This is a genomic window from Klebsiella sp. JN_Kp127 (assembly GCF_040062505.1).
Lineage (GTDB): Bacteria > Pseudomonadota > Gammaproteobacteria > Enterobacterales > Enterobacteriaceae > Klebsiella > Klebsiella quasipneumoniae.
Genome location: NZ_JBEAHS010000004.1, coordinates 57,321 through 113,520, shown reverse-complemented (window position 1 = coordinate 113,520; position 56,200 = coordinate 57,321). Strand labels below are relative to the sequence as shown.

The following is a 56,200-nucleotide window of genomic DNA, read 5'->3' as shown; positions in this document are numbered from 1 at the left end:
CATCGCCCTGCAGCGGCTGTGCTTACGCGGGCCTTCAGTACGTAGCCCGGGTAAGGCGCCAGCCGCCACCCGGGAATCCCTGCTTGCGCTACGCTTAGCAGGGCTACAGTTCTGCGCGGTGCGTAGCCCGGGTAAGGCGCCAGCCGCCACCCGGGAATCTCTGCTTGCGCTACGCTTAGCAGGGCTACAGTTCTGCGCCGTGCGTAGCCCGGGTAAGGCGTCAGCCGCTACCCGGGAATCCCTGCTTGCGCTACGCTTAGCAGGGCTACAGTTTTGCGCCGTACGTAGCCCGGGTACGGCGTCAGCCGCCATCCGGAAAAGCGCCCCGCCCGTCATCTGTTTTCATTTAGTCATCAAATTACGTTACTCTTCCGCTTCAGGCTTAACAGGGAATGAAAATGAGAAGAGTAAGATACTTTTTGCTGGCGCTGCTGGTGGCGATCCTCGCGGCGCTGGCCGGCGGCTACTACTGGCTGCACTCTGGCAACCCGGACGCGTTGCGCAAGATTGTTCTGCAGCAGTGCGTTCCCCATCAGCAACAGCAGCAAAACCCGTCGCCGTGCGCCGAAGTGAACCTCAAGGGCGGCTATGTGCTGTTTAAAGACCGTAACGGCCCGCTGCAGTATTTGCTGATGCCGACCTACCGCATTAACGGCACCGAAAGCCCGCTGCTGTTGGATCCGCTGACGCCCAACTTCTTCTGGCAGGCCTGGCAGGGGCGTGAAATCATGAGCCAGCGCCACGGCGCGCCGGTTCCGGATAACGCGGTATCGCTGGCAATCAACTCGCGCAGCGGACGCACGCAAAACCATTTCCATATTCATATCTCTTGCCTGCGCCCCGATGTGCGCGCGCAGTTAGATAAGGATGCGGCGGCGATCAGCAGCCGCTGGCTGCCGCTACCGGGTGGGCTTGAGGGCCATGAATACCTGGCGCGCCGGGTGACGGAGGCGGAGCTGGCCCAGCGCAGCCCATTCCTGATGCTGGCGGAAGAGGTGCCGGAGGCGCGTCAGCATATGGGACGCTTCGCGCTGGCGATGGCCCAGCAGGGCGACGGCTCGCTGGTGCTGCTGGCGACGGAGCGTAACCTGCTCTCCCTGAACCGGGCCTCGGCGGAAGAGATTCAGGATCATCGCTGCGCCATCCTTAACGCAAACCACTAGTTCTGGCGTTTACCTGTCTTACCTGTCGTCGTATTCTTGCTGAAAAAAACGACAGGAGACAGGCATGTCGCTCTGGCTTACCCACCCGCTGTTCCTCCCTTCACTGATTGTCGGCGTCACCATTGTGCTCTGGGCGACGTCGCTGCTGCCGGAGTTTATCACCGCGCTGCTGTTTTTCGCTGCGGCGATGATGGCGAAAATCGCCCCGCCGGAGGTGATCTTTGGCGGCTTTGCCTCCTCGGCCTTCTGGCTGGTGTTCAGCGGCTTTGTGCTCGGCATCGCGATCCGTAAAACCGGGCTGGCGGACCGGGCGGCGCAGGCGTTGTCTGCGCGGCTAACCGACTCCTGGCCGCGGATGGTCGCCAGCGTGGTACTCCTGAGCTACGCCCTGGCGTTCGTGATGCCTTCCAACATGGGGCGCATCGCGCTGCTGATGCCGATCGTGGCGGCGATGGCCCGCCGGGCGGCCATTGCCGACGGTAGCCGCGGCTGGTTCGGCCTGGCGCTGGCGGTGGGATTCGGCACCTTTCAGCTGTCGGCGACCATTCTGCCCGCCAACGTGCCGAATCTGGTGATGAGCGGCGCGGCGGAAGGCTCGTACGGTATCCACCTGAATTATGTCCCCTATTTACTGCTGCATACGCCGGTGCTTGGCTGGCTGAAAGGGGCGGTGCTGGTGGCGCTAATCTGCTGGCTGTTTCCTGGTAAGCCGCATCCGCCGCGCGACCTGGCGCCGCTGCCGGCGATGAGCCGCGACGAGAAGCGTCTGGCGTGGCTGCTGGCGGTGGTCCTCACGCTGTGGGTGACCGAGAGCTGGCACGGCGTCGGCCCGGCGTGGACCGGCCTGGCGGCGGCGGTGGTAACGCTGCTGCCGCGGGTGGGCTTTATCAGCGGCGAGGAGTTTGCCAGCGGCGTGAATATGCGCACCTGCATCTACGTCGCCGGGATTCTGGGGCTGGCGATCACCGTCACCCAAACCGGGATTGGCGGCGTGGTGGGCAATGCGCTGCTGGAAGTGATGCCCCTGGATAAAGACAATCCTTTCACCAGCTTTCTCGCTCTGACCGGGATAACCAGCGCGCTGAACTTTATTATGACCGCCAACGGCGTGCCGGCGCTCTACACCACCTTTGCCCAGAGCTTTGCCGACGCCACCGGCTTCCCGTTGCTGAGCGTAATTATGATTCAGGTGCTGGGCTATTCCACGCCGCTGCTGCCGTATCAAGCGTCGCCGATCGTGGTCGCGATGGGGTTAGGCAAGGTCCCGGCGAGGGCGGGGATGCTGCTGTGTCTGGCGCTGGCGGCGGTGAGCTATTTGATTTTGCTGCCGCTGGACTACGCCTGGTATCAGCTGTTGGGGAAACTGTAGCGGCAAAAAAAGCCCGGCTTGCGCTGTGCGAAGCCGGGCTTCAGAGAGTTATCAGTCATCCCGGTCGCGTGTCGCCGCCGGGAAAAGCGGATTAGGCTTTTTTCGCCGCTTCTGCAGCTTTCACGATCACCGCGAAAGCGTCTGCTTTCAGGGAAGCGCCGCCAACCAGCGCGCCGTCGATGTCCGGCTGGGTGAACAGCTCTGCTGCGTTGCCAGCGTTAACGGAACCGCCGTACTGGATGATCACTTGCTCAGCGATTTTGGCGTCAGCTTTAGCAATGTGGTCACGGATGAATTTGTGCACCGCCTGAGCCTGAGCCGGGGTCGCGGATTTGCCGGTACCGATAGCCCATACGGGTTCGTAAGCGATAACCACGCCTTCGAAAGCGGCAGCGCCCTGCGTTTTCAGTACCGCGTCGATCTGACGCGCGCAAACTTCTTCCGTTTTGCCCGCTTCGTTTTCCGCTTCGGTTTCACCGATGCACAGTACCGGAGTCAGACCCTGCTCTTTCAGCACGGCGAATTTCTTCGCGATCAGCTCGTCGGATTCTTTGTGGTAGGTACGACGCTCGGAGTGGCCGATGATGATGTACTGCGCGCCGATATCTTTCAGCATTTCGGCGGAGGTTTCACCGGTGAAAGCGCCGGACAGGTTCACGTCAACGTTCTGCGCGCCCAGGTGGATGTGGCTGCCTTCTGCCGCACGCTTAGCCAGGTCCAGATACATTTCCGGCGGGGCGATGGCAACTGCACAGCCGCTTACGCCAGCCAGCTCGGTACGCAGGTTCGCAACCAGTTCGTTTACCATGTGGCGGCTGCCGTTCAGTTTCCAGTTACCCATCACTAAAGGATGTCGCATTTTAATTCTCCACGCTACTTAAGCGAATTAAGGAATATAGCCGCCCCCGAGGGCAGCATGGTCTGTGAAACAGTATAGAGACTCGTCACTGGAAAGGCTTTGCTTTTTGTCATTTATTGTTACCTTCCAGCGTTTCAGATAGCGCCAGCTTAATCGGTTCAATAGCGAAGGTCAGACCCTTTTCGCCATGATCTGCCACCACATAGCGCACGGCGCCCTCGGTGTCGGCGAAGTAGCGTTTGCCTTTGCCGGCGGTCAGCAGTTTCTGCAGTTTTTGCTGGCTCTGCGCCGGGCTAAGGGTGGGCACGAAGGCGCGGATCATGGCGCTCATATACTCCAGCGCTTTGGCCTTCGCCGCTTTTTGCTCCGGCCCCTGGATCGGCAGCCAGGTGATCTGCATGGATTTGATCTTCAGCGTGCCGCGCTCCAGCGCGGTGGAGGCATAGAGATTTTCGTTTATCTTGCTGGCGGCGCGGGTCAGGTTAGCCCGATCGCGGCTGGTTGATATGGAACGGAATTCATTCAGAGGCAGCTTCGGGTTATCGGCGTTAAATTTTTCCCGGAACTGGCTGATCGACAAGTCAAAGCTCGGCGCGCCGGCGAGCAGGTAGGGGGCAGCGGTCGTCGATTCGCTTTCTGCGGACAACGCGTGCGGGCCGACGGCAAGGCCCATCAGCCCACTGAAACACAAGATTGTCCACTTCTTCATGCCCGTCGTTCCTTTTTTTGCCTGCTGACGATTAAATCGGGAAGCGCGGCGCTTGTCAAAAAGTCACGACGCCAGGGTAAACTACGCAGACGATGATGATAAGGAAAAACGCATGACCCTACAGCAGTGGTTATTCTCAATTAAAGGGCGCATTGGCCGCCGCGATTTCTGGATCTGGATTGCCATCTGGCTGGTGACCATGAGCGCTCTGTTCACCCTGGCAGGCAGCAATCTGCTTAATCTGCAAACGGCAGCGTTTATTATCGTCTGCCTGCTGTGGCCGACGGCGGCGGTGGTGGTGAAGCGACTGCACGATCGCGGCAAATCCGGACTGTGGGCGCTGCTGATGATTTTGGCGTGGATGCTGCTGGCGGGGAACTGGGCGATGCTGCCGCAGGTCTGGCAGTGGGGCGTCGGGCGCTTTGTGCCGACGCTGATTATTGTCATGATGCTGATCGACCTGGGGGCGTTTGTCGGCACCCAGGGCGAGAATAAGTTCGGCAAGGAGACCCAGGACGTGCGCTGGAAAGCGGACGCCTGATTACCAGTAATGCTCCGCCGTCATGTGGCCCGGCCGGCGACGCAGATGTTTGGTCATCTGCCGGGTCTCTTTTAACAGCTGTTGGGTATCGCGCACCATCTGCGGGTTGCCGCACAGCATCACATGGCTGGTGTCGTTGGTCATCGGCAGGCCGACCGCCTCCTCCAGCGCCCCGGTTTCAATCAGGAACGGCACCCGGCCGGTCAGCGAGCCTGCCACGGTTTCGCGACTGACCACCGTCTGGATGCGTAATTTGCCGGCGTAGCGCTGCTCAAGCTCGCGCATCAGCGGCAGATAGCTCAGGTCCGCGGCGTAGCGCACGGCATGGACCAGCACCAGATGGTTAAAGCGCTCAAGATCTTTGCCTTCCTGGAGAATCGACAGGTAAGGCCCAAGCGCGGTGCCGGTCGCCAGCATCCACAGGGTATCGCAATTCGGTACTTCCTCGAGGACGAAGAAGCCAGCCGCTTCGCTCACCACCTGGACCTCATCGCCCGGCTTCAGCGCCGCCAGACGCGGGCTCAGTTTGCCTTCCGGGACGGTGACCAGATAGAACTCGAGATCGGGATTGCCGGGAGCGTTGACGTAGGAGTAGGCGCGCTGCACGCGTTCGCCGTCGATTTCCAGCCCGAGCTTGGTAAATTGCCCGGCGGTAAACGGCTGAACCGGCGCCCGCACGTATAAACTGAACAAGGCGTCCGTCCAGTACTCCACTTTTGTCACTTTGCCGCTAACCCAGTCCGCCATCGTCTTCTCCTGTTGCCAAGCGATGCTTTATCTTCGGCCCAGACGGGCAAGATTTCCACCCCGCAGGCGCAAGAAAGCTCTATTGATCAAATATAAACGAAGAACAGGACAACCGCCCGCGGACGGTTGCCTGGAGGAGAGAAAGCGGTATTACAGGATGTGCTGCTGGACGTCCGGATCTTTACGGTCGAGGTAATGAATCGACTGGATCCGACGGATGGTGCGCGACTTGCCGCGGATCAGCAGCGTCTCGGTGGTGGCCATATTGCCCTTACGGGTGATGCCGTCCAGCAGATCGCCTTTGGTGATGCCGGTGGCGGAGAAGACGACGTTATCGCTGCGCGCCATTTCATCAAGGCGCAGCACTTTACCCGCTTCGATGCCCATGGTTTTGCAGCGCGCCAGCTCGTTTTCACCGATGCGACGATTCTCTTCGCTGTCGCCCTTCACGTGGTGACGAGCCAGCAGGCGGCCCTGCATATCGCCGTCGAGCGCGCGGATCACCGCGGCGGAAACCACCCCTTCCGGCGCGCCGCCGATGCCGTACAGCACGTCGACTTCGCTATCCGGCATGCAGGTGAGAATGGAGGCCGCGACGTCGCCATCGGGAATGGCGAACACGCGCACGCCCAGCTGCTGCAGCTGAGCAATCACCGCGTCGTGGCGCGGTTTCGCCAGCACGGTGACGGTCAGCTCGCCCAGCGGCTTGTTCAGCGCGCGGGCGATATTGCGCAGGTTCTCTTCCAGCGGCAGACTGAGGTCGATAGCGCCTTTAGCGCCCGGGCCGACAATCAGCTTTTCCATATACATATCCGGCGCGTTGAGGAAGCAGCCTTTATCGCCGACCGCCATCACCGCCAGGGCGTTAGCCTGGCCCATCGCCGTCATCCGGGTGCCTTCGATGGGATCGACGGCGATATCCACCGCATCGCCCTTGCCGGTGCCCACTTTTTCGCCGATATAGAGCATCGGCGCTTCATCGATTTCGCCCTCGCCGATGACGATGGTGCCGTCGATATTGACGAGGTTAAGCATAATGCGCATGGCGTTCACCGCGGCGCCGTCGGCGGAGTTTTTATCGCCGCGGCCCAGCCATTTATAGCCCGCCAGCGCGGCGGCTTCGGTGACACGCGAAAATTCGATGGCCAGTTCTCGTTTCATAATCCACTCATTGTGTAGAAAAATTGCCCGCAGCGCGGCAAAAGCGCGCTACGCGTTGGAATAGCGTTCGGTTTCCGGCATCCAGCGCTCGATCAGCGCCTGGGCCTGCAGCGGATAGCGTTCATGAATGTGGCGCGCAATGCGCTGAACGTCGGGGATCATCGCCTGATCGCGCAGTAAATCCGCCACTTTAAACTCGGCGTTGCCGGTCTGGCGGGTGCCGAGCAGCTCGCCGGGACCGCGAATTTCAAGGTCTTTCTGCGCGATGACGAAACCGTCGTTGCTGTCGCGTAGCACCTGCAGACGCTTCTGCGCCGTTTTAGAGAGCGGCGATTTATAGAGTAGCACGCAGTGGGAAGCGACCGCGCCGCGCCCGACGCGCCCTCTGAGCTGGTGCAGCTGCGCCAGACCCAGACGTTCCGGGTTTTCGATAATCATCAGGCTCGAGTTCGGCACGTCGACACCGACTTCAATGACCGTCGTGGCTACCAGCAGGTGCATTTCGCCCTGCTTGAAAGCCTGCATCACCGCCTGCTTTTCCGCCGGTTTCATCCGCCCGTGCACCAGACCGATATTCAGCTCCGGCAGCGCCAGCTTGAGCTCCTCCCAGGTGGCTTCCGCCGCCTGGGCCTCCAGCAGATCGGACTCTTCGATGAGGGTACAGACCCAATAGGCCTGGCGGCCTTCGTGGGTGCAGGCGTTGCGCACGCGGTCGATAATATCGCTGCGCCGGGTGTCCGGGATAGCGACGGTGGTCACCGGGGTTCGGCCCGGCGGCAGCTCGTCGATAACCGAGGTATCGAGGTCGGCGTAGGCGGTCATCGCCAGGGTGCGCGGGATCGGCGTGGCGGTCATGATCAGCTGATGCGGATGGAAACCCTGCTGCTGACCTTTCTCCCACAGCGCCAGCCGCTGGTGTACGCCGAAGCGGTGCTGTTCGTCGATAATCACCAGCGCCAGGCCATTAAACTGCACCTGTTCCTGGAAGATGGCGTGGGTGCCGACAATCATCTGCACCTCGCCGCTGGCGATCGCGTCCTGCTGCGCCTGGCGGGCTTTGCCTTTCTGTTTGCCCGCCAGCCAGCCGACTTCAATGCCCAGCGGTGCAAACCAGCTGCGGAAGTTATTGGCGTGCTGCTCGGCGAGCAGTTCGGTGGGCGCCATCAGCGCCACCTGTTTGCCGTGGGCGATAGCGCGCAACGCGGCCAGGGCGGCGACCAGCGTTTTACCGGAGCCGACGTCGCCCTGCACCAGGCGCATCATTGGCACGTCCAGCGCCATATCGCGCTCGATCTCGGCGGTGACCCGCGCCTGCGCGCCGGTGGGCTTAAAGGGCAGGGAGGCCAGCAGCTGATTTTTCAGGGTATCGTTGGCGCCGAGCGGCAGGGCGTGATAGCGCTGGGCGCCTGCCCGCAGCGCCAGCATGCTGAGGTTGTGCGCCAGCAGCTCTTCCAGAATCAGGCGCTGCTGCGCCGGGTGCTTGCCGCTTTCCAGCTCGCTAAGCAATAACGATGGCGGCGGACGATGCAGGGTGCGCAGCGCCTCCGGCAGGCTCATCATCCCCTGCGCCAGCTCCGGCGGCAGGAGTTCGCCGATAGCGCAGGTCTCCAGCAGCTCGAGCGCCTGATCGGTGAGCTTGCGCAGGGTCGCCTGCTTAATGCCCTCGGTAGTCGGATAGACCGGCGTTAGGGTCTCCTGTAGCTCCGGGGTGCTCATATCGCCCTGGACGCGATATTCCGGGTGGATCATTTCGGCGCCGTACTTCCCGCGTTTGGCTTCACCGTAGGCCAGCACGCGTCGACCGGTCGCGAGGCTGTTTTTCATCGCCGCGTTGAAGTTGAAAAAGCGCATGGTGAGGATGCCGGTGCCGTCGCTGATCTGGCAGGTCATCATTCGGCGGCCGCCGAAGGTGATATTGCTGTTGAGCACTTCGCCTTCCACGGTGGCATAAACGCCGGGAAGCAGATCGGCTATCGGGTAAAGATGGGTGCGATCTTCGTAGCGCAAAGGCAGGTGCAGCAGCAGATCCTGTACCGTATGCAGGCCGATCTTCGCCAGCTTGCTGCTCTGCGCAGCCCCGACGCCGGTGAGTGAACTGAGCGGAACGGCATCTAACAGGCGGCCTGACATCGGGTTTACCTCGCAGCCTGCATGGTGGCCCACCACGCGGCATCGGCTTCCACTTCGCCCTGCTCGTTAACGTGGGGGTAAGGCAGCCCTTTTTGTCTCGCGACGCGGGCCAGCACCGGATAGCCGCCTTCAAACAGCAGGCGCTGTTGCTCTTCCGGCGGCAGCATGCTGTTGGCGCGTTGGTACATCCCGGCATTCTGTCGCTGCCGCTGGGCTTCATACAGGATCAGCGCCGAGGCGACGGAGACGTTCAGCGACTGCACCATGCCGATCATCGGGATAATAATGTCCTGATCCGCCAGGGCCAGCGCTTCCTGAGTGATGCCGGTTTTCTCCTGACCCATCAGGATGCAGGTTGGGCGCGTATAGTCGATTTCACGGAAATCGATGGCTTTGTCGGAAAGATGGGTGGCGAGGATTTGCATACCCTGGCCTTTGAGGTGGCCGACGGCATCTGCGATGGTACGGTGGGTTTTCACCTGCACCCAGCTGTTGCTGCCCGCGGCGGCGGAGGCCATGGTGCGCATCCGGCTGCTCGGCCAGACCGCGTGCACCTCGTGTACGCCAACGGCGTCTGCGGTCCGGATGACCGCAGAGACGTTATGGGGCTTATGGACCTGCTCCATGCAGACCGTCAGGTCAGGCTGACGCCTGGCGAGCATCTCGCAGATACGCGCATAACGCTGTGAATTCATTGCACTTAATCCTTCGAATTACCTCTTTAGCCGCTGCGGATCACGCGGCCCATCCCTGGGCCTCGCCCCTGACGGGGGCGCTGCAGGCAGCGTTCAAATCTGCTCCCGGCAGATTTGTCATTCGCTTGCCGCCTTGATGCAATTCGAATGTTTTGTCTAAAAGCTAATTTCGGTTACGGGTGACTTTAATCACGTCCGGCATGACGCGTATTTTGCGCATGATATTCGCCAGATGCACGCGGTCGCGGGCGGTCAGGCGGATAAAGGCGCTGTATACGCGGCCATCTTTCTCTTCCGTATTCAGGCTCTGGATATTGGAAGAGGCGGTGTTGATCGCCGCCGTCAGGTTAGCCAGTGCGCCCTGGTGGTTAAACATATCCACCTTGATCTCCGTAATGAACTCCTGAGCGGTCTCTTTATCCCACTCAACCGCCATAAATTTCTCCGGCTCTTTCTGGTAGCCGCGGATGTTACGACAGGATTCATGATGGATAACCAGCCCTTTGCCGGGACTGACGTGGGCGATAATCGGGTCACCGGGGATCGGGCGACAGCATTTGGCGAAAGTGATCAGCACGCCATCGGCGCCTTTGATCGGCAGATGGCCGTGGTTTGAGGCATTGGCCGGCACCGGCGCCGCAGCGGCTTCGCCCTGCTGCAGGTTTTTCGCCACCACCACGCTCATGGCGTTGCCCAGACCGATCTCCGCCAGCAGATCGTCAAGCGAGGCCAGCTTCATCCGGTCGAGCTCGCGCTGGATATTCTCCGGCGGGATCTCGGCGAGTTTGCGGCTACCGCCCAGCGCGTGGTTGAGCAGACGACGGCCAAGGCTGACCGAGTCATCGCGCTTGAGGTTTTTCAGCAGCTGACGGATCTTGGCGCGCGCCTTCGAGCTGACGACAAAGTTCAGCCAGGCGGCATTCGGACGTGCGCCCGGCGCGGTAATAATTTCGACAGTCTGACCGCTGGAGAGCGGCTGCGACAGCGGATAGGGCTGGCGGTCGACGCGCGCGCCGACGCAGGCATGGCCGATATCGGTATGCACCGCATAGGCGAAGTCCACCGGCGTGGCGCCAGCGGGCAGTTCGACAATGCGCCCTTCCGGGGTGAAAACGTAAATCTCATCGGGGAACAGATCGGATTTAACGCTCTCGATAAATTCAAACGAGCTGCCGGCGCTCTGCTGCAGCTCCAGCAGGCTTTGCATCCAGCGCTGGGCGCGGATTTGCGCGGTGGTGCTGCTTTCGCCGCCGTGCTCTTTATAAGCCCAGTGCGCCGCGACCCCCATCTCCGCCATCTGGTCCATGTCTTCGGTACGAATTTGTACCTCGACCGGGACGCCGTGGGGGCCGATCATCGAGGTATGCAAAGACTGATAGCCGTTCGCTTTCGGAATAGCGATGTAATCTTTGAAACGACCTGGACGCGGTTTATAGAGGCTGTGCATCTGGCCAAGCACGCGGTAGCAGACATCGGCATCATGGACGATAACGCGGAAGGCGTAGATATCCATGATCGAGTGAAAACGCTGCTCTTTAAGCACCATTTTGCAGTAGATCGAGTACAGATGCTTTTCGCGACCGCTAACGCGGCAGGGGATCCCCGCTTCCTGCAAACGCCCTTCGATTTCCGAGAGAATCTTTTGGATCATCTCTTTACGGTTGCCGCGCGCCGCTTTGACCACCTCTTTAATGACGCGGTAGCGGTTCGGGTACAGCGCCTCAAAGCCCAGCTCTTCGAGCTCGGTTTTGATGTGATGGATACCTAAACGGTGCGCCAGCGGGCTGTAGATTTCCAGCGTTTCGCGGGCGATGCGGCGGCGTTTATCCGGGCGTAGCGAGCCCAGGGTACGCATGTTGTGGGTGCGGTCGGCAAGCTTGATGAGGATGACGCGGATGTCCTGCACCATCGCCATGATCATTTTGCGAAAGTTTTCGGCCTGTGCCTCTTTCTTATCGCGGAACTTGAGCTTATCAAGTTTCGATACCCCCTCTACCAGTTCGGCGACGCTTTTACCAAAAAGCTGTTCCATGTCCTGGTAGGTGGCGGGAGTATCTTCAATCACATCATGCAGCAGCGCGGCCATCAGTGTTTCGTAGTCGAGCTTCATCTCGGCCAGAATACAGGCTACCGCGACCGGGTGCGTGATATAAGGTTCACCGCTTGAACGTGTCTGACCCTCGTGAGCGTCACGTGCAACGAGATACGCCTGCCGCAGACGTTTGATCTGGTCTTCCGGCAGGTAGTTTTGAATCAGCTGATTCAGGCTTTCAAACAGATACAAGGGCGACCCGCTGTGTGATTAACGACGACCTTCAGCAATCGCGGTAACGGCTTGTAATTCAGCGGCTTCCTGCTCTTGCTGTTCCTGGCGCTCACGTACGTCGAGGATCTGGTTGTTGATCAGACCTTCTTCGATTTCGCGCAGTGCGATTACGGTGGTTTTATCGTTTTCTTCCGGTACCAGCGGATCCTTTCCGCCTACCTGCATCTGACGAGCGCGACGCGCGGCGACCAGTACCAGGTCAAAACGGTTACCAATTTTCTCTACAGCGTCCTGAACAGTTACGCGTGCCATACTTAAAATGCTCCACAGGTGAAGAAATGACTGGGCATGATACTGAATGTGGGTTCAGTCTGCCAATAGTTTGGTGATTAAAGCGCCATGTCGCTGCTTTTGGCGGCTCATGCGCAGACGTTCAGCGCGGATGATATTTTTCAGGTCGCTCAGGGCGGTGTCAAAATCATCGTTCACAATCAGGTAATCATATTCGGCGTAATGGCTCATTTCCGCAACGGCCTGGGCCATTCGCTTCGCGATCACCTCTTCGCTGTCCTGGCCGCGGCCGCGCAGGCGACGGTCCAGTTCATCTTTTGACGGCGGCAGAATAAAAATGCTGCGTGCGCCAGGCATGCTTTTACGGATCTGCTGCGCGCCCTGCCAGTCGATATCGAGGAAGACATCAACGCCAGTCGCCAGCACCTGCTCGATCGCTTTACGCGACGTGCCGTAATAGTTGCCAAAGACCTCTGCATGTTCCAGAAACGCGTTTTCGCCAATCATCGAGCGGAATTCGTCGTGATTCACGAAGAAATAATGTTCGCCGTGCACTTCACCCGGACGCGGCGCCCGCGTGGTATGGGAAACCGATACCTGGGTGTCATACAACGGTTGGGTTTTTAATAAAGCCTGAATCAGGCTGGATTTACCCGCGCCGCTAGGGGCGGAAACAATATAAAGCGTGCCTTGAGCCATGAGTGTCTTTTGTATGTGGTTATCGAAAGAGGTCCTACATACGAGCCTATTATACACGTCGCCGCGGCGTGACGCAGTCCTTGTCACACTTTTTGCCGCTGTTTCTTTCATTTTGCCTGCCGTTTTCCTGAATTCGCCAGCCGTTGCTGCAACGAGGTGTAAATCCTGGAAGGCGCTTCGCAGGGTGAAAAAGCGCCCGTCGTGGTTTCCGGCATTCTGCCGCAGACTCTCCGCCAGGTGATGAAGGAGGGGACAGCAATGCGTAAAGGAGGAGGGTGGCTGGCGATAGGGATGTTCTCCGCCAGCGCGCTGGCGTCGTGTCCGGACTGGCCGCCGGCCAAAGGCAGACAGGAGATCGCACGTCTACATCAGCAGATTGACGCCTGGAACGAGGCTTACTGGCGACAGGGCGCCAGCGAGGTGAGCGATGACGTTTACGACCAGCTCACCCTGCGCCTGGCGCAGTGGCGGCAATGCTTTCCGGGCGCGACGCCGGAGGATGACGATCTGCCTCCGCCGACCGGCGATACGCGTCATCCGGTCGCCCATACCGGCGTGCGCAAGCTGGCGGATGAGGCCAGCGTGGCCCGCTGGATGAAAAATAAAGCCGACCTGTGGGTACAGCCTAAAGTGGACGGCGTGGCGGTCACCCTGATCTATCGCCAGGGGCATCTGGTTCAGGCTATCAGCCGCGGGGATGGCCTGCGCGGTGAGTTGTGGACCGCCCGAGCGCGGCAGATCCCGGCGCTGGCGAAGCTAACGACCGGCGAACTGGCCAACAGCGTGCTGCAGGGGGAGCTATTTCTGCGTCGGGAGGGGCATATTCAGCAGCAGGCTGGCGGAATGAACGCGCGGGCGAAAGTCGCCGGGTTGATGATGCGGGCTGACGCGGCGGCGGCGCTGCTCAGCCAGCTGGACGTTTTTATCTGGGCCTGGCCAGACGGTCCCTCGGATATGCGCCGTCGGCAGCAGCTGCTGGCGACGGCGGGGTTTGGCTACAGCGGACAATACACCCATTCGGTAACGCGCGTTGAGCAGGTGGCGGAGTGGCGCCAGCGCTGGTATCGCTCGCCGCTCCCCTTCGTCAGCGATGGCGTGATTGTGCGTGAAGGACGCGAACCGTCGGGGCGCGTCTGGTCACCGGGAAGGGGCGAGTGGCTGGCAGCCTGGAAATATCCTCCGGCATCGCGGGTGATGGAGGTACGGGCGATCCATTTCAGTACTGGCCGCAGCGGCAGACTCAACGTAGTGGCTGAGCTTGAGCCCCAGCGGCTGGATGACAAACGCGTGCAGCGGGTTAACGTTGGCTCTGTGAGCCGCTGGCAGGCGCTGGATATTGGGGTTGGCGATCAGCTGCAGATCAGTCTGGCAGGCCAGGGTATTCCACGGATCGACGCTGTTGTCTGGCGGACGGTCGAGCGCCATAAACCGACGCCGCCGGCGGCGAAATTCAATGCGCTAACCTGCTATTTCGCCACCCCCGAGTGCAGCGAACAGTTCCTTTCCCGGCTGGTCTGGTTGTCATCAAAGTCGGCGCTGGATATCGATGGCGTAGGGGAAAGCGTATGGCGCGTTATTCAGCAGCAGCACCCGATAGAGCATCTTTTTTCCTGGCTGGCGCTCACGCCGGAGCAGCTGCAGGCGATGCCGGGGATCTCGGCTGCCCGCGGGCAGCACCTCTGGCATCAGTTTGATCTTATTCGTAAACGGCCTTTTATACGCTGGGTGCTGGCGATGGGGATCCCGGTGCCCCAGGGGGCGCTGGCGCAGCCTGGCAGTGAAAACTGGCGCCTCCTCACGGCAAAGAGTGAAGCGCAATGGCGCACGCTGCCGGGCGTGGGGGCGATCAGAGCCCGACAGTTAGTGGCTTTCCTGCATGACCCTGACGTGGCGGCGCTGGCGCAATGGCTTAGCAGGCAGCGCATCCCCGGGTTTTGAGGCGGTTAGTGGGCGTCGTGGGTGTAGTGGAAGACCGGTAGCCCGAGCTTCCAGCGCAGCGCCAGCATGCGGGCGGTAAAGCCGAACAGCAGCGTGGCCAGGACCACCACATCGTGGCTGCTGACGTAGTGTTGCAGCGCTATATAGAGTACCGCTGCGGCAAACGAGATCCCGGCATACAGCTCTTTCTGGAAGACCAGCGGAATGCGCTTGCAGAACATATCGCGCAGTACGCCGCCGAAAACGCCGGTGATGACCGCAGCAATAGAGGCGATAACCGGGCCTTCGCCCATATCCAGGGCGATCTGCGCGCCGATGATGGAAAACACGATCAGCCCCAGCGCATCCAGCACCAGGAAAAGCCGGCGAAGGTGCGGCATTACCGGGGCGGCAATTGTGGTAAGGACGGCGGCGACGGCGACAATGATGACGTATTCCGGATGCTTCACCCAGCCGAGAGGATAGTGTCCCAACAGGATATCGCGAACAGAACCCCCGCCCAGCGCGGTCGCGGTGGCGATAATAATGACGCCAAACGTATCCATCCGCCGACGACCGGCAGCCAGCGCTCCGGTCATGGCTTCCGCGGTGATACCGATTAAATACAGAACATGAAGCAGCATAGATCCCCCCAGACAGTGGCCGGCAGGTTAACGATTTGTGCGCAGGATCACGATTGATATTTTCTAAAGTGAAGTCGTTAGGCCAGGAAAAAGTAATGACAACATGGCTTAAATTGGCTTTATTTGGTGGTTAAGTATTATTTTTTGAATTTTTACAGATTAGAAAAAGTAATGTCTTATTCCCGATCGGTTATCTATATTGAAAACGCTATGAATACCTAATGTTTAAGTCCCGACCTTTATCCTTTTATTTTCTTTCTCGAGGAGATGAGAAAATGCGTGTCGCCGCCGGGAACAAACATTCTCTGACTCGCCTGATGGCCGTAGTATTAACCGGGATTCTGGCCGGTCTGTCCGGTATGGCGCTGGCGCTGATTTTACATGCCATTCAGCACCTGGCTTTTGGCTACAGTCCAGCGCATATCGTTGGTTCGGTGTCATTTTTACAGGGCGTCACGGCGTCGCCCTGGCCACGTCGCATCGCGGCAATCGTGGCCGGCGGCATCGTCGCCGGATTTGGCTGGTGGCTGCTTGGTCGCTATGGGCAGAAGCGGGTTTCCATTGCCGCGGCGGTGGCTAACCCTTCCGTCCCCATGCCCGCGGGCACCACGACGATCCACGCTCTGCTGCAGATCGTCACCGTAGCGCTGGGGTCCCCGCTTGGCCGCGAAGTGGCTCCTCGGGAAATGGGCGCGCTGGGAGCGGGGATGGTGGCGCGTAAGCTGCGCCTGCTGGAGGATGAAACCCGTACGCTGATTGCCTGTGGGGCGGGCGCGGGCCTGGCGGCGGTGTATAACGTCCCGCTGGCAGGGGCGTTGTTCACCCTCGAGGTCATGCTGCTGTCGTTTAGCTGGGAAAAAACGCTGGCGGCGATAATGACCTCGGCGATTGCCGCCTGGACGGCCACCCTCGGGTTAGGGGATGAATCGCAATACCATTTTGTTTCCAGCGCGCTTCCGCATACCTTTCTCTGGTGGGCGATTCTGGCGGGCCCGATTCTTGGCGCCGGCGCCTGGCTCTTTCGCAAAGCGACCAGCGCAGCGCGTTCACGCGTGCGAAGTAACTGGCAGATGCCGGTGTTCTGTCTGCTGGCGTTTTCGCTTCTGGCCGTCCTTAGCCTCTGGTTCCCTGCGCTACCGGGCAATGGCAAGGGGCCGATGCAGCTGGCGCTCAGCGACGGGCTGCCTCACTCCATGGTCGCGATCCTGTTAGGGCTGAAGCTGGTGGTGATCCTGGCGGTGTTGCGCGGCGGCGCGGAAGGCGGGTTGTTAACCCCGGGGCTGGCGGTGGGCGGGCTGGCCAGCCTGCTGCTCTGCGCGCTCTGGCAATCAGGGTTCCCTGGCGGAGATGAAAGCAGTTTCGCCCTGGTGGGGGCAGCCGCTTTTCTCGCCGCCTCCATGCAGATGCCGCTGACGGCGGTGGTGCTGGTGATGGAGTTCACCCACATGGATCACAGCTATCTGGCCCCGACGCTGCTGTGCGCGGCAGGGGCGTTTTTGACCTGCCGGGTACTGGATAAAAAATAGTGCTTTTGAAATGAATGAAAAAAGGCCGGTAAACCGGCCTTCAGAAAGGTATCTGAGATTACTCGATATTCTGGATCTGCTCGCGCATTTGCTCGATCAGCACTTTCAGCTCAATCGCAGAGTTGGTGACCTCGGCATTGATCGATTTTGACGCCAGGGTGTTCGACTCACGGTTGAACTCCTGCATCATAAAGTCGAGACGGCGACCCACAGCCTCTTTCTTTTTCAGAATGTTGTAGGTCTCTTTTACGTGGGCTTCGAGGCGGTCCAGCTCTTCGGCAACGTCGATACGCTGCGCCATCAGCACCAGCTCTTGCTCGAGACGGTTATTCTCCAGCTGCACTTCCGCATCTTCCAGCTTGGCGACCAGACGCTCGCGCTGCCACTGGAGAATTTCCGGCATATGGGCGCGAACTTTCGCCACTTCGCCGCTCACGCCTTCAAGACGCTGCTCGATAAGCGCTTTCAGCGCCTGGCCTTCCGTTTCGCGAGCGACGATGAAGTCATCCAGCGCGCCGTCAAGGGCTGCCAGAATGTCGGCGGCGATGGCGTCAAGATCCTGTTCTTTGGCGGCCATCACGCCCGGCCAGCGCAGGATATCAACCGGATTGATTTCCCCTTCATCGCTCTGCATTTTTACCCAGTTGGCGGCGTTAACCAGCTGTTTAGCCAGCTTTTCGTTGAGAATCAGTTCGCCCTGAGCGCTGGGGTCTTGTTCAAAACGCAGGGTGCATTCGACTTTACCGCGAGTCAGGCGGGCGCGAATGCGCTCGCGTACCACGGGCTCCAGGCTACGGAACTGCTCCGGCAGGCGGAAGTACGTTTCCAGATAGCGCTGGTTTACCGAGCGCAGCTCCCATGCGGCGCTACCCCAGTCACCCTTGATTTCACGGCGGGCATAGGCAGTCATACTGCGGATCATAGACGTTCCTGTTTTCGTAATAATGAATGCAAGGATTATAGCTATGCCGGCGGTGACTTAACAGGAATAGTGATGAATACTTCAAGACTGATTTTTTAAGGGACATAGCTTCGGTGTATTTAATGCGATTACTTTGCTTAGTGAAATGTATCCTTTTATAGCGGATAGGAAATAAGCTTTGATTCTTTCGCGGCTTAAGAATCATTATGCTGTTAATTTTTATCAACTGAATTCTGTCTATTCGCAGTAAAGCTATCTCTCCCTGCTTTCAGGCAGAATAAAAAAGAGTGAAAAACCGTAGGCCTATTTTTATTATTGAATGTGAGTATGATCATCCACATGTTTTTGTATCGTCTTAAAGCTATATCGTGGTATTTTTTACAAAGTATAACCGCCAAAAATGTTATGGGGTATTACCTTTAACTATTATGTATGCTTTTTCTGAATTCAATATGACAAAAGTATTAATATCTCTGTTGGGTGCATTCTCTTCATGAATATAATCAATTTAATTATATTTATTTGTTTTGTAATGGCAATGATTTAACTTTATGTAGTATTGTCCGGCAGCAAGATCGCGAGTATAGTCATTTTAGATGAGTTCTATAAAAAGGATTTTAATATGGACACTATCTTTGATAAAGTCATTAGAGAATTTTTCCCAAATACAAATATACCCTTTTGGAAAAAATGGCTTTTCAGGTCCGCTTTCGGCAATAAGAAATTTACTCGTATAATATATAACGATCGGTTAGTTAATCAAAGTGGAGTCGAATGGGTTAATTCGGTCGTCGATCTCCTTGAATTGCAATGTGCAACCGAACAACATCAATTTAATAACATACCCGAAAATGGGGCAGCGGTTGTTATTTCAAATCATCCAACAGTCATCGATGGTCTTGCTTTAATACATACGGTCTCCCGGGTGAGGAAAGATATAAAAATAATTGCCAACCACATTTTGCCAATTATATTTCCACAGGTGGAAGAACTGACCATTGGTATTGAAAATATGGCCGGTAAGATGAGCCATAAAAAATTTAGAGAGATGAACAATCATCTGCGAGAGGGAGGCGTATTAATTATATGTCCATCGGGTAAACTGGCTAACTGGTCTCTTTCAGGTTTACAGGAGCATAAGTGGAACCCCGGTTTTTTACAGCTGGCGATGAGAAATAATGCGGCGCTGGTGCCTATTCATATTACGGGTAAAAACAGTAACGTTTATTATCTTACTGCAACGATCTGGCGGCAACTGTCTAATATAATGGTTATTCGTGAAGCTCTCCGCCATCGTGGAAAGACCATGGGAATCAATATCGGACAGCAAATAGCCTTATCTTCATTGCAAAAATACAATAAAGATCTTTCTGCAGCAGCTAATGTATGTTTGATGCACCTCCAGAGCATAGGGAAGAATGGAGCAGCTCTTGTCGATACGATTTCGCCACAAGGACTAAAAGAAGATAGAGAGGATTTAATAAGTGCGATAGATGAGTGCGAAATATTAAGACAGTTTGATGATGGAAGAAAATTATTGATTTATCGCTGCAAAACTGGCCGTTTCTCACCAATTATTGATGAGTTAGGACGCTTACGCGAACGCTGTTATCGCGATATTGGTTCAGGGTCCGGTAAAGATAGAGATAATGATATTTTTGATGAAAGCTATTACCACATTATATTGTGGGATCCTGCTGAAACAGAAATTCTGGGGGCGTACCGTCTCGTTCCTGTTGGCGAGCAACTCGCCCGCCATGGAATAGCTGGCCTCTATAGTAATAGCTTATTTAAATATCATGATAGCGCCTATTTGTGCTTAGAAAAGTGTGTAGAAATAGGTCGTGGCTTTATCCAGAAACCTTATCAAAAAGGTAATGTTCTTGATTATTTATGGCAAGGTATATTCGATTTTATAAAAAGATACCCCAACTATAAATATTTATTAGGTGTGTTGACTATCCCAGGATCTTTTCCTGAAGAGGTACAGAAACTGATTGTGAGTTTTTATAATATGTACTTTCCCACCACGACTGATTTTTGTACACCAATAGCCCTGTTCACGGTAGAAACTACACAAAGCGATAGTCCTTTTAGCGGAAACGATTTTAGCGAAGACTGGAGTATGTTAAATCATCTTCTGAGAGAAAAAGGTTATAAGCTGCCCTGGCCTTTTAAACAGACTGCTAAGTGGTTCTCTCCAGGTGGATCGTCGATTATTTCATTTACTAAAGATGAGGCTTTTAACTCGATAGCTGGGTTAAATCTGAGCGCTATTGATAAATTGAATGAAGTATACGTTAAACATTATTTAAAAGACTGAGTTGACGATGACTAACGGGTACTGGAGTAATAATGCTTTAATCCAGCCGTCAGTAATAAGGGAAATGATATGCGTATGGATACGTTTTAATGCAAAAGTCAGTAACTAAATGCTTTGTCATGATTTCGATGCTAGTACTCTCGGGATGTGATAACAAACCGGATAACATGCTATCCGGTTATTCACATGGTGAATTTGTATACCTTTCTTATTCTGGTAATGAAAAAATAGAACGAATCTTCATTAATAAGGGCGATAATGTCATTCCAGGACAGGAGTTAGTGAAGATTGACTCCTTCGATGCACAAAATATTTTCCTGCGTGCTGAAGAAAAACTTTCAGCTGAGAGCGCAGTGTTACGAAATCTGAAATCGGGAGAGCGGCCAGAAGAGCTGGATATTATACGGTCACAGCTAAAAAAAGCCCAATCGGCAGAATCACAGGTAAAGCGGCAGCTTGGGCGATATCGTCATCTTTATGCCAACCATGCCATATCGCGGGCGGAATGGGAGGATATCAGGGATGAGTTAACGCAAAAAGGCGCACAGGTTGAAGAGTTAATTAATCAACTCAAGGCACGGCAACTACCGGCCCGTCAGGATGAGATTAGCCAACAGCTCTCGATGGTGGCCGCGGCAAAACTCGAACGTGATAAAGCGCTTCGGGATGTTCAGCAAACGACGATTGTATCTCCAATAAATGCCAAAGTTTTTGATATTATATATCGTGTTGGGGAGCGTCCTTCAGCTGGCAGACCAATAATCAGTCTGTTACCACCTGAGAATATAAAAGTACGTTTCTTTATACCCGAGGCGATGCTCGGTAAATTTAATATCGGGACGAAGGTAAGACTTTTATGCGACGGTTGTGCCGAACCTATTCCTGGCGTTATTAATTATATCAGTCCTGAAGCAGAGTTTACGCCCCCGGTTATTTACAGTACGAAACGCCGTGAAAAACTTATTTTTATGGCCGAGGCGATCCCTATCCTGGAGCAGGCTGAACGGATGAAAATCGGCCAGCCGTTTGATGTGGAGATTATTGGCAATGAATAATCTTTGTATTGATGTGAAAAATCTCAATAAACATTTTGGCGAACATCATGTCGTAAAGGATTTCTCATTACAGGTGGCAAAAGGCGAGATTTACGGTTTTCTTGGTCCGAACGGTAGCGGAAAAACGACATCGATACGGATGATGTGCGGTTTGATTACGCCCGATTCAGGTGAAGGTTTTTGTCTGGGTATGGACATCTTCACTCAGCGGGAAAAAATAAAACAAAAGATAGGCTACATGACTCAGTATTTCTCGATGTGGGGAAATTTAACTATTCGGGAAAACTTATTTTTTATTGCACGATTATATGGCCTCGACCAGCGTAAGGCCCGGGTTGAGGATGCGCTTACAGAATTAGGTCTTACTTCCCGACAGCACCAGCTGGCTAAGGAACTTTCTGGCGGCTGGAAGCAAAGAATGGCCCTCGCCGCCTGCATGTTGCATGAACCTGTTTTGCTGTTTCTGGATGAACCGACCGCTGGTGTGGATCCAAAAGCGCGACGGGAGTTCTGGCAAATGCTGCATCAGCTCTCTGACAAAGGGATCTCAATACTGGTGAGTACGCATTATATGGACGAGGCTGAGCGCTGCCATAAAGTTGCTTACCTCTCTTATGGCCGGCTACTGGCGAATGGCACTATTGCATCGATTATCGCTTCGCAGAATCTTATTACCGTGAGAACCAGCGGCGCTGGGCTGACGGTGCTTGAAAGCCAGCTCCAGCGCTTGCCGGATATTGAACAAACGGTCATTTTTGGCAATCAGCTTTATGTTACTTCCAGAGATGAAGCGAAGTTAGCATCCGCGCTATTTGCTTTTAAACAACAGGGTTATGAGTTCTGCCAGGTCGATACCAATCTGGAAGACGCATTTACCTATCTGATGAAAAACAATTGTGAAAAAAATTAATTTAAACTTCTCTCTAACCCGCTGGTTTGGTGTGGTTATTAAGGAGATCCACGAATTACGTCGTGATAAAGTCAGTATCAGCATGGTACTCCTTACCCCTATTTTTCAGCTGATCATTCTTGGCTATGCGATAAATATGGACCCGCATCATCTTCCTACCGCATTACTGAATTACGATAGCGAACGCATGAGTCAGGTTTTTGTGACAGGAGCGCAAAATACCGGATATTTTTCGATGATACCTGTCGATTCTGAAGAGGCAGCTCAGAAAGCATTTGTTCGAGGTGATGTCACTTTTATCGTAACGATCACCGAGGGGTTTACGCGCAAGATGCTGCGTGGAGAAAAACCTCAGCTGCTTATTCAGGGGGATGCTATCGATCCGATGACCACGGGAAATGCGTTAAGTGCTCTGGTGCAGGTTGCGAAATCGATGTTTCAGCAAGACTTGCCGGGTGAAATGCGTGTAGAGCAAAAAGAGGATGATTTTGAGCTTATTATCCATCGCATGTTTAACCCGGAGGGGATCACCCAGTTTAATACGATTCCCGGTATTATGGGGTCGATACTCAGTACAACCTTGATCCTGATGACCGCTCTGTCGATTACTCGTGAGAGAGAAAACGGTGCGTTAGAAAATTTACTGGTTTCTCCTTTGACCGGGCTTGAGGTCATTGTTGGTAAGATAACACCTTTTGTTATCATTGGCCTGTTTCAGGCGACGTTAATTCTGATTGCCGCCGTTCTGTTATTTGATATTCCTCTTCATGGCAGCGTTTTCCTGCTTTTTTTAGTGTTGTTGATTTATGTCTTCCTCTGCCTGTCAATCGGCATTGGTATTTCTGGCATAGCGCAAAACCAACTGCAGGCGCTGCAAATGTCGTCATTTTATTTTATCCCTTCCATTATGCTGTCTGGCTTTATCAGTCCTTTTATTAGTATGCCCGACTGGGCGAAAGCCATTGGCTCCTGTTTGCCGCTGACCTACTTCATCCGGTTGGTAAAGGGCATTATGCTGAAAGGGTATTCTGCGACGGCATTATTACCCGATCTGTTGCCGCTGATTGGCCTGGCGGTGATAGTGATCGGCGTAGGGTTGAAATCTTATCGGAAAACGCTGGACTGACATTATGTGCGCGCCCGGCAGGTGTTGGCATAGGCTTTTCGCCATGAAATTCGTATAATGCGGCCTTACATTCGTTTCAAGCCGGAGATTTCTATCATGCGTCCAGCAGGTCGTAGCGCCAACCAGGTGCGCCCCGTTACCCTGACCCGTAATTACACAAAACACGCTGAAGGCTCTGTGCTGGTTGAATTCGGTGATACCAAAGTGCTGTGCACCGCCTCCATTGACGAAGGCGTACCGCGTTTCCTGAAAGGACAGGGACAGGGGTGGATCACCGCTGAATATGGCATGCTGCCGCGTTCAACGCACACGCGTAACGCGCGTGAAGCGGCAAAAGGCAAACAGGGCGGCCGGACGATGGAAATTCAGCGCCTGATCGCCCGTGCGCTGCGCGCGGCGGTTGATCTGAAAGCGCTGGGCGAGTTTACCATCACCCTCGACTGCGATGTGCTGCAGGCCGACGGCGGCACCCGCACCGCGTCTATTACCGGTGCCTGCGTGGCGCTGGCCGACGCGCTGAATAAGCTGGTGGCGGCCGGCAAGCTGAAAACTAACCCGATGAAAGGGATGGTGGCGGCGGTCTCTGTTGGGATCGTTAATGCCGAAGCCATCTGCGATCTGGAGTACATCGAAGACTCTGCCGCGGAAACCGATATGAACGTGGTGATGACCGAAGATGGTCGCATCATCGAGGTGCAGGGTACGGCAGAAGGCGAGCCGTTCACCCATGAAGAGCTCCTCACTCTCCTGGCGTTAGCCCGAGGGGGGATCGAATCCATTATTACGACGCAGAAGGCGGCGTTAGCAGATTAGTTTTTAAGGCGACTGAGAAGTCGCCTTTTTTTTGACCGTAAAAAAGTAAGATGAGGAGCGAATCCATGAAGCCGTATCAGCGCCAGTTTATTGAGTTTGCGCTTAGCAAGCAGGTTCTTAAGTTTGGCGAGTTCACGCTGAAATCCGGGCGTAAGAGCCCCTATTTCTTTAACGCCGGCCTGTTTAACACCGGGCGCGATCTGGCTCTGCTGGGCCGTTTTTATGCCGAGGCGCTGGTGGATTCCGGGATTGAGTTCGACCTGCTGTTTGGCCCGGCCTACAAAGGGATCCCGATTGCCACCACCACCGCGGTGGCGTTAGCCGAACACCATGACCGCGACCTGCCTTACTGCTTTAACCGTAAAGAGGCAAAGACTCACGGCGAAGGCGGCAATCTGGTCGGTAGCCCACTGCAGGGCCGGGTCATGCTGGTGGATGATGTGATCACCGCCGGTACGGCGATTCGCGAATCCATGGAGATCATCCAGGCCAACGGCGCACAGCTGGCGGGTGTGCTGATCTCCCTGGATCGTCAGGAGCGCGGCCGCGGCGAAATCTCCGCCATTCAGGAAGTGGAGCGGGATTACGGCTGCCAGGTTATCTCGATCGTCACCCTGAAAGAGCTGATCGCTTACCTGGAAGAGAAACCGGAGATGGCGGAACACCTGGCGGCAGTTCGCGCTTATCGCGAAGCCTACGGCGTGTAACGAAAATGCCCGGTAAGCAGAGCGCTACCGGGCAATGCAAAAAAACTACTGCAGCTGTGCGGCGACCAGCGGCCAGCGGGCGTCGAAATCATCCGTCGGACGGTATTTGAACTCGCTGCGCACAAAGCGCGACAGCATGCCCTCGCAGAAGGCCAGCAGCTGGCTGGCCAGCAGCGTTTCGTCGAGAGTGTAGCCTTCGCCTTCGCGCATTTTTTTCTCGCGCATCACCTGACGCAGCTGCACTTCGATGCGTTCAAAAAGCTGGTTGATACGGCCCTGCAGCCGATCCTGTTCGAACATCAGCGCGTGTCCGGTGAGGATGCGCGTCAGCCCAGGATTACGCTCGCCAAACCCAAGAATCAACAGAACAATCAGGCGCAGGCGCGCGGATGTGTCCTTCTCATCTTTCAGAATCAAATTGATGCGCGTAATCAGACTGTCTTCAATGAACTCGATCAGGCTGTCAAACATGCGGGTTTTGCTGGGAAAATGGCGATACAGCGCGGCTTCAGAAACGCCGACGGAAGCCGCCAGTTTCGCGGTGGTAATACGTTGACTACCATCGCTGGATTCCAGCATTAGCGCCAGAGATTGAAGTATTTCTTCGCGACGATTCCGTTTCGCAGTTTGCTTTTCTGCCATGTTTTAAAATACCCCTGAAAATAAGCACTTGTCAGGCAGACATCCACAACGCGACCGCAAACCAGAGTTTGCGGTGATGTTATTGCATTATGCGCGTTGGGATGCAGATTCCGTGTTGCTGGGCTTATTTACGCCCTGAGTGACCGAAGCCGCCTTCGCCGCGGTCGGTGGCATCGAAAGATTCCACCAGGTTAAATTCCGCCTGCACGACCGGCACAAAGACCATCTGCGCGATACGTTCGCCCGGCTCGATAATAAAGCTCTGCTGACCGCGGTTCCAGACGGACACCATCAGCTGCCCCTGGTAATCGGAGTCGATAAGGCCCACCAGGTTGCCCAGCACCACGCCGTGCTTATGACCCAGGCCCGAGCGCGGCAGGATCACCGCCGCCAGAGCGGGATCGGCGATATGAATCGCAAGGCCGGTCGGCAACAGCGTGGTTGCGCCCGGCGCCAGCTCTACGGCGTCGTCGAGACAGGCTCGCAGGTCAAGTCCGGCGGAGCCGGAGGTGGCATAGGTCGGCAGCGGAAATTGCTGGCCGACACGCGGGTCCAGAATCTTAACGTCGATTTTTTTCATCATAACGGGTCACGATCTCGTCGAGTAATAATTGGCCCAGGAGTTCCTTGCGCTCAAGTGGTAAGCGCTTTTCCCCATCCTGCCAGAAAAGGTGTAATGCGTTGCTATCGCTGTTAAATCCCTGATTAGGCTGGGAAACATCGTTGGCGCAAATCAGGTCGAGGTTTTTGCGGGCACGTTTTTGCCGCGCATATTCTTCCACATTATTCGTTTCGGCGGCAAACCCAACGACGTAGGGGCGATGCGATTTTAGCGCTGCAACCCCGGCGACGATATCCGGGTTTTTAACCATTTTTATTGTTAATTCATCACCTTGTTTTTTTATTTTATCTTCGGCGATGGCGGCGGCGCGGTAATCCGCCACCGCGGCGCAGCCAATAAAAATGTGCTGCTGCTGAGCGCTGGCCTGGACGGCCGCTTCCATTTCCAGCGCGGTAGTGACATCAATGCGCTGCACAAAGGGCGGTGTCGGTAGCGATACCGGTCCGCTGACCAGGGTCACGTTCGCGCCGCGCTGTGCGGCGGCGGCGGCAATCGCGAAGCCCATCTTACCGGAGCTGTGGTTTGAGATGTAACGCACCGGATCCAACGGCTCACGGGTCGGGCCCGCGGTAATCATGAGGTTGAGATGTTGCAAATCTTTGACAGGGGAGGCGAAATGCTGTGCGACCATCTCCACGATGGTTAACGGATCGAGCATTCGCCCCGGGCCGACGTCGCCGCAGGCCTGGCTACCGCTGTCCGGTCCCCACAGCAGCAGGCCGCGGGATGCGAGCGTCTGCAGATTATGCTGGGTGGCCTGCGCGCGATACATCTGCTGGTTCATGGCGGGCAAGACGGCAACCGGGGAAGGGGTGGCGAGACAGATCGTCGACACCAAATCATTGGCCATGCCTGCCGCCACGCGGGCGATCAAATCGGCGGTCGCCGGGGCGAGGATCACCAGGTCGGCCCATTTTCCGAGCTCAATATGGCCCATGGCCGCTTCCGCCGCCGGATCGAGCAGGCTGTCGGAGACCGGATAGCCGGATACCGCCTGCAGGCTGAGTGGGGTGATGAACGCTTTTGCCGCCTCCGTCATTGAGACACGCACTTCCGCGCCGCGTTCACGTAGTCGCCGTACCAGTTCCGGGGTTTTATACGCCGCGATACCGCCGCTGACGCCCAGGACGATTTTTTTACCCGCCAGAGTCATCATGATGTATTCCTGTTGCCGTAGACCAGAATCCGCGCATCTTATCACAATCCTGCCGCCGTCGTGCCTCTGACGGGCATTCACTTTGCGAGCGGCTACGCAGGGTGAAAAGCGGCGGGTCGGCAGCGTCGTCAGGTTGTGCCAGGATAGGCTGATTCACGCAGGAGGGCGCATGGACGGAACGGAAAATCTGATGCCACGGGAGAAGATGCTGCAATTCGGCATCGAGGCGCTGACGGACGTTGAGCTACTGGCGCTGTTTCTGCGCATTGGCACACGCCGTCAGGATGTGCTGAGCTACGCCCAGGCATTATTGCAGCGTTTTGGTTCGCTCTACGCTCTGCTTTCCGCTGATAAAGCGCAACTGGTTGCCGTTGACGGGCTGGGGCTGGCGAAATATGCGCAACTGAAGGGGATTGCCGAGCTGGCGCGGCGCTATTTTAGCTCGCAGCTGGTTGAGGAGGCCGCGCTGGTCACCCCCTCGATGACGCGGGAATTTTTGCAAAGCCAGCTAACGGAAGAGGAGCGCGAGATCTTTATGGTGATCTTTTTAGATAATCAGAACCGCGTGTTGAAACATAGCCGCCTTTTTTCTGGTACTCTTAGCCACGTTGAGGTGCATCCGCGAGAAATTGTACGCGAAGCCATCAAAGTGAACGCTGCCGCCGTGATCCTTGCGCATAATCATCCCTCCGGTAGTCCGGAGCCGAGTCAGGCTGACAGGCTGATTACCGAAAGGGTGGTAAAGTGTTGTCGATTCATGGAGATACGCGTGCTTGACCATCTGGTTATCGGCCGCGGTGCGTATGTATCTTTTGCCGAACGTGGCTGGATTTAGCCCCGAACTGGCGATCCTTCGGGATCTTTGTCTGTTCGGGACTTGAGCACATCGCCGAGTCAGCGTATACTACGCCACCTTTGAGAATCTCGGGTTTGGCATTTGGGCCTGGCAGTCGAGAGTTCACATTGAACTGCGATGACCAGGCTGTAAAGCCTGACGAGGCGCCAATACCCCATACGAAGCTCGAGCTAATTTGATTTTTGGAGAATAGACATGTCCCGAGTCTGCCAAGTTACTGGCAAGCGTCCGGTGACCGGTAACAACCGTTCCCACGCACTGAACGCGACTAAACGCCGTTTCCTGCCGAACCTGCACTCTCACCGTTTCTGGGTTGAGAGCGAGAAGCGTTTTGTCACCCTGCGCGTATCTGCTAAAGGTATGCGTGTAATCGATAAGAAAGGCATCGATACAGTTCTGGCTGAACTGCGTGCCCGTGGCGAAAAGTACTAAGTACTTAGAGGAAATAAATCATGGCTAAAGGTATTCGTGAGAAAATCAAGCTGGTTTCTTCCGCTGGTACTGGTCACTTCTACACCACCACGAAGAACAAACGTACCAAACCGGAAAAAATGGAACTGAAAAAGTACGATCCGGTTGTACGTCAGCACGTTATCTACAAAGAAGCTAAAATCAAATAATTTTAGCCTCCTTGTATAAAAACCCCGCTCCGGCGGGGTTTTTTGTTTTTAAAACTCCCCCATATTGCTTTCACACACTCCCTTTTCAGCCACCTGTCCGTGAAGCACAATACGCCGGGTTAATGGAGGAAAATCATGCCTGAATTACCAGAGGTTGAAACCAGCCGCCGCGGCATTGAGCCGCACCTGGTTGGCGCAACCATTCTGCACGCCGTCGTGCGCAACGGACGGCTGCGCTGGCCGGTTTCTGAAGAGATTTATCGCCTGAGCGACGTTCCGGTGCTCAGCGTGCGTCGTCGCGCCAAATACCTGCTTCTGGAACTCCCGAACGGCTGGATCATCGTCCATCTCGGGATGTCGGGAAGCCTGCGCATCCTGAGCGAAGAGCTGCCTGCGGAAAAACACGATCACGTTGATCTGGTTATGAGTAACGGTAAAGTCCTGCGCTATACCGATCCGCGCCGCTTTGGCGCCTGGCTGTGGACCAAAGAGCTGGAAGGCCACCCGGTGCTGGCGCATCTGGGGCCGGAGCCGCTGAGCGACGCCTTCAACGCCGATTATCTCCAGCAGAAATGCGCGAAGAAGAAAACCGCGATCAAACCCTGGCTGATGGATAACAAGCTGGTGGTGGGCGTCGGCAATATCTACGCCAGTGAATCGCTGTTCTCCGCCGGGATCCACCCTGACAGGCTGGCGTCCTCACTGTCGCGGGACGAGTGCGAGCAGCTGGTGAAGGTGATTAAGCTGGTCCTGCTGCGTTCGATAGAGCAGGGCGGCACCACGCTGAAGGACTTCCTGCAAAGCGATGGCAAGCCCGGCTATTTTGCCCAGGAGCTACAGGTCTATGGCCGCAAGGGCGAACCCTGCCGGATCTGCGGCACGCCGGTTGTCGGGACCAAGCATGCCCAGCGGGCGACCTTTTATTGCCGCCAGTGTCAGAAATAGTCACCGGAACAGGAATGATTGTCGGCAAGGTCAGCGGACCTGCGGGGGCGCATCTGGTGGGCCGGGGACGTTTGTAGGCTAGGTAAGCGCAGCGCCAGCCTGGCTCATGCCCCAGCAGATGCGTTACTTCAGCTTATTCAACAGCGCCTGGTGGACGTTGGCTGGCAGGAAGTGAGAGACATCGCCCTGGTGGCGCGCGACTTCTTTGACCAGCGAAGAGGAGATAAACGACCACTCTTTGCACGGCATCAGGAACACGCTCTCAAGGGTGGGCATCAAATGGCGGTTCATATGGGCCAACTGCATCTCATATTCGAAATCCGCCACCGCCCGCAGGCCGCGGATCAGGATATTGGCCTGCTGCGCGCGCGCGAAGCTGGCCATCAGGTCGCTGAAGCCGACCACCTGAACATTCACCAGGTGGGCCGTCGCCTGCTCCGCCAGCGCAATACGTTCATCCAGGCTGAACATCGGCTTTTTACTCGGGCTGGCGGCGATAGCCAGCACCACTTTATCGAACATACTCGCCGCGCGGGTGACGATATCGATATGGCCATTGGTGATGGGATCGAAGGTACCCGGATAGATCGCTTTTGTGCTCATGATGACTCTTTCTCCGAGTAGCCGTGGCTCAGCGCCCACAGCTCGGTATATTTCGTAAACGTATACTGCGCGTTGACCATCGCCAGTAACCAGCCCTGCTTACCGTCCAGCACCCCACCGCGCAGCAGCAGCGTTTTCAGGAACGCGCCCAGCGTGTGGCTGAATATCCCCGCCATCGAGGTCTTCTTGCCCTTCCGGTGGCGTTCTAGCGCCCATGCGGCGGCGTAAGCCAGCTGTTTTTGCTGAAAGCCAGCGAAGTCGCGGCACGTCAGATGCAGGAGATCGCCGGTCAACGGAATGACCTCGGCGCCCAGGCTATCCAGCGATTCATGGACCAGATTATCGTTATAGCGGTAACGGGCGCGTTCGTACAGGCGCAGGACGCGATCGGGGTACCAACCGCTGTGGCGCATAAAGCGTCCGAGAAAATAGTTACGGCGGGCGATGCTGTAGATGGCGCCGCGCTGCGGGGCTGCCAGTACCGTAAGAATAGCCTGCCTGAGTTCCGGCGTGACGCGCTCATCGGTATCGATCATCAACACCCAGTCGCCGGTGGCGTAGTCCTGCGCGCGCTGGCGCTGAATGCCATAGCCTCGCCAGTCGGTATGGGTATAGACCTGCGCCCCGAGGCGGCGAGCCAGCTCGACGGTGCCGTCGGTACTGCCGGAGTCGAGGACGATAATTTCATCCGCCCAGCTAACGGAGTCCAGACAATCCGGCAGCAGGTCCGCTGCGTTTTTGGCGATCATCACCACGGAAAGCCGGTTCGACATTAATGACTCCGCTGCGGCAGGTAAGGTTGCAGTAACTGTAGCAGACGCGACAGCGCGCCCTGGTTTTGGTGCAGCACTTCCACCGCGTGACGGCCATACCACAGGCGGTAGTCTTCATCGGTCAGCAGCGTGGAAACCTCTTTGACCAGCGAGTTAGCGTCGGTGACGGTGATCAGGCCATCGTCCTGCTGCAGCTTGGCGCAGATATCTTTGAAATTGAAGGTATGCGGCCCCATCAGCACCGGAATGGCGTGCGCCGCCGGCTCGAGCGGGTTATGGCCGCCGCGCTCCACCAGGCTGCCGCCGACGAAAGCGAGGTCGGCAATGCCGTAGAGCAGCATCAGTTCGCCCATGGTATCGCCAATGACCACCTGGGTACTGGAGGAGGGGATCTCGCCGGTGCTGCGCAGAGTGAAGCTCATTCCGGCTTTTTGCACCATGTCGCGGGCGTCAGGGAAGCGCTCCGGATGGCGAGGAACAAGGATCAGCAGCAGGTTCGGAAAGGTCTCCAGCAGCTTTTTATGCGCCTGGAGGATAATTTGCTCTTCGCCATCGTGGGTGCTGGTGGCAATCCAGACTTTGCGGTGCGGCGCCCATTGCCGGCGCAGCGTCACCGCGCGGGCCGCCAGCTCTGGCGTGACGGAGATATCGAATTTCAGGCTGCCGGTGACCGCCAGCTGGTTGCGCTTCAGTCCCAGCGCGAGGAAGCGGTTGCCATCTTCTTCATTCTGCGCGGCGATAAGCGTAATACGGCTCAACAGGCGGCGCATAAAGCCGCCCAGTTTGGCATAGCCTTTGGCGGAACGTTCGGACAGGCGCGCGTTGGCAATCACCAGCGGGATCTTACGCTTATGCAGCGCGGCTACCATATTCGGCCACAGTTCGGTCTCCATGACGATCACCAGCTTCGGCTGAACGGTGTCCAGGAAGCGGTTCATGGCGCCGGGCAGATCGTAGGGCAGATAGACGTGATGGACATCTTTGCCGAAGGCCGACATGGCGCGCTCGGAGCCGGTCGGCGTCATGGTGGTGACGGTGATCGGCAGAGAAGGGTAGCGGTGGCGCAGGGCGCGAACCAGCGGGATGGCGGCTAAGGTCTCGCCGACGGAAACGGAGTGCAGCAGAATGCCATCCGGCTCTACCTTGTTCTGACAGAAGCCATAGCGTTCCGCCCAGCGTTTACGGTAGGCAGGAGCCTTACGACTGCGCAGCAGCAGCCGCAGCCACACCAGCGGCTGAATAAGGTAAAGTAGGGTGGTATAAAGCAATTCCAAACTATTTATCCGTTCTCTGTTTTGGCGGGCAAATTCTAAGCATTTAGCCCGCGTAAAGCTATCTCTTTGGCGGAAACAGCGGGTTTTTGGTCTATCCCGCGTGGCGATAACGCTTAATACGCAGATAACGGCGTCCCAGGCGCCAGCGTAAACGGAAAGTACAGGCGTTTTTCCAGATTAACCGCCAGATACCGCGGTCGAAGAATTCTTTAATGATAACATGCTTTTTCGACTCATCTTTCATACTGTCGAAGGTGTGGATGATCCCCAGACCTTCTTTGGCGATCTGCCAGCGACAGGCGGCGATATGGCGCACTTTGTCCGGGTAACGCTGGTTGATCGCCTCCAGCATCTCCAGAATTTTCATGTAATGGCGCGCCGAACGCATCAGCGTGTCGTCGTTGTCCGGCTTATGCGACACCGACTCAGAGTGGATGTAGTAATCATAGAATTGCTGACTGGTGTACTGCACGCGCTCCGCGGCCAGCAGCGCCTCTGTGGTCCACGGGATATCCTGATGGCGCAGGCCGGGTTCGAAATGGAAGTGATGCTGGCGGATAAAATCGTGGCGATAGATATTGAGCCAGGTGACGTGCAGAAATTTCCGCGAGTCCAGGGCCTGCTTGAGCCAGACATGGCCCGGCAGCACACCGGTCGAGGGCAAGCGATCCAGCGGAAAGATCGGGTGGCTCTCGCGGCGCTTTTCGTACACGTAGGTGCCGTTGCAAGTGGCGACATCGAGATGTGCTTTCTCCGCCATCTCCAGCAGCGTGCGATACATGCCCGGATAGAGTTTATCGTCGATGTCCGGAAACGCGAGGTACTTGCCGCTGGCAACCGCCAGGCCGGTATTGCGCGCGACCGAGACGCCCTGGTTTTCCTGCTCCAGCACCTGGACGTTCTGCAGCCGATCCCGCCATTCGGCGATCACCGCCAGGCTGTTGTCCGTCGACCCATCGTTCACCAGGATCAGTTCATAGCTGTCCAGCTGCTGCTGTTCAATGCACTCAAAGAATTGCGCAAGAAATTTCTCACCGTTGTAGACGGCAGCCACGATGCTCAGTAAAGGCGTTTGACTCATAAATCTTCGATCCTGGTTAACTAACGGCGTCAGATGCGCTGCAGCTGACGGTACTGCTGACAAATGGACACGACGCTGAATTTTTCCAGCGCGGCATCGTCGATGGCCGGCGGGTTATGGTAAATGCTTTGCATCGTCTGAGCCAGCGCCGGACTGGTGAGATCCGCCAGACCGCGGGCAAGTTCGCCGGTGAGGATCTCGGTGACGCCGCCGGGGCAGCGGGTGCTGGCGACCGGGGTATGCAACAGCAGCGCCTCCACCACCACATTGCCGAATCCTTCGCTATCCGAGCTCAAAACCAGCATCCGCGCGCCTTTGATCCACGGTAAGGGGTTTTCCTGAAAACCTTTGAACCACACCCGGTCGTCAATCTGCAGCGTTTTGGCCAGCTGGCGCAGGCGCTGCTCTTGCTCCGGTTTCCCCTGGCCTAACAGCACCAGCGGCGCGTCGATGCCGCTTTGCGCGTAGGCTTCGAGCAGGCGGTCGTGGCGTTTGCCGGGATGGAAGCGGCCGACGTGAATCAGGTAGTCGCCGTCCGGGCGCTCGCTGTCGGCTTCCGCCCCGGCGCGCAGGGCGGCGATATCGAAGGGGTTATAGATGGTTTTCAGCTGCGCCGGGCGCAGGGCGAAGGCGTCCACCAGATCGCGCCCCACGGCGTCGGAAACCGCCACCACGTTGCGCCCCTGGTAAATCCGCTTAATTTTCTGCTGCTTCATCCAGCGGTCAAAGCCGGTACGGTGACCAAGATAAGAGGCCGAGAAGACGCCGTGCAGGCAGAACCAGACGTTGCGCTCGCGCAGCGCCCGGCTGCGGGCGACGATGCGGTCGGTTTTGTGCAGGTTGGAGAGCACAAGGTCAAATTGTCCCTGCTGCTCGGCCCGGATGACCGCGGCGTCCAGCTGGCGGGCGCGGCGGGACAGCTCGGTCAGCTTGCGCCATGGTTTGCGGCAGCGATCGGCCACCACCTGGTAGTCGAGCCCCTCGGGCAATGGGTACTCGCAGACGTCGCGTAGCGAAATGAGCGAGACCCGATCGCCGTCGCGCAGGAACTGCGCCGCCAGGGTGAGAACCACTTTCTCCGCGCCGCCGCCGGGCAATCCGTCAATCACAAATAAGATGCGCATCGTTATTTCACCAGATCCTGATAAAGGGAAAGCAGCTGGGTTGAGAGGCGCTCGCTGGTGCAGGCCATAATGCGCTCGCGGGCGCGGTCGCCTTCCGCGGAGCCCAGCGCGCGGGCAGGCAGGGCCATCACCGCCTGCTGCAGCGCCGGGATATCCAGGGCGTCGCAGACGTAACCGTTGTGGCCGTTGACGATAAACTCCGCCCCGCCGCAGCCGGTGGTGGTGATCACCGGCAGACCGCAGGCCATTGCCTCAAGGATGACGTTGGGGAACGGATCGTAGAGGGTCGGCAGCAGCAGGCCATCGGCCATCTGATAGAACGGCAGCGTCTCCGACTGCATGCCGAAGAAGCGCACCCGATCTTCGCAGTTCAGGCTTTTCGCCAGCGCCTGATAGCGCGGCTGATCTTTATCTTTGCCAACCACCAGCAGATAGCGATCGGTCGGGGCGATGGCGCGGATCGCCGCCGCCAGCCCTTTACGCTCAAAGCCGGAGCCGACGTAAATCAGGCAGGTCGCCTGCAGCGGCAACTGCCATTTGGCGCGTAAGGCGGCAAAGGTTTCTTCGCCCGGCGGCAGGAAACGCTGGTTATCAATGGCGTTATAGATAACGTGGATCTTGTCCGCCGGCAGGCCAAAGTCTTCGATGATCTCGCGTTTGATCATCTCGGCGTTGCAGATCACCCCGCGCAGATGCGGGTCTTCGTACATCTCCCGTTCCGCTTGCATCACATAACGGTGGTAGCGGTCGGCGAACAGCAGGCGGCTTTTCCAGGCCGGTAAAATGCGCGAGCGCTGTTGCAGCCAGCGGCGATGAACGCCGTCGCCGGCGCGGTAGAGATCGCAGCCGGGAATACGCTCATGGCTCTGCACCAGGTCGAAAGATTCGCGCTGCCAGAGCGCCCGCGCGGCGTTGGCAAACCCGCGCTCGCGGCTGATGCGCCCCCATTTGCGCGGATTACAGATATGGATCTGCCAGTCCGGTTTCACCGGCCCCTGCCATTCGCGGGTGATGACGTTCAGCTGCAGATGACTGCTGTCGAGGGCTTCCAGCGCGCGGGAGACAAACCGTTCTGCGCCGCCGTCCGGGCGGTACTTCTGCCGCACCAGAGCCAGCCTGAATTTACTCATGCCAGTACCTTTTTCGCCGCCGCGATCACGGCGTCGGTAGGAATTAAATCGAGATAACGTTCGTCGGTGTTGGTGTTGATGGCGTCCGGGTCGGGCAGTGGACCGAAGTCGCCTGCCCAGATCACCTCGCCTTTCGCCTGCCATGGACGCCAGAAGGTCAGCTTCGAGGGGCCGAACAGGGCGACCAGCGGGGTGCCGAGAGCCGCAGCCATATGCATCGGCACCGAGTCGACGCCGATAAACAGCCGGGCGTGATCGATCACCGCCGCCAGCTGGCGCAGCGTTAACTGGCCGGCTAAAGAGTGCAGCCGCGCCTGCGGGCAGCCGGCGATGATGGTCTCCACCATCTTCTTCTCTCTATCGTCGGGGCCGGAGGTGAGTACCACCGCGTACCCTTCGGCGGACAGCGCGTTGATCAGCGCGCTCATCCTGTCTTCGCGCCAGCATTTAAAGAACCAACGCGACGTTGGCTGGATGACGATGTAGTTATCCCGGAAGTCCTCCGGCAGCAGGGCGCGGCTGGTGGCCCAGTCTGCTTCGCTGTAGCCCATCCGCGCCGGGGCGTCGTTCAACTGGATACCGAGCGGAGCGAGGATAGAGAGATTCTGCTGGACCGTATGCAGCTGATTATGCTGTTGGGTAGCGGCCAGCGCGGTGTGGCAATAGCGCCAGAACGGGTGGCGACGCTTCGGAAAATCAAAGCCGATCCGCGTCGCGGCGCCGGTCAGTTTGCTGATAATCGCGCTCGGCCACTGGTCGGCAAGGTTGAGCACCATATCGTATCGCTGCTGGCGCAGCGTCTGAATGAGCTGCCATTGCATCTTCAGCTGATGCTTTTTCCCCTGCTTTTTCCAGCGGCGGTCGAGACCATAAATATGGTGGATATCGGGGTTGGCGGCGAGCATATCCCGGGTCTCTTCATACAGCAGGACATCCACGCTGGCGGCGGGATACTGCTGTTTCAGCGCGTGAATAAGCGGGGTGATCAGCAGCATGTCGCCATGATGGCGCAGCTTAATGACCAGGATCCGCGCCGGGTTCAAGGGGCTGCGGGAGAGGGTTTCAGGCGTCATACTCTGTTCTTCATCCAGGATAAGGGTTCCGATTCTAGGGGATCAGACAGATTGAGAGAAGCGTTGTATTGCTCTACCATGACCCGATACGTATGGCCTGAGGACGTTTTCGTGCACAATCCCGCATTTCTCATCACGATTGATACAGAGGGCGATAACCTCTGGCAAAAACATGACAGCATCACCACCGAGAATGCGCGTTATCTCCCGCGTTTTCAGCAGCTTTGCGAAAAGTATGGCTTTAAACCGGTCTATTTGACCAATTATGAAATGGCCATCGATCCCTTTTATATCGAATTCGCCAGAGACGTGATTGCCCGCGGCACCGCGGAAGTCGGTATGCATCTGCATGCCTGGAACAGCCCGCCGACCGAGCCGCTGACCGCCGATGACTGGCGGCATAAGCCTTATCTCATTGAATACAGCGATGCCATGATGCGTGAGAAGGTCGACTATATGACGCGTCTGCTGGAGGACACCTTCCAGACCAAAATGGTTAGTCATCGCGCCGGGCGCTGGGCCTTTGACGAGCGCTATGCGCGTCTGCTGGTGGAGTACGGGTATCAGGTGGATTGCTCGGTGACCCCGCGGGTGAACTGGAAGACCGCCAAGGGGGCGCCGCAGGGCGATGGCGGGACCGATTATCGTCGCTTCCCGCAGCATGCCTATTTCCTCGATGAAAATGACATCAGCCGCGAGGGCCGCTCGCCGCTGCTGGAAGTGCCGATGAGCATTCAGTACAAGCACTCCGCGTGGATGAACAGCGTGAAGCAGGGCTACGACCGCCTGCGCGGCAAAGTGCGTTCCCCCTCCGTGCACTGGCTGCGTCCGATGGGCGGCAACGTGGAGACGATGAAAAAAGTCGTCGAACAAACGTTGACGCAGGGCAATGACTACGTGGAATATATGCTCCACTCTTCAGAATATATGCCCGGCGGCAGCCCCACGTTCCAGAATGAACGGGATATTGAGCGTTTATACGCTGACCTTGAAGCCTTTTTTAGCTGGCTGGCGCCGCAGGTGAAGGGCATGACGTTGGCAGAATATTACCAGCGGAAAATCACACAGCGCTAACACAGCTCAAGGTACCGTATGCGTATCCTTAAACAATTGACGCGGAAAAAGAACGCTTTTTTCCGCGGTATTAAATTTAATTTAATTAACTATCGATACAGAAATAAGCCGGCGCGCAAACCCTTCGACCCGGCCCCCGTGCGCCGCGTGCTGCTATTGCGCCTGGACGATAAAGTCGGCGATATGGTGGTGACCACCGGCTGCGCCAGAATACTGGCCGAAAGGGGATATCAGGTTTCGGTGTTAACCGGACCAATATGCTGCGAAATATTAGCCGGCTCAGAATTCATTGAGCAAGTATATTTATATCGACCACGCATGTCCTTAAATACGTTACGGGCGGCGGGTTTTGATGCGGTTATCGATTTTGATGACGTGACCAGCTATGAACGCTTTAAATTACTCGCCGATTTACGGGCGACCAGCGTGATTGGCTTTAATAAAGAGCCCTATAAACTTTACGATCATTCGATCGCTTTTTTTGACAGCAACAGCCATATTTCCCTGCGCTATCAACAGGTGGTGAAGCTTTTTGGCGTCGTTGACGACCAGCCATACGACTATCATCTCCCCGGCTGTCGCCATGAGCGGGAGAAAGTGGCGCGCTTGCTTTCCCAGGCCGGAGAGGTCGCACTGCGCATCGCCATTAACCCTTTTACCGCCTCCGAGGATAAAGACTTCTGTCGTCATCAGGTGGCGACCCTGGTCGAGCGGCTACATGCTCTGCCTTACCGGGTCTGTATCGTGATGGTGGGTCGCAGCGAGAAAATTCAGCAGCTGGGGCTGGATATGGCGCTGTACGTCGCCGACAGCACCATCAACTCCGCCGTGGAGGTGATTCGCAGCTGTGATTTAGTCATTACGCCGGACACCTCGATCGTGCATATCGCCCGCGCTTTCGATAAACCGATGGTGGCGGTCTATAACAAACGCAAACTCAAGGATACCGGGCTGCCCGGCTATCATATCTGGGCGCCGGGCTATGACAAAGCGAGGCAGATCGTTTGTGAAGAAGCGAATGTCGCCGATGTGGCGATTGAGTCGGTATGGCCGGTGATTAAAGAGCAGGCCGACCGGCTGGTCGCCGCCCGCAGTTAATAGAAAAGTGAATATAAAAAAGGGCCGTCAGCGGCCCTTTCTTGTTAACGCTTTTCCGCCAGCCCTTTGCTGAGCGCAATGCCCAGCGGCAGCCAGAACAGCACCCAGGTTTCCCGGGGGTTGCTGATGATAAACATCCCCTGCGAGGCCATAAATACCAGCGCGTAAAACAGGATCGCCAGACTGTAGCGGCTGTCGGAGCGGCGCTTGCGCCACGCCTGGCACAGTCCGCAGGCAATGACCGCCAGCAACAGCAGTAAACCCACGATGCCGCCTTTCAGCAGGGCGCCCATATATACGCTGTGGGTGGTGGTGATGTGTTCGCCGCTGTAGTTGATGAAATCCAGTTCATAGCTGAAACCGCGTCCCAGCCAGGGCTGGCTGGCCATCTCCGACAGCGTATGGTGCCAGATGCTCAGGCGCAGCCCGCTTTGGGTGCCCAACTCTTCGAAACGGGCGAGCAGCATGTCGCCCACCGGCGTCATCACCAAAAGCAGAGCCACCAGCACGGCCAGCGCCGCGGCGATCAGCAGGTTACGGCGGGTGAAGACGTGCAGGTGCAGCGTACAGCCGACCGCCAGCACCAGGGCGATGATCGGCCCGCGGCTTTGGGTCAGCAGCATCATCACCAGCATGATGGCCACTGGCAGATAGAGCCAGTGGCTGGCTTTTTCTTTCAGCAGCATGCCGCAGATTAAGATGCCGATGCCGCAGTATCCGGCAAGGTCGATAACGTTTGTTGGCCCGGGGTTCTCGGGGGAGACCGCCCGTTCGGTGAGGACCAGGGTGTGGTCGAACATCAGCGTCCACAGCGAGAGCACAGTGATCCCGCCAACCACCGCCAGCATGGCCAGGCGGCGGGTTCGTTCGTCGCTGAGCAGCATCGCCATCAGCAACAGATAGCCCGTCAGGTACACGCCGTGGGTGATCGGCGAGTCGATATGCTGCGGCGTATGGCCCCACAGGTTACTGAGGGCGTAATAGATAAAGAAGACCGCCAGCAGCGCCCAGGTCTGCCACTGTTCGCGTAACACGCCGGCCAGCGCCTGGCGGTTTTCCGGGCGTACCAGCGAGAGCAAGAGCAGCAGGATCGATAAATGCAGCAGGTTATTGGTCCGGGTGGACATGCAAAAAATCGCGCTGAAAAATAAAAACAAAGGAAAAACAATCGAGTAACCCTGTCTGGCGTAGTTACTCATTTTTAAAGTACTCATTAAACGCAACCTTTTCGAAAATAGTGTCCGGCACAGCGCTTTCTGGTGAAAAATTAATGACCCGGATCTGGCGTTGCTGCAGTACCTGCGCGGCATGTGCAAAGGAGGGCATGACGAGGGTATCCACTTTTGTTGCCAGGTACGAAGGCAATTTTTCTTGTTGTGTTTCGTAGAATCGCGGCTGGTTGAAGTTAGTCATATCCAGACCGCTGACCAGGATAGTGCTGAAGCCCAGCCAGGCGAGGATCTGCAGCGCCCAGTAGACCACCGTGCCGGCATCAAAGACGCCCTGGCGAATATCGGTGCTAAAACAGATATCCGGGCGCTGGGGATGAAAGCACATCGCCGGATTCTGCTGGTAAGTGCGCTTTATCGCTTCGCTGGCGACTTTCGGCTGGTAAATCTTATAGCAACCGTCCTCAATCAACGCCAAACGGCAGCGCAGCGCGTCCGCATGGCGATCCACGATTTTGGCGATCCCATGCATGGTGGTGAACAGCAGAATGTCCGGCTGACTGACGATGGCGCGGATAATGTCCGGCTTCTTATCGAAAAACTCCATGTCGACGATGGTATAGAGCGAAAAGTGCAGTTGGTCGGCAAGATGCCAGGCGCCATTGACGCCCATCACCGGGATCGTTTTCGACAACAGGGAAAAATCGATATTGCGGGTCGAAGGGCCAGTGGCGGTCAGCAGGACTTCGCCTTGCATGCTGTTTTTCAGCGCGCTCAGGCTGACCAGCGGCACCGTTTTCCCTTTATAACGCAACGCGCTGATTTCGCCGCTCGGCGCGCGGGTGATGCGGGTAAAAGGCCACAGATTTTCATTGTGACGATAAGCGCGAGGGCGGGTGTAGCGATAGATCTGCTTAAACAGGGATCCCATCAGAGCAGCCCCTGATTTTGCAGAAGAAGATGAACCCGGCTGGCGGTAATATCGCCAGTGCTGGCGCTGTTTTCCGGCCGCACGATGTGCTGGTTTTTACCGTATCCGCCAATCAGCCCCGGATCGGTCGGGCCGTAGAGCGTGAAGTTCGGTTTATCCAGCGCGGCGGTCAGATGACTCAGGCCGGTATCGACCGAGACGACGGCCCGGGCGCTGGCCAGAACCTGCGCCACCTGCTCAAGGCTCATGCGCGGCAGCACTTCAACATACTCCCGGCCTTCCGCCAGCCGCTTCGCCCGCGCCTCTTCGTGCGGGGCGCCCCACGGCAGCTTAATGCGGACGCCGCTGTCGGCCAGCAGATCGAGCAGTTCCTGCCAGCGGTTTTCCGGCCAGTGCTTATCGTCGCGGGTGGTGGCGTGCAGAAACACCAGATAGGGGGCGGCAGCGCTAGCCTCGTGCTGTAGGAAATGGCGCGCAATGGCGTAATCCCCCTGGGTTTGGGGTTTCGCGTAGCCGAGGCTTTTGGCGAACAGCTCGCGGGTACGCTCCACCGCGTGCTGCTGTTTCGCAATGTGGTGGCGGCGGTTGTAAAACAGGCTGGCCAGCGGCTCGCGGGCCGTTTGCCAGTCCATACCATGCTTGACGCCGTGCGCCAGACGGGTGACCAGCGCAGCGCTTTTCACCAGCCCCTGGGCGTCGATAATGGCGTCATACTTGACCGCCTGGACGGCCTCGCGAAAGGCTTTACGCTCCGCTTTGATCGGCGCGGAGAACCAGGCTTTACGCCAGCGGCGGATCGCCACCGGGATCACCCGCTCGACGCTGTCATGCCAGGAGGGGATCTGCGCGAAGCCTTCTTCCACAACCCAGTCGAAGCGGATGCCGGGGATGGCCTGCGCGGCGTCGGTCAGCGCGGGCAGCGTGTGCAGCACGTCGCCCATCGATGAGGTTTTTACAATCAATACCCGCATCCGCTACGCTTCCTCGTGCCCGGTTTTTTCCGTCAGCAATTCGTTCAGCTCTTGCAGGACGCGCTCTGGCGTAATGTCGATCAGGCTCTGATGATAACCTTCCGCGGCATCGCCTTTGCGCACCTTGTGGTAGCCGGTAATCAGGCGGATCACGCGCGCTTTATGCGACAGCGGCGGGGTAAAGTCCGGACTGCTCGGGCCATACAGCGCCACCAGCGGACGGTCCAGCGCCGCGGCGACGTGCATCAGCCCCGAATCGTTAGTCACCACCGCTTTACAGGCGGCAATCAGGATCACCGCCTGCTCCAGCTGGGTTTCACCCGCCAGATTCCGGCACCAGGCCTGCTGCTCGCTGCTGAGGGCGGCGATGATCTCTTTGCCGGCCTCGTTATCTTTTGCCGAGCCAAATAGCGCAATCTGATAACCATCGTCGATGAGCTTTTTCGCCAGCGCAGCATAGTGATAGTGCGGCCAGCGTTTTGCCGGGCCGAACTCCGCGCCGGGGCAAAAGCCGATGATCGGCCGATCGTTGGACAGGTTAAAGGCGCTGCAGGCCTGCGACTTTTCCCCTTCGTTGACCTGCAGCTGCGGCCATAGCAGCGGCTGCGGCAGATCTTTGGCGCAGCGCATCACGCCGTTGTCGTAGGCCAGCGCCACGTAGCGTTCCACCATCAGCGGCCAGGCGTCTTTGTCCAGCACCCGGGCGTCGTTGAGCAGGCCGTAGCGCATCTCGCCGCGCCAGCCGGTGCGCAGCGGGATGTTGGCAAAGAAGGGAACTAATGCCGATTTAAACGAGTTTGGCAGCACGTAAGCGCGATCGTAGCGACGCTCGCGCAGGCTGTGGCCGAGCTTGCGGCGTTCGCCGATAGCCAGCGCGCCGTGGCCCAGCGGCATCGGGATCGCTTCGTTCACTTCCGGCATGCGCGATAACAACGGACGACACCAGGCTGGCGCCATCACGTCGATAATCGCCTGGGGATAGCGCGCCCTGAGCGTACGATAAAGACTTTGCGACATCATCATGTCGCCCACCCAAGACGGGCCTACCACCAGAATTTTCATGTTATCTCTTACGCATCCCGATTCAGCCAGGCCATATACTCCGTTACGCCTTCGGCAACGGTTTTGAACGGTTTGTCATAGCCCGCTTTACGCAGGTTAGTCAGATCCGCCTGGGTGAACGCCTGGTAGCGGCCTTTCAGTTTGTCCGGGAATGGGATGTACTCGATGCTGCCTTTTTTGTGGTACGCCAGGGTCGCGTCGGCGACGGCCTGGAAGGATTCCGCGCGGCCAGTGCCGAGGTTGAAGATGCCGGAAACGCCGTTTTCCCAGAACCACAGGTTGACGTCAGCCACGTCGCCGACGTAGACGAAGTCGCGCTTGAAGCCGTCGCTGCCTTCGAACAGTTTCGGACTTTCGCCATTATTCAGCTGGGTGTTGAGGTGGAAAGCGACGCTCGCCATGCTGCCTTTGTGGCCTTCGCGCGGCCCGTAGACGTTGAAGTAGCGGAAGCCGACGATCTGCGAATTGGCTTCCGGCAGGATCTGACGAACGTATTCATCGAACAGGAATTTGGAGTAGCCGTAGACGTTTAGCGGCTGCTCATACTCGCGAGACTCGATGAAATCGCTGGTGCGCCCACCGTAGGTGGCCGCCGAAGAGGCGTACAGGAACGGAATTTCGCGCTCCAGGCAGTAGTGCAGCAGCTCTTTGGAGTACTGATAGTTGTTGTCCATCATGTACTTGCCGTCCCACTCCGTGGTGGAAGAGCACGCGCCTTCGTGGAAGATAGCGTCAATGTCGCCGAACTCTTCGCCTGCCATAATCTGGATCAGAAAGTCTTCTTTATCCATGTAGTCAGCGATGTTCAGGTCAACCAGGTTCACAAACTTGGTGCCGTCTTTCAGATTGTCGACAACCAGAATGTCGGTAATGCCCTTGTCATTCAGCGCTTTAACGATGTTGCTGCCGATAAAGCCTGCGCCGCCGGTTACGATGATCATAACTGTACCTTTGAAGTTGAGAGCCCGGAGACAATCCGGACATGAATGCTCATATCATATCACCACATGAGCAAGCCTACAGCCATTCGCAGAATAAGGTGCTGGGCTGACGTGATTTATGCTGCAAATAATTCATTCAGGCATGCATCATCTCGTATCAGCGTATAGCTTTGGGTAATATGTGCCAAATTTTGCCGAATCTGGAGAGTTGCAATGCGTGGTGATTTCTACAAACAGTTAACTAGCAATCTGGAGACCGCTCGGGCCGAAGGCTTGTTTAAAGAAGAGCGCATCATCACCTCGGCGCAGCAGGCGGACATTACCGTCGGCGACAGCCACGTGATTAACTTCTGCGCCAATAACTATCTGGGTCTGGCCAACCACCCGGCGCTGATCGACGCGGCGAAATCCGGTATGGACAGCCACGGCTTGGGGATGGCCTCGGTACGCTTCATCTGCGGCACCCAGGATACGCACAAGCAGCTGGAGAAGAAGCTGGCGGATTTCCTCGGTATGGAAGACGCGATCCTCTACTCCTCCTGCTTCGACGCCAACGGCGGCCTGTTTGAAACGCTGCTCGGCCCGGAAGACGCCATTATCTCCGACGCCCTGAACCATGCCTCGATCATCGACGGCGTGCGCCTGTGTAAAGCAAAGCGCTTCCGCTATGCCAACAACGATATGCAGGAACTGGAAGCGCGTCTGAAAGAAGCCCGCGACGCTGGCGCGCGTCACGTGCTGATCGCCACCGACGGCGTCTTCTCGATGGACGGCGTGATCGCCAACCTGAAAGGCGTTTGCGACCTGGCGGATAAATACGATGCGCTGGTGATGGTCGATGACTCCCACGCCGTCGGCTTCGTCGGCGAAAACGGTCGCGGCTCCCACGAATACTGCGATGTGATGGGGCGCGTCGACATCATCACCGGCACGCTGGGTAAAGCGCTGGGCGGCGCCTCCGGCGGCTACACCGCCGCACGCAAAGAGGTGGTCGAGTGGCTGCGCCAGCGTTCCCGTCCGTATCTGTTCTCCAACTCTCTGGCGCCGGCCATCGTGGCCGCCTCCATCAAAGTGCTGGAGATGGTCGAAGAGGGCGCAGACCTGCGCGATCGCCTGTGGGCCAACGCGCGTCTGTTCCGTGAAAAAATGACTGCGGCAGGCTTCACCCTGGCGGGCGCCGACCACGCCATCATTCCGGTGATGCTGGGTGAAGCGGTGGTGGCGCAGAACTTTGCCCGCGAACTGCAGAAAGAAGGGATCTATGTCACCGGCTTCTTCTATCCGGTGGTACCGAAAGGCCAGGCGCGTATTCGCACCCAGATGTCGGCGGCGCATACCCCTGAACAAATTGAGCGTGCGGTGGAAGCCTTTACCCGCATCGGCAAACAACTGGGCGTCATCGCCTAATAAGGGTGTGAGATGAAAGCGTTATCCAAACTGAAAGCGGAAGAAGGCATCTGGATGACCGACGTACCGGAACCGGAAGTCGGCCATAACGATCTGCTGATTAAAATCCGCAAGACCGCCATTTGCGGGACCGACGTGCACATCTACAACTGGGATGAGTGGTCGCAGAAGACCATTCCGGTGCCGATGGTGGTCGGGCACGAATATGTCGGCGAAGTGGTGGGGATTGGCCAGGAAGTGCGCGGCTTTAAGATTGGCGACCGCGTCTCCGGCGAAGGGCATATCACCTGCGGCCACTGCCGTAACTGCCGCGCAGGCCGTACCCACCTGTGCCGCAACACCATCGGCGTGGGCGTCAACCGCCCGGGCTGCTTTGCCGAGTATCTGGTGATCCCGGCCTTTAACGCCTTTAAAATTCCCGACAATATCTCTGATGACCTGGCGTCCATCTTCGACCCATTCGGCAACGCCGTGCACACCGCGCTCTCCTTCGATCTGGTGGGGGAAGACGTGCTGGTCTCCGGCGCCGGTCCGATCGGCGTGATGGCGGCGGCGGTGGCGAAACATGTCGGCGCGCGTAACGTGGTGATCACTGACGTTAACGAGTACCGTCTCGAGCTGGCGCGCAAAATGGGCGTCACCCGCGCGGTGAACGTGGCGAAAGAGAACCTCAACGACGTGATGGCCGAGCTGGGGATGACCGAAGGTTTCGACGTGGGTCTGGAGATGTCCGGCGCGCCGCCGGCGTTCCGCAGCATGCTGGATACCATGAACCACGGCGGCCGTATCGCGATGCTGGGTATCCCGCCGTCGGATATGTCCATCGACTGGACCAAGGTCATCTTCAAGGGGCTGTTTATCAAAGGGATCTATGGTCGCGAAATGTTCGAAACCTGGTACAAGATGGCGGCGCTGATCCAGTCTGGCCTGGATCTTTCGCCGATCATCACCCACCGCTTCGGCATTGACGACTTCCAGAAGGGCTTTGACGCCATGCGCTCCGGTCAGTCCGGTAAAGTGGTTCTGAGCTGGGAATAACGCCTCCGGTCTGTTGTAAACATCAGCAAAAAAGGCGCCTGCGGGCGCCTTAATTTAGATTTGGATTACATTTTTAGCCTGCTTAATATCAAGCGCACAATTTCTACATCGATTTTACGGTTATTCGCTTATACAGTGTGTTTAGTCGCGGTTTAACTTTGAAACGATCATGCTTAAACTCTCCGTATGCTTACTGACCTGTAACTCCGCTCGTCTGCTCATGGAGGTGCTGCCCCCGCTGCTGAAGGTGGCTGATGAGTGTATTGTCGTCGACTCCGGTAGCACCGACGAAACGGTCTCTATTTGTCAGCAGTTTGGTCTCACCGTCCATCACCATGCCTATAAAGCCCACGGCGCGCAGATGAACTATGCCATCGGGCTGGCCAGCCATGACTGGGTGCTGTGCATGGACAGCGATGAAATTCTTGATAACGACGTCGTGGCGGCCATTCAGGCGTTAAAAGCGGGGGAGGAACCTGACCCGGCCTGCGCCTGGCGTTTGCCGCGCTACTGGTTTGTCCTCGGCACGCAGGTGCGGACGATCTACCCTATTTCCTCGCCGGATTACCCGGTGCGCCTCTTTAACCGCCAGCAGGCGCGGTTTAACGACCGGCCGGTGGATGACCAGGTGGTCGGACACGCGCGCTCCGTCAGGCTGCCGGGCTTTGTACGCCATGACACCTTTTATTCGCTGCATGAAGTGTTTAATAAGCTGAACAGCTATACCACCCGGCTGGTGAAGCACCAGCAGATCACACCTTCGCTGACGCGGGGGATCGTCAGCGCCATTGGCGCTTTCTTTAAGTGGTATCTGTTCAGCGGGGCATGGCGCTATGGCAAAGTCGGCGTGGTCACCGGCCTGTACGCCACGTTTTACAGCTTTCTCAAATATTTTAAGGCGTGGTACGCCCACGAAGATAACCAGGCGCCCGTCGCGCAAAAGCGAACGGACCCCTGAGTGGTCTAGCTGCCGGGATTGTCCCAGCCCTGCCATTTGAGGCGATAGTACTGGACCAGCGCGCTCTGGCTGATGCTGTCGCTGAGGATAGTGAAGAAGCGGCTGGCGTTCACGGGCTCCAGCGGGCGCTTCGGCTTGCAATACTTCACGCCGTGGAACGGATTACGCGGCTTCTGCTGCTGCGGCGGCGTTTGTTGCGCGGGCGGCTGAGCGTAGTTTGGCGTCGAGTTGTCGACCTGCGGCTCGTTGAGCAGGCTGCTCGGGCGCACCAGCGTGATATCCGGCGGCAGGTTATAGACCATCTGCTGCAGCACCCGCACCGTCGTCGGATGCGGATGGCCAATGGCTATCGCCGAACCGTTACGCCGCGCCAGGGCGATGGCGCGGTTGAACTGAGTGCGGATATCGGCTTCATTCTGCGTATCGTCCAGAAACACCTTACGCTTAATCACCTTCACCCCGGTGCCCTGCGCGGCGCGCATGGCCTGGGTATTGCCGATGGTCACGCTGTCGAGAAAATAGAGATTGTAGCGCTCCAGGGCCTGCATCACCTTCTGCATGCCAAACAGGTTGGAAGTCATCGCGCTGCCCATATGGTTATTCAGCCCGACGGCGTAGGGGACTTTGCCATAGGCCTCGCGGATGATGCGCTCGATCTCCTCGCTGCTCATTTCGGGACGCAGGGTGTCTTTTTCCAGCGGCTGTTTGCTGAGCGGCGCCATCGGCAGGTGGATGAGCACTTCATGGCCCAGATTATGCGCTTTCGTGGCCATTTCCCGGGCGTGCGGCGCGTTCGGCAGCACGGCGACGGAGATAGTGGACGGCAGCGCCAGCACCTGATTTTCGGTCTGCGGGCGGTAGCCAAAATCGTCAATAACGATGGAGAGTTTGCCAGCGAACGCTGGCGCCGCCAGAGCCAGCGAACCGGCTACGGCAAGAGCAATTGCGCGAAATTGAAGCAAAACTTATCTTCCCAACCACGGCTGTGGATTGACCGCCTGACCCTGGCGGCGAATTTCGAAATAGAGCGACGGACGGCCCTGACCGCCGCTGCTGCCTACGAGCGCGATAGGCTGACCGGCACGCACCTGCGTACCGACGCTGACCAGCGCGCTTTGGTTATAGCCATACAGGCTCATGTCGCCTTTGCCATGCTCGACCACCACCACCAGACCATAGCCCTGCAGCCAGTCGGCCAGAATGACCCGACCATCGGCAATCGCTCTGACTTCGGTGCCTTCAGACGCGGCGATAACCATCCCTTTCCAACGTAGTTCACCTTGCAGCTGTTCGCCATATCGATGAAGGAGCGGACCGCGAACCGGCCAGAACGCCTGACCGCGCGGCGAGCCCAGCCCACCGGTGCGTGACATCAGCGAACGCTCGCTTTCCGTTGGTTTATAGGTGGTGCCTTTGCGCGATGCTTCCTGCTGGCGGTCGCGCACCGCCTGCGCATCGCGAGCTTCCCGATCGGCACGGGCTTTGGCGGCAGCCTCCGCCTGGGCGATACGACCGCGTAGGCGCGATTCGTTAGCCCGCAATTCACTTAACTGTTGCTGACCCCGCTGAATGGAGGACTCCAGGCCGGAAAGGGTCTTTTTCCGTTCGTTACGCGCCTGCTCCAGCTTCGCCTGCTGGGCTTTTTGCTCGTAGACCAGCGTCTGCTGCTGGCTCTGCTTCTCTTCGAGCATCGACTTTTGCACCGCCATCTCTTCGCGCGTTTTCTTCAGTTCCGCGATGGTTTCCTGGCGGGCCTGGTTGAAATAGCTGAAATAGACCTGCATCCGCTGATTGCGCTGACCCTCTTCACCGCTCAGCACCATCTGGATGCCGGTATGCGGCCCCTGGCGGAACGCCGCGTCAAGCTGCGCGGCGAGGTTACGCTCCTGAGACGCGCGCTGGCGCTCCAGCTTCGCGAGAGAAGCGTTCATCTCGTCAATCTGCTTATTGAGCTGGTTCAGGCTGTCCTGGGTTTCGCGCAGTTTGCGGGCCGCGGCGGCGATCGCCTCTTCCTGCGCTTTGAGCTGGGCGAGCAGGCTTGCGCGCTGCTGCTGCTGTTGCTTAATCGCCCGCTGCCTGGCGGCGATGTCGGCCTGGATGGACTTTAGCTGATCGCGATCGTCGGCGTGCGCAGATGACGCGCACAGTAATACGCCAGCGCTGAGCGCGCTGGCGTAAAGGACGGATCGAACTGCCGTTGCGATCCATGTAGTTGAATACGTCGCCTTTCCCCTCATGGGGAAGGATTATTCCACGATGAACAGCGGCTTGCCAGTCATCTCTTGCGGGATTTCCATTCCCATCAGCGACAGCATGGTCGGGGCGATGTCGGAAAGTTTGCCGCCATTGACCGCTTTGACCGCTTTGTTACCGACGTAGATCAGCGGAACCGGCAGGTTAGTGTGGGCGGTGTGCGCCTGACCGGTGGCCGGGTCGCGCATCTGTTCGGCGTTACCGTGGTCGGCGGTGATCAGCAGCTGGCCGCCAACGGATTCCACCGCCTGCGCCACCTGATCGATACAGTGATCCAGCGCTTCAACGGCTTTCACTGCCGCTTCCATCACGCCGGTATGGCCAACCATATCGCCGTTCGGGTAGTTACAGATGATAGTGTCGTACTGGCCGCCTTTGATGGCCGCGACCAGTTTTTCGGTCAGCTCGGCGGAGCTCATTTCCGGCTGCAGATCGTAGGTCGCCACTTTCGGCGAGTTAATCAGAATCCGCTCTTCGCCTTTGAACGGCTCTTCTACGCCGCCGTTGAAGAAGAAGGTGACGTGGGCGTATTTCTCGGTTTCGGAGATGCGCAGCTGGGTTTTATCGTGCTTCGCCATCCACTCGCCGAAGGTATTGGCCAGCGAGGCGGGCGGGTAGGCGCAGGCCACTTTGATGTCGGCGGCATATTCGGTGAGCATCACGAAGTCGAGGTTAACCACTTTCTTACGCGCAAAGCCGTCGAAGTCGGCGTTGACGAAGGCGCGGGTGATTTCGCGTGCGCGGTCAGCACGGAAGTTCATGAAGATCAGCGCATCGCCATCTTCCATCGCGGCGTCGGCCTGGCCGGCGGCGCGGATCACGGTCGCTTTCACGAACTCGTCGTTTTCGTCACGGGCGTAGGCAGCCTGCAGGCCGGCGACGGCGGTATCGGCCTGGAATTCGCCTTTCGCCAGCGTCATCAGATCGTAAGCCTGCTCAACGCGATCCCAGCGGTTATCGCGGTCCATGGCGTAGTAGCGGCCAATGAGCGACGCGATGCGGCCCTTGCCCAGCGCGGCAAATTTGGCTTCGAATTTTGCCAGCGTTTTTTCCGCGCTGCGCGGTGGGGTGTCACGACCGTCGAGGAAAGCGTGCAGGTAGATCTTCTCTGCGCCGCGCTCTGCCGCCAGCTCCACCATCGCCATGATGTGATCTTCATGGCTGTGAACGCCGCCCGGCGACATCAGACCCATGATATGTACCGCTTTACCCGCGGCAACCGCTTTATCGACCGCGGCGGTCAGTACCGGGTTGGCGAAGAAGGTGCGCTCTTTAATTTCCACATCGAGACGGGTCAGGTCCTGATAGACGATACGACCGGCGCCCAGGTTGACGTGGCCCACTTCGGAGTTCCCCATCTGACGGTCCGGCAGGCCAACTTCCAGGCCGGATGCATCGATCAGGGTATGCGGACGTTTGGCCCACAGGGCGTCCATTACCGGCGTTTTAGCGCTGTAAATGGCGTTATCCTGTTGGTCTTCGCGATAGCCGTAGCCATCCAGAATCACCAGTACCATAGGTTTTTTAGTAACCGACATTGCGACAACCTCATGCTCAAAGACAGAAATTTTGCGTAATTTTACTACAGCTGAATCGTTTAAATCCCCGTGAAAGATCAAAGAAAGGGAGCGGCCGGGCCGCGGCGCGTCAGCGAGAACGGCTTTTTTTCGCCGCCGCCCGCAGAAAATACATTACATCGCGCTCACTGGCTGTAATTGCCGCAAGGCACAGGTATACTCCTTTCCTGGTTTTTTTCTCACTTAGTCGGGAGTTGTAACCCCCCATGCAAGAAATTATGCAATTCATCGGCCGTCACCCTGTTCTGAGCATCGCGTGGATCGCGCTGCTGGGGGCGGTGCTGTTCACCACCTTCAAGGGCCTGATGTCGAAAGTTAAAGTCATCACCCGTGGTGAAGCGACGCGTCTTATCAATAAAGAAGACGCGGTGGTGGTCGACCTGCGTCAGCGTGACGATTTCCGTAAAGGCCATATTGCCGGCGCCATCAACCTGCTGCCCAGCGATATCAAAGCGAATAACGTCGGCGAGTTGGAAAAACACAAATCGCAACCCATTATTGTGGTAGACGGTTCCGGCATGCAGGCGCAAGAGCCAGCCAGCGCGCTGAACAAAGCCGGGTTTGAAAAAGTCTTTGTACTGAAAGAGGGCATTGCTGGCTGGAGCGGCGAAAACCTCCCTCTGGTACGCGGCAAATAACTTACCTCGCGTGGTGATGCCGCCGCGTTTTCCCCTTCGCGCCTGACGTGAGGGGAACACAGGCTGCGGCGTAAAACCCTCAGGGTAATAACAGGAGTGAAGTCATGGCCAATATTGAGATCTACACCAAAGCGACCTGCCCGTTCTGCATCCGCGCGAAAGCGCTGCTGAACAGCAAAGGCGTAACGTTCCATGAGTTGCCGATCGATGGCGATGCCGCGAAGCGTGAGGAGATGATCCAGCGCAGCGGACGGACGACGGTTCCGCAGATTTTTATTGATGCGCAGCACATTGGCGGCTGTGACGACTTGTATGCGCTTGATTCACGTGGTGGACTTGATCCCCTCTTGCGCTAATTTTTGCGCGCTTTCCCTGCCGGAAGCGCGTATTTAAGGACAACACGAAAGGGTTTTACTATGTCAGAACAAAACAGCACCGAAATGACCTTCCAGATCCAGCGTATCTATACTAAAGATATCTCTTTTGAAGCGCCGAACGCGCCGCAAGTTTTCCAGAAAGACTGGCAGCCGGAAGTTAAACTTGATCTGGATACCGCCTCCACCCAACTGGCTGAAGGCGTTTATGAAGTGGTGCTGCGTGTAACCGTGACCGCCGCGCTGGGCGAAGAGACCGCGTTCCTCTGCGAAGTACAGCAGGGCGGTATTTTCTCCATCGACGGCATCGAAGGCACCCAGATGGCGCACTGCCTTGGCGCATACTGCCCGAACATTCTGTTCCCGTACGCGCGCGAGTGCATCACCAGCCTGGTTTCCCGCGGTACCTTCCCGCAACTTAACCTTGCGCCAGTGAACTTCGATGCGCTGTTTATGAACTATCTGCAGCAGCAGGCTGGCGAAGGTGCAGAACAACATCAGGATGCCTGATGAACGCACTTAATGCTGCAATGACTGTGATCGGTGCCGGCTCTTACGGCACCGCTCTTGCCATCACCCTGGCAAGAAATGGCCACCACGTTGTGCTCTGGGGCCATGACCCGAAACATATCGCGACGCTGCAACACGATCGCTGCAACGCCGCGTTCCTTCCCGATGTGCCTTTCCCGGATACGCTGCATCTTGAAAGCGACCTGGCCACCGCCCTGGCCGCCAGCCGCGATATTCTGGTGGTGGTGCCAAGCCATGTGTTTGGTCAGGTGTTACGCCAGATTAAACCGCTGATGCGTCCTGACGCGCGTCTGGTATGGGCGACCAAAGGCCTCGAGGCCGAAACCGGTCGTCTGCTGCAGGACGTGGCGCGTGAAGCGCTGGGCGATGATATCCCGCTGGCGGTGATCTCCGGGCCAACCTTCGCCAAAGAGCTGGCCGCCGGCCTGCCGACGGCGATTTCGCTGGCGGCGACGGATCCGCAGTTTGCCGAGGATCTGCAGCACCTGCTGCACTGCGGCAAGAGCTTCCGCGTCTACATCAATCCGGACTTTATCGGCGTCCAGCTCGGCGGCGCGGTGAAAAACGTCATCGCCATCGGAGCGGGGATGTCGGACGGCATCGGCTTCGGCGCCAATGCGCGGACTGCGCTGATTACCCGTGGCCTGGTGGAAATGTCTCGCCTTGGCGCGGCGCTGGGCGCCGACCCGGAAACCTTTATGGGCATGGCCGGTCTCGGTGACCTGGTGCTCACCTGCACTGACAACCAGTCCCGTAACCGTCGCTTCGGCATGATGCTCGGCCAGGGGATGGACGTGCAAAGCGCCCAGGAAAAGATTGGCCAGGTGGTTGAAGGCTACCGCAATACCAAGGAAGTTCGCGTTCTGGCACAGCGTTTAGGTGTCGAAATGCCAATAACCGAGGAAATTTATCAGGTATTGTATTGCGGAAAAATTGCGCGCGAGGCAGCATTGACCTTATTGGGTCGCGCCCGCAAGGACGAGCGCAGCAGCAATTAGCTTTCCTTTGTCACCTGAATGACCCTGCCAGCGCAGAACTGGCAGGTCATTACCATATCGCCTGGAGTATGCAATGCCGTGTGAAGAACTGGATATCGTCTGGAATAATATTAAAGCCGAAGCCCGGGCTCTGGCGGACTGTGAGCCAATGCTCGCCAGTTTTTACCACGCAACGCTACTCAAGCATGAAAATCTGGGCAGCGCGCTGAGCTATATGCTGGCCAACAAGCTGGCTTCCCCGATTATGCCGGCTATCGCCATTCGCGAAGTGGTGGAAGAAGCCTACGCCGCCGACCCGGAAATGATCGCCTCGGCGGCCTGCGATATTCAGGCGGTGCGCACGCGTGACCCGGCGGTGGATAAATACTCGACGCCGTTGCTCTATCTGAAGGGTTTCCATGCCCTGCAGGCCTATCGTATCGGCCACTGGCTGTGGACTCAGGGCCGGCGTGCGCTGGCGATTTTCCTGCAAAACCAGGTGTCCGTCTCTTTCCAGGTGGATATCCACCCGGCGGCGAAAATCGGCCGCGGGATTATGCTCGACCACGCCACCGGTATTGTGGTTGGCGAAACGGCGGTGATTGAGGATGACGTCTCTATACTGCAGTCGGTCACCCTCGGCGGTACCGGTAAAACCAGCGGCGACCGTCACCCGAAAATTCGCGAAGGCGTGATGATTGGCGCCGGGGCGAAAATCCTCGGCAATATCGAAGTCGGGCGTGGGGCGAAGATTGGCGCCGGTTCGGTGGTATTGCAGCCGGTTCCGCCGCACACCACCGCCGCAGGCGTGCCGGCGCGTATCGTCGGCAAGCCGGAGAGCGACAAGCCGGCGATGGATATGGATCAGCATTTCAACGGCATCCACCACACTTTCGAGTACGGCGACGGGATTTAACGTCTTGCCCGGTGGCGCTGCGCTTACCGGGCCTACGGTCTCTCCCCGCCAGCATGTCGCCCGGATAAGGCGCGGTGCGCCGCCATCCGGGAAGGGGTCAGTTAGCTGCGCAGCACGGCGCCTGGATACCCCAGCTGCCGCCAGGCCTCGTACACCACCACCGACACCGCGTTTGACAGGTTCATGCTGCGGCTGTCCGGCATCATCGGAATCCGAATTTTCTGCTCCGGCGGCAGGGCATCAAGGATGCTGGCCGGCAGACCGCGGGTTTCCGGACCAAACATCAAGAAATCGCCATCCTGATAGCTCACCGCGCTGTGCGCCGGCGTACCTTTGGTGGTCAGGGCGAACAGACGCTGCGGCTGCGCACTGGCGATAAACGCCGCGTAATCGGCGTGGCGCTGCACGGCGGTGAACTCGTGATAGTCCAGTCCGGCGCGTCTCAGGCGCTTATCGTCCCAGGTGAATCCCATGGGCTCAATGATATGCAGACTGAAGCCCGTGTTGGCGCACAGGCGGATAATATTCCCGGTGTTCGGCGGGATCTCTGGTTCGAATAACACGATGTTCAGCATACTGCCCCCTTAATTGCGGGGGGCAGAATAGCAGATATTTGGTCAACCCTCACCCCGCCCCTCTCCCTGAGGGTGAGGGCCGGGGGAGAGCAAAACGGCGCAGCTTATGCCGCGTTATGCTGCTTCAGCGCATCGAAGGTCTGCAGCGCCTCCGCGTTCTGCACCAGCGAATCACGGCTAATGTCCGCGATGGTTTTTGCGCCGGTCAGGGTCATCGCCACCTTCATCTCTTTCTCGATCAGATTCAGCAGATTCGCCACCCCCTGCTTGCCATGGGTCGCCAGGGCGTACAGGTAAGCGCGGCCCAGCAGTACGCTGTCGGCGCCCAGGGCGATCATTCGCACGACGTCGAGACCGTTGCGGATGCCGCTGTCGGCGAGAATGGTAATGTCGCCTTTCACCGCGTCGGCAATCGCCGGCAGGGCGCGGGCGGAGGAGAGCACGCCGTCAAGCTGGCGGCCGCCGTGGTTGGAGACCACAATGCCGTCGGCGCCGAAGCGCACCGCGTCGCGGGCGTCCTCCGGGTCGAGGATCCCTTTGATCACCATCGGTCCGTCCCAGAAATCACGGATCCACTCGAGGTCTTTCCATGAAATCGACGGATCGAAGTTATTCGCCAGCCAGCCGATGTAATCCTCCAGGCCGGTCGGCTGGCCAAGATAGGCGGAGATATTCCCCAGATCGTGCGGACGGCCGTTGAGGCCAACGTCCCATGCCCACTGCGGATGGGTGACCGCCTGCCAGTAGCGGCGCAGGGCGGCGTTCGGGCCGCTCATGCCGGAATGGGCGTCGCGGTAGCGGGCGCCGGGAGTCGGCATATCGACGGTAAAGACCAGTGTTGAACAACCCGCCGCCTTCGCGCGCTCCAGCGCATTACGCATAAAGCCGCGGTCGCGCAGAACATACAGCTGGAACCACATTGGCCGCTTGATGGTCGGGGCGACCTCTTCGATCGGACAGACGGAAACGGTGGAGAGGGTAAACGGAATGCCTTTGTCATCCGCTGCGCCAGCGGCCTGCACTTCGCCGCGGCGGGCGTACATTCCGCACAGCCCCACCGGCGCCAGCGCCGTCGGCATCGCCAGCTTCTCGTTGAAGAGGGTGGTCTCGAGGCTCAGGTCCGACATATTGCGCAGAATACGCTGGCGCAGCGCCACGTCGGAAAGGTCCTCGACGTTGCGGCGCAGGGTATGTTCGGCGTAAGCCCCGCCGTCGATATAGTGGAACAGGAACGGCGG

The 56,200-nt window shown here is 57.5% G+C and carries 56 protein-coding genes (1 of these 56 running past the window's edge); 25 read left to right on the top strand and 31 right to left on the bottom strand.

Annotated features, from left to right (window positions below; translation table 11 throughout):
* Positions 1–392 precede the first annotated feature (392 nt).
* Together ABLV04_RS03170 and ABLV04_RS03165 are read left to right on the top strand one after the other, a co-directional pair.
* Entirely contained in the window at positions 393–1,163 is a 771-nt protein-coding gene (locus ABLV04_RS03170; RefSeq protein ID WP_072096576.1) for a CDP-diacylglycerol diphosphatase, read from the top strand.
* 64 nt (positions 1,164–1,227) lie between these two features.
* Complete coding sequence (locus ABLV04_RS03165) at positions 1,228–2,532, top strand: SLC13 family permease (protein WP_165457968.1); 1,305 nt, start codon at positions 1,228–1,230, stop codon at positions 2,530–2,532.
* A 91-nt stretch (positions 2,533–2,623) separates the two neighbouring features.
* Here ABLV04_RS03165 and tpiA read toward each other — a convergent pair whose 3' ends face one another.
* Both tpiA and ABLV04_RS03155 read right to left on the bottom strand, forming a co-directional pair.
* Positions 2,624–3,391, bottom strand: coding sequence for a triose-phosphate isomerase (tpiA, locus tag ABLV04_RS03160; RefSeq protein WP_002922909.1), 768 nt, complete (start codon positions 3,389–3,391; stop codon positions 2,624–2,626).
* Positions 3,392–3,500: 109 nt separating this feature from the next.
* Positions 3,501–4,100 carry a YiiQ family protein gene (locus ABLV04_RS03155; RefSeq protein ID WP_023291378.1) on the bottom strand — a complete coding sequence of 200 codons (600 nt, stop codon included), beginning with the start codon at positions 4,098–4,100 and terminating at the stop codon, positions 3,501–3,503.
* A gap of 112 nt (positions 4,101–4,212) precedes the next feature.
* Between ABLV04_RS03155 and ABLV04_RS03150 the strand changes: the two genes are divergently transcribed.
* Positions 4,213–4,641, top strand: coding sequence for a DUF805 domain-containing protein (locus tag ABLV04_RS03150; protein ID WP_004173894.1), 429 nt, complete (start codon positions 4,213–4,215; stop codon positions 4,639–4,641).
* Here the strand turns inward: ABLV04_RS03150 and fpr are convergent, their stop codons facing one another.
* The 7 genes from fpr to gmk form a co-directional block, all read right to left on the bottom strand.
* A complete protein-coding gene (fpr, locus tag ABLV04_RS03145) occupies positions 4,642–5,388 on the bottom strand; it encodes a ferredoxin--NADP(+) reductase (RefSeq protein WP_023291377.1) in 747 nt (248 codons plus the stop codon).
* A gap of 150 nt (positions 5,389–5,538) precedes the next feature.
* Complete coding sequence (glpX, locus tag ABLV04_RS03140) at positions 5,539–6,549, bottom strand: class II fructose-bisphosphatase (RefSeq protein WP_023291376.1); 1,011 nt, start codon at positions 6,547–6,549, stop codon at positions 5,539–5,541.
* A gap of 48 nt (positions 6,550–6,597) precedes the next feature.
* Positions 6,598–8,679, bottom strand: a complete 2,082-nt coding sequence (gene recG / locus ABLV04_RS03135) for an ATP-dependent DNA helicase RecG (protein ID WP_023291375.1) — start codon at positions 8,677–8,679, stop codon at positions 6,598–6,600.
* A 5-nt stretch (positions 8,680–8,684) separates the two neighbouring features.
* Positions 8,685–9,374, bottom strand: coding sequence for a tRNA (guanosine(18)-2'-O)-methyltransferase TrmH (gene trmH / locus ABLV04_RS03130; RefSeq protein WP_017900060.1), 690 nt, complete (start codon positions 9,372–9,374; stop codon positions 8,685–8,687).
* A gap of 163 nt (positions 9,375–9,537) precedes the next feature.
* Complete coding sequence (gene spoT, locus ABLV04_RS03125) at positions 9,538–11,658, bottom strand: bifunctional GTP diphosphokinase/guanosine-3',5'-bis pyrophosphate 3'-pyrophosphohydrolase (protein ID WP_004205080.1); 2,121 nt, start codon at positions 11,656–11,658, stop codon at positions 9,538–9,540.
* An 18-nt stretch (positions 11,659–11,676) separates the two neighbouring features.
* Positions 11,677–11,952: a DNA-directed RNA polymerase subunit omega gene (gene rpoZ / locus ABLV04_RS03120; RefSeq protein ID WP_000135058.1), complete on the bottom strand. Its 276-nt coding sequence runs from the start codon at positions 11,950–11,952 to the stop codon at positions 11,677–11,679.
* A gap of 54 nt (positions 11,953–12,006) precedes the next feature.
* The gene (gmk, locus tag ABLV04_RS03115; RefSeq protein ID WP_002922664.1) at positions 12,007–12,630 is read right to left on the bottom strand and encodes a guanylate kinase; all 624 of its coding nucleotides are present in this window, start codon (positions 12,628–12,630) and stop codon (positions 12,007–12,009) included.
* 258 nt (positions 12,631–12,888) lie between these two features.
* Here gmk and ligB point away from each other — a divergent pair, with 258 nt between their 5' ends.
* A complete protein-coding gene (gene ligB / locus ABLV04_RS03110; protein ID WP_180266192.1) occupies positions 12,889–14,568 on the top strand; it encodes an NAD-dependent DNA ligase LigB in 1,680 nt (559 codons plus the stop codon).
* 5 nt (positions 14,569–14,573) lie between these two features.
* Here the strand turns inward: ligB and ABLV04_RS03105 are convergent, their stop codons facing one another.
* On the bottom strand, positions 14,574–15,191 hold the full coding sequence (locus ABLV04_RS03105) for a trimeric intracellular cation channel family protein (protein ID WP_002922654.1): 618 nt from the start codon (positions 15,189–15,191) through the stop codon (positions 14,574–14,576).
* A 275-nt stretch (positions 15,192–15,466) separates the two neighbouring features.
* Here ABLV04_RS03105 and ABLV04_RS03100 point away from each other — a divergent pair, with 275 nt between their 5' ends.
* Positions 15,467–16,717 carry a chloride channel protein gene (locus tag ABLV04_RS03100; protein WP_101976646.1) on the top strand — a complete coding sequence of 417 codons (1,251 nt, stop codon included), beginning with the start codon at positions 15,467–15,469 and terminating at the stop codon, positions 16,715–16,717.
* 58 nt (positions 16,718–16,775) lie between these two features.
* Here ABLV04_RS03100 and ABLV04_RS03095 read toward each other — a convergent pair whose 3' ends face one another.
* Positions 16,776–17,639: a YicC/YloC family endoribonuclease gene (locus ABLV04_RS03095; RefSeq protein WP_002922636.1), complete on the bottom strand. Its 864-nt coding sequence runs from the start codon at positions 17,637–17,639 to the stop codon at positions 16,776–16,778.
* Between the two features lie 622 nt (positions 17,640–18,261).
* On the opposite strand from ABLV04_RS03095, the gene ABLV04_RS03090 reads away from it, so the two are divergent.
* The 6 genes from ABLV04_RS03090 (at position 18,262) to pyrE (ending at position 24,573) form a co-directional block, all read left to right on the top strand.
* Complete coding sequence (locus ABLV04_RS03090) at positions 18,262–19,962, top strand: lysophospholipid acyltransferase family protein (protein WP_180266193.1); 1,701 nt, start codon at positions 18,262–18,264, stop codon at positions 19,960–19,962.
* Between the two features lie 89 nt (positions 19,963–20,051).
* Positions 20,052–21,017: an HlyD family efflux transporter periplasmic adaptor subunit gene (locus ABLV04_RS03085; RefSeq protein WP_276097429.1), complete on the top strand. Its 966-nt coding sequence runs from the start codon at positions 20,052–20,054 to the stop codon at positions 21,015–21,017.
* Positions 21,010–21,927, top strand: a complete 918-nt coding sequence (locus ABLV04_RS03080; protein WP_064158068.1) for an ABC transporter ATP-binding protein — start codon at positions 21,010–21,012, stop codon at positions 21,925–21,927. Before ABLV04_RS03085 ends, ABLV04_RS03080 begins: the two co-directional genes overlap by 8 nt.
* A complete protein-coding gene (locus ABLV04_RS03075) occupies positions 21,914–23,053 on the top strand; it encodes an ABC transporter permease (RefSeq protein ID WP_306811342.1) in 1,140 nt (379 codons plus the stop codon). The genes ABLV04_RS03080 and ABLV04_RS03075 overlap by 14 nt, the downstream gene beginning before the upstream one ends.
* A 96-nt stretch (positions 23,054–23,149) precedes the next feature.
* Positions 23,150–23,866, top strand: coding sequence for a ribonuclease PH (gene rph, locus ABLV04_RS03070; protein WP_180266194.1), 717 nt, complete (start codon positions 23,150–23,152; stop codon positions 23,864–23,866).
* A gap of 65 nt (positions 23,867–23,931) precedes the next feature.
* Positions 23,932–24,573, top strand: a complete 642-nt coding sequence (gene pyrE / locus ABLV04_RS03065; protein ID WP_004205073.1) for an orotate phosphoribosyltransferase — start codon at positions 23,932–23,934, stop codon at positions 24,571–24,573.
* Between the two features lie 45 nt (positions 24,574–24,618).
* On the opposite strand, the gene slmA is transcribed toward pyrE, so the two are convergent.
* From slmA to coaBC, 3 genes are all read right to left on the bottom strand, one after another.
* Positions 24,619–25,215, bottom strand: coding sequence for a nucleoid occlusion factor SlmA (gene slmA / locus ABLV04_RS03060; protein WP_004205072.1), 597 nt, complete (start codon positions 25,213–25,215; stop codon positions 24,619–24,621).
* A gap of 124 nt (positions 25,216–25,339) precedes the next feature.
* Positions 25,340–25,798, bottom strand: coding sequence for a dUTP diphosphatase (gene dut / locus ABLV04_RS03055; protein WP_180266195.1), 459 nt, complete (start codon positions 25,796–25,798; stop codon positions 25,340–25,342).
* Positions 25,776–26,990 carry a bifunctional phosphopantothenoylcysteine decarboxylase/phosphopantothenate--cysteine ligase CoaBC gene (coaBC, locus tag ABLV04_RS03050; protein WP_180266212.1) on the bottom strand — a complete coding sequence of 405 codons (1,215 nt, stop codon included), beginning with the start codon at positions 26,988–26,990 and terminating at the stop codon, positions 25,776–25,778. The genes dut and coaBC overlap by 23 nt, the downstream gene beginning before the upstream one ends.
* A gap of 172 nt (positions 26,991–27,162) precedes the next feature.
* Here coaBC and radC point away from each other — a divergent pair, with 172 nt between their 5' ends.
* The 4 genes from radC to mutM all read left to right on the top strand — a co-directional run bounded on the left by radC (position 27,163) and on the right by mutM (position 29,414).
* A complete protein-coding gene (radC, locus tag ABLV04_RS03045) occupies positions 27,163–27,828 on the top strand; it encodes a DNA repair protein RadC (RefSeq protein ID WP_017900054.1) in 666 nt (221 codons plus the stop codon).
* 216 nt (positions 27,829–28,044) lie between these two features.
* Entirely contained in the window at positions 28,045–28,281 is a 237-nt protein-coding gene (rpmB, locus tag ABLV04_RS03040) for a 50S ribosomal protein L28 (RefSeq protein ID WP_000091955.1), read from the top strand.
* A 20-nt stretch (positions 28,282–28,301) separates the two neighbouring features.
* The gene (gene rpmG, locus ABLV04_RS03035) at positions 28,302–28,469 is read left to right on the top strand and encodes a 50S ribosomal protein L33 (protein ID WP_002922510.1); all 168 of its coding nucleotides are present in this window, start codon (positions 28,302–28,304) and stop codon (positions 28,467–28,469) included.
* Between the two features lie 135 nt (positions 28,470–28,604).
* On the top strand, positions 28,605–29,414 hold the full coding sequence (gene mutM, locus ABLV04_RS03030) for a bifunctional DNA-formamidopyrimidine glycosylase/DNA-(apurinic or apyrimidinic site) lyase (RefSeq protein WP_032454367.1): 810 nt from the start codon (positions 28,605–28,607) through the stop codon (positions 29,412–29,414).
* A gap of 123 nt (positions 29,415–29,537) precedes the next feature.
* On the opposite strand, the gene coaD is transcribed toward mutM, so the two are convergent.
* From coaD to rfaQ, 7 genes are all read right to left on the bottom strand, one after another.
* Positions 29,538–30,017 (bottom strand): pantetheine-phosphate adenylyltransferase, encoded by a 480-nt coding sequence (coaD, locus tag ABLV04_RS03025; RefSeq protein WP_004205067.1) that lies wholly within the window; start codon positions 30,015–30,017, stop codon positions 29,538–29,540.
* On the bottom strand, positions 30,014–30,790 hold the full coding sequence (locus ABLV04_RS03020; RefSeq protein ID WP_023291366.1) for a glycosyltransferase family 2 protein: 777 nt from the start codon (positions 30,788–30,790) through the stop codon (positions 30,014–30,016). The genes coaD and ABLV04_RS03020 overlap by 4 nt, the downstream gene beginning before the upstream one ends.
* Entirely contained in the window at positions 30,790–32,064 is a 1,275-nt protein-coding gene (gene waaA, locus ABLV04_RS03015) for a lipid IV(A) 3-deoxy-D-manno-octulosonic acid transferase (protein WP_004205065.1), read from the bottom strand. Before waaA ends, ABLV04_RS03020 begins: the two co-directional genes overlap by 1 nt.
* A gap of 91 nt (positions 32,065–32,155) precedes the next feature.
* Positions 32,156–33,145 (bottom strand): glycosyltransferase, encoded by a 990-nt coding sequence (locus tag ABLV04_RS03010; RefSeq protein WP_023291365.1) that lies wholly within the window; start codon positions 33,143–33,145, stop codon positions 32,156–32,158.
* 29 nt (positions 33,146–33,174) lie between these two features.
* Positions 33,175–34,269: a glycosyltransferase gene (locus ABLV04_RS03005; protein WP_023291364.1), complete on the bottom strand. Its 1,095-nt coding sequence runs from the start codon at positions 34,267–34,269 to the stop codon at positions 33,175–33,177.
* Between the two features lie 2 nt (positions 34,270–34,271).
* Positions 34,272–35,399, bottom strand: coding sequence for a glycosyltransferase family 4 protein (locus ABLV04_RS03000; protein WP_048298567.1), 1,128 nt, complete (start codon positions 35,397–35,399; stop codon positions 34,272–34,274).
* On the bottom strand, positions 35,396–36,472 hold the full coding sequence (rfaQ, locus tag ABLV04_RS02995; RefSeq protein ID WP_048298566.1) for a putative lipopolysaccharide heptosyltransferase III: 1,077 nt from the start codon (positions 36,470–36,472) through the stop codon (positions 35,396–35,398). Before rfaQ ends, ABLV04_RS03000 begins: the two co-directional genes overlap by 4 nt.
* 111 nt (positions 36,473–36,583) lie before the next feature.
* Here rfaQ and ABLV04_RS02990 point away from each other — a divergent pair, with 111 nt between their 5' ends.
* Both ABLV04_RS02990 and ABLV04_RS02985 read left to right on the top strand, forming a co-directional pair.
* A complete protein-coding gene (locus ABLV04_RS02990) occupies positions 36,584–37,546 on the top strand; it encodes a polysaccharide deacetylase family protein (RefSeq protein WP_023291361.1) in 963 nt (320 codons plus the stop codon).
* Positions 37,547–37,564: 18 nt separating this feature from the next.
* On the top strand, positions 37,565–38,644 hold the full coding sequence (locus ABLV04_RS02985; RefSeq protein ID WP_032454363.1) for a glycosyltransferase family 9 protein: 1,080 nt from the start codon (positions 37,565–37,567) through the stop codon (positions 38,642–38,644).
* 44 nt (positions 38,645–38,688) lie between these two features.
* Here the strand turns inward: ABLV04_RS02985 and ABLV04_RS02980 are convergent, their stop codons facing one another.
* From ABLV04_RS02980 to rfaD, 5 genes are read right to left on the bottom strand one after another with little or no spacing between them, the layout of a single operon-like run.
* The gene (locus ABLV04_RS02980) at positions 38,689–39,858 is read right to left on the bottom strand and encodes an O-antigen ligase family protein (protein ID WP_180266196.1); all 1,170 of its coding nucleotides are present in this window, start codon (positions 39,856–39,858) and stop codon (positions 38,689–38,691) included.
* On the bottom strand, positions 39,836–40,744 hold the full coding sequence (locus tag ABLV04_RS02975) for a sugar glycosyltransferase (protein ID WP_180266197.1): 909 nt from the start codon (positions 40,742–40,744) through the stop codon (positions 39,836–39,838). Before ABLV04_RS02975 ends, ABLV04_RS02980 begins: the two co-directional genes overlap by 23 nt.
* On the bottom strand, positions 40,744–41,715 hold the full coding sequence (gene rfaC / locus ABLV04_RS02970; RefSeq protein ID WP_065882887.1) for a lipopolysaccharide heptosyltransferase RfaC: 972 nt from the start codon (positions 41,713–41,715) through the stop codon (positions 40,744–40,746). Before rfaC ends, ABLV04_RS02975 begins: the two co-directional genes overlap by 1 nt.
* A gap of 3 nt (positions 41,716–41,718) precedes the next feature.
* Positions 41,719–42,777, bottom strand: a complete 1,059-nt coding sequence (gene rfaF, locus ABLV04_RS02965; protein WP_044525043.1) for an ADP-heptose--LPS heptosyltransferase RfaF — start codon at positions 42,775–42,777, stop codon at positions 41,719–41,721.
* Positions 42,778–42,785: 8 nt separating this feature from the next.
* Entirely contained in the window at positions 42,786–43,718 is a 933-nt protein-coding gene (rfaD, locus tag ABLV04_RS02960; protein ID WP_023291355.1) for an ADP-glyceromanno-heptose 6-epimerase, read from the bottom strand.
* A 213-nt stretch (positions 43,719–43,931) separates the two neighbouring features.
* On the opposite strand from rfaD, the gene kbl reads away from it, so the two are divergent.
* The 3 genes from kbl (at position 43,932) to ABLV04_RS02945 (ending at position 47,121) form a co-directional block, all read left to right on the top strand.
* Positions 43,932–45,125 carry a glycine C-acetyltransferase gene (gene kbl / locus ABLV04_RS02955; RefSeq protein ID WP_180266198.1) on the top strand — a complete coding sequence of 398 codons (1,194 nt, stop codon included), beginning with the start codon at positions 43,932–43,934 and terminating at the stop codon, positions 45,123–45,125.
* Between the two features lie 12 nt (positions 45,126–45,137).
* A complete protein-coding gene (gene tdh / locus ABLV04_RS02950) occupies positions 45,138–46,163 on the top strand; it encodes an L-threonine 3-dehydrogenase (RefSeq protein ID WP_004205051.1) in 1,026 nt (341 codons plus the stop codon).
* Between the two features lie 169 nt (positions 46,164–46,332).
* On the top strand, positions 46,333–47,121 hold the full coding sequence (locus tag ABLV04_RS02945) for a glycosyltransferase family 2 protein (protein ID WP_023291354.1): 789 nt from the start codon (positions 46,333–46,335) through the stop codon (positions 47,119–47,121).
* Positions 47,122–47,126: 5 nt separating this feature from the next.
* Here ABLV04_RS02945 and ABLV04_RS02940 read toward each other — a convergent pair whose 3' ends face one another.
* The 3 genes from ABLV04_RS02940 to gpmM are packed head-to-tail and all read right to left on the bottom strand — an operon-like array spanning position 47,127 to position 50,912.
* Complete coding sequence (locus ABLV04_RS02940) at positions 47,127–48,083, bottom strand: divergent polysaccharide deacetylase family protein (protein WP_023291353.1); 957 nt, start codon at positions 48,081–48,083, stop codon at positions 47,127–47,129.
* A 3-nt stretch (positions 48,084–48,086) separates the two neighbouring features.
* Positions 48,087–49,358 (bottom strand): murein hydrolase activator EnvC, encoded by a 1,272-nt coding sequence (gene envC / locus ABLV04_RS02935; protein ID WP_023291352.1) that lies wholly within the window; start codon positions 49,356–49,358, stop codon positions 48,087–48,089.
* A 9-nt stretch (positions 49,359–49,367) separates the two neighbouring features.
* A complete protein-coding gene (gene gpmM / locus ABLV04_RS02930; protein WP_023291351.1) occupies positions 49,368–50,912 on the bottom strand; it encodes a 2,3-bisphosphoglycerate-independent phosphoglycerate mutase in 1,545 nt (514 codons plus the stop codon).
* A gap of 245 nt (positions 50,913–51,157) precedes the next feature.
* Between gpmM and ABLV04_RS02925 the strand changes: the two genes are divergently transcribed.
* The 5 genes from ABLV04_RS02925 to cysE all read left to right on the top strand — a co-directional run bounded on the left by ABLV04_RS02925 (position 51,158) and on the right by cysE (position 54,387).
* Positions 51,158–51,589, top strand: coding sequence for a rhodanese-like domain-containing protein (locus tag ABLV04_RS02925; protein WP_023291350.1), 432 nt, complete (start codon positions 51,158–51,160; stop codon positions 51,587–51,589).
* Between the two features lie 104 nt (positions 51,590–51,693).
* Positions 51,694–51,945 carry a glutaredoxin 3 gene (gene grxC / locus ABLV04_RS02920; protein WP_002922429.1) on the top strand — a complete coding sequence of 84 codons (252 nt, stop codon included), beginning with the start codon at positions 51,694–51,696 and terminating at the stop codon, positions 51,943–51,945.
* 60 nt (positions 51,946–52,005) lie between these two features.
* Positions 52,006–52,473 (top strand): protein-export chaperone SecB, encoded by a 468-nt coding sequence (secB, locus tag ABLV04_RS02915; protein ID WP_002922428.1) that lies wholly within the window; start codon positions 52,006–52,008, stop codon positions 52,471–52,473.
* Positions 52,473–53,492, top strand: coding sequence for an NAD(P)H-dependent glycerol-3-phosphate dehydrogenase (gene gpsA, locus ABLV04_RS02910; protein ID WP_004205045.1), 1,020 nt, complete (start codon positions 52,473–52,475; stop codon positions 53,490–53,492). Before secB ends, gpsA begins: the two co-directional genes overlap by 1 nt.
* 73 nt (positions 53,493–53,565) lie before the next feature.
* The gene (cysE, locus tag ABLV04_RS02905; protein WP_002922426.1) at positions 53,566–54,387 is read left to right on the top strand and encodes a serine O-acetyltransferase; all 822 of its coding nucleotides are present in this window, start codon (positions 53,566–53,568) and stop codon (positions 54,385–54,387) included.
* Between the two features lie 101 nt (positions 54,388–54,488).
* Here cysE and trmL read toward each other — a convergent pair whose 3' ends face one another.
* On the bottom strand, positions 54,489–54,962 hold the full coding sequence (gene trmL / locus ABLV04_RS02900; RefSeq protein ID WP_023291348.1) for a tRNA (uridine(34)/cytosine(34)/5-carboxymethylaminomethyluridine(34)-2'-O)-methyltransferase TrmL: 474 nt from the start codon (positions 54,960–54,962) through the stop codon (positions 54,489–54,491).
* Between the two features lie 104 nt (positions 54,963–55,066).
* Positions 55,067–56,200: the 3' portion of an FMN-dependent L-lactate dehydrogenase LldD gene (gene lldD / locus ABLV04_RS02895; RefSeq protein ID WP_004205042.1), read on the bottom strand. The gene runs 51 nt beyond the window's last position; the window shows 1,134 of its 1,185 coding nt (coding positions 52–1,185); its start codon lies off the right edge, out of view; the stop codon is at positions 55,067–55,069.

Coding starts and splice junctions, on each gene's coding strand:
- ABLV04_RS03170 (WP_072096576.1), top strand. CDS start 393: ATGAAAATGAGAAGAGTAAGATACTTTTTGCTGGCGCTGCTGGTGGCG.
- ABLV04_RS03165 (WP_165457968.1), top strand. CDS start 1,228: ATGTCGCTCTGGCTTACCCACCCGCTGTTCCTCCCTTCACTGATTGTC.
- tpiA (WP_002922909.1), bottom strand. CDS start 3,391: ATGCGACATCCTTTAGTGATGGGTAACTGGAAACTGAACGGCAGCCGC.
- ABLV04_RS03155 (WP_023291378.1), bottom strand. CDS start 4,100: ATGAAGAAGTGGACAATCTTGTGTTTCAGTGGGCTGATGGGCCTTGCC.
- ABLV04_RS03150 (WP_004173894.1), top strand. CDS start 4,213: ATGACCCTACAGCAGTGGTTATTCTCAATTAAAGGGCGCATTGGCCGC.
- fpr (WP_023291377.1), bottom strand. CDS start 5,388: ATGGCGGACTGGGTTAGCGGCAAAGTGACAAAAGTGGAGTACTGGACG.
- glpX (WP_023291376.1), bottom strand. CDS start 6,549: ATGAAACGAGAACTGGCCATCGAATTTTCGCGTGTCACCGAAGCCGCC.
- recG (WP_023291375.1), bottom strand. CDS start 8,679: ATGTCAGGCCGCCTGTTAGATGCCGTTCCGCTCAGTTCACTCACCGGC.
- trmH (WP_017900060.1), bottom strand. CDS start 9,374: ATGAATTCACAGCGTTATGCGCGTATCTGCGAGATGCTCGCCAGGCGT.
- rpoZ (WP_000135058.1), bottom strand. CDS start 11,952: ATGGCACGCGTAACTGTTCAGGACGCTGTAGAGAAAATTGGTAACCGT.
- gmk (WP_002922664.1), bottom strand. CDS start 12,630: ATGGCTCAAGGCACGCTTTATATTGTTTCCGCCCCTAGCGGCGCGGGT.
- ligB (WP_180266192.1), top strand. CDS start 12,889: ATGCGTAAAGGAGGAGGGTGGCTGGCGATAGGGATGTTCTCCGCCAGC.
- ABLV04_RS03105 (WP_002922654.1), bottom strand. CDS start 15,191: ATGCTGCTTCATGTTCTGTATTTAATCGGTATCACCGCGGAAGCCATG.
- ABLV04_RS03100 (WP_101976646.1), top strand. CDS start 15,467: ATGCGTGTCGCCGCCGGGAACAAACATTCTCTGACTCGCCTGATGGCC.
- ABLV04_RS03095 (WP_002922636.1), bottom strand. CDS start 17,639: ATGATCCGCAGTATGACTGCCTATGCCCGCCGTGAAATCAAGGGTGAC.
- ABLV04_RS03090 (WP_180266193.1), top strand. CDS start 18,262: ATGGACACTATCTTTGATAAAGTCATTAGAGAATTTTTCCCAAATACA.
- ABLV04_RS03085 (WP_276097429.1), top strand. CDS start 20,052: ATGCAAAAGTCAGTAACTAAATGCTTTGTCATGATTTCGATGCTAGTA.
- ABLV04_RS03080 (WP_064158068.1), top strand. CDS start 21,010: ATGAATAATCTTTGTATTGATGTGAAAAATCTCAATAAACATTTTGGC.
- rph (WP_180266194.1), top strand. CDS start 23,150: ATGCGTCCAGCAGGTCGTAGCGCCAACCAGGTGCGCCCCGTTACCCTG.
- pyrE (WP_004205073.1), top strand. CDS start 23,932: ATGAAGCCGTATCAGCGCCAGTTTATTGAGTTTGCGCTTAGCAAGCAG.
- slmA (WP_004205072.1), bottom strand. CDS start 25,215: ATGGCAGAAAAGCAAACTGCGAAACGGAATCGTCGCGAAGAAATACTT.
- dut (WP_180266195.1), bottom strand. CDS start 25,798: ATGATGAAAAAAATCGACGTTAAGATTCTGGACCCGCGTGTCGGCCAG.
- coaBC (WP_180266212.1), bottom strand. CDS start 26,990: ATGACTCTGGCGGGTAAAAAAATCGTCCTGGGCGTCAGCGGCGGTATC.
- radC (WP_017900054.1), top strand. CDS start 27,163: ATGGACGGAACGGAAAATCTGATGCCACGGGAGAAGATGCTGCAATTC.
- rpmB (WP_000091955.1), top strand. CDS start 28,045: ATGTCCCGAGTCTGCCAAGTTACTGGCAAGCGTCCGGTGACCGGTAAC.
- rpmG (WP_002922510.1), top strand. CDS start 28,302: ATGGCTAAAGGTATTCGTGAGAAAATCAAGCTGGTTTCTTCCGCTGGT.
- mutM (WP_032454367.1), top strand. CDS start 28,605: ATGCCTGAATTACCAGAGGTTGAAACCAGCCGCCGCGGCATTGAGCCG.
- coaD (WP_004205067.1), bottom strand. CDS start 30,017: ATGAGCACAAAAGCGATCTATCCGGGTACCTTCGATCCCATCACCAAT.
- ABLV04_RS03020 (WP_023291366.1), bottom strand. CDS start 30,790: ATGTCGAACCGGCTTTCCGTGGTGATGATCGCCAAAAACGCAGCGGAC.
- ABLV04_RS03010 (WP_023291365.1), bottom strand. CDS start 33,145: ATGAGTCAAACGCCTTTACTGAGCATCGTGGCTGCCGTCTACAACGGT.
- ABLV04_RS03005 (WP_023291364.1), bottom strand. CDS start 34,269: ATGCGCATCTTATTTGTGATTGACGGATTGCCCGGCGGCGGCGCGGAG.
- ABLV04_RS03000 (WP_048298567.1), bottom strand. CDS start 35,399: ATGAGTAAATTCAGGCTGGCTCTGGTGCGGCAGAAGTACCGCCCGGAC.
- rfaQ (WP_048298566.1), bottom strand. CDS start 36,472: ATGACGCCTGAAACCCTCTCCCGCAGCCCCTTGAACCCGGCGCGGATC.
- ABLV04_RS02985 (WP_032454363.1), top strand. CDS start 37,565: ATGCGTATCCTTAAACAATTGACGCGGAAAAAGAACGCTTTTTTCCGC.
- ABLV04_RS02980 (WP_180266196.1), bottom strand. CDS start 39,858: ATGAGTACTTTAAAAATGAGTAACTACGCCAGACAGGGTTACTCGATT.
- ABLV04_RS02975 (WP_180266197.1), bottom strand. CDS start 40,744: ATGGGATCCCTGTTTAAGCAGATCTATCGCTACACCCGCCCTCGCGCT.
- rfaC (WP_065882887.1), bottom strand. CDS start 41,715: ATGCGGGTATTGATTGTAAAAACCTCATCGATGGGCGACGTGCTGCAC.
- rfaF (WP_044525043.1), bottom strand. CDS start 42,777: ATGAAAATTCTGGTGGTAGGCCCGTCTTGGGTGGGCGACATGATGATG.
- rfaD (WP_023291355.1), bottom strand. CDS start 43,718: ATGATCATCGTAACCGGCGGCGCAGGCTTTATCGGCAGCAACATCGTT.
- kbl (WP_180266198.1), top strand. CDS start 43,932: ATGCGTGGTGATTTCTACAAACAGTTAACTAGCAATCTGGAGACCGCT.
- tdh (WP_004205051.1), top strand. CDS start 45,138: ATGAAAGCGTTATCCAAACTGAAAGCGGAAGAAGGCATCTGGATGACC.
- ABLV04_RS02945 (WP_023291354.1), top strand. CDS start 46,333: ATGCTTAAACTCTCCGTATGCTTACTGACCTGTAACTCCGCTCGTCTG.
- envC (WP_023291352.1), bottom strand. CDS start 49,358: ATGAGGGGAAAGGCGACGTATTCAACTACATGGATCGCAACGGCAGTT.
- gpmM (WP_023291351.1), bottom strand. CDS start 50,912: ATGTCGGTTACTAAAAAACCTATGGTACTGGTGATTCTGGATGGCTAC.
- ABLV04_RS02925 (WP_023291350.1), top strand. CDS start 51,158: ATGCAAGAAATTATGCAATTCATCGGCCGTCACCCTGTTCTGAGCATC.
- grxC (WP_002922429.1), top strand. CDS start 51,694: ATGGCCAATATTGAGATCTACACCAAAGCGACCTGCCCGTTCTGCATC.
- secB (WP_002922428.1), top strand. CDS start 52,006: ATGTCAGAACAAAACAGCACCGAAATGACCTTCCAGATCCAGCGTATC.
- gpsA (WP_004205045.1), top strand. CDS start 52,473: ATGAACGCACTTAATGCTGCAATGACTGTGATCGGTGCCGGCTCTTAC.
- cysE (WP_002922426.1), top strand. CDS start 53,566: ATGCCGTGTGAAGAACTGGATATCGTCTGGAATAATATTAAAGCCGAA.
- trmL (WP_023291348.1), bottom strand. CDS start 54,962: ATGCTGAACATCGTGTTATTCGAACCAGAGATCCCGCCGAACACCGGG.